The organism is Lentzea sp. NPDC036949 (assembly GCF_055608075.1).
Genome location: NZ_JBVJRA010000001.1, coordinates 896574 through 953107, shown reverse-complemented (window position 1 = coordinate 953107; position 56534 = coordinate 896574). Strand labels below are relative to the sequence as shown.

At 70.8% G+C, this 56534-nt stretch carries 54 protein-coding genes (2 of these 54 cut by a window edge); 25 read left to right on the top strand and 29 right to left on the bottom strand.

The window, feature by feature from the left end; all coding sequences use genetic code 11:
* The 4 genes from ACZ7CD_RS04840 to ACZ7CD_RS04825 all read left to right on the top strand — a co-directional run.
* Positions 1-1138: the 3' portion of a DUF6541 family protein gene (locus tag ACZ7CD_RS04840; RefSeq protein ID WP_470378313.1), read on the top strand. It extends 803 nt beyond the left edge of the window; the window shows 1138 of its 1941 coding nt (coding positions 804-1941); the start codon falls outside the window, past its left edge; the stop codon is at positions 1136-1138.
* Positions 1139-1244: 106 nt separating this feature from the next.
* A complete protein-coding gene (locus ACZ7CD_RS04835) occupies positions 1245-2453 on the top strand; it encodes an ABC transporter substrate-binding protein (RefSeq protein WP_470378398.1) in 1209 nt (402 codons plus the stop codon).
* Entirely contained in the window at positions 2450-3328 is an 879-nt protein-coding gene (locus tag ACZ7CD_RS04830; protein ID WP_470378312.1) for a carbohydrate ABC transporter permease, read from the top strand. Before ACZ7CD_RS04835 ends, ACZ7CD_RS04830 begins: the two co-directional genes overlap by 4 nt.
* Complete coding sequence (locus ACZ7CD_RS04825; RefSeq protein ID WP_470369705.1) at positions 3325-4137, top strand: carbohydrate ABC transporter permease; 813 nt, start codon at positions 3325-3327, stop codon at positions 4135-4137. The genes ACZ7CD_RS04830 and ACZ7CD_RS04825 overlap by 4 nt, the downstream gene beginning before the upstream one ends.
* A gap of 53 nt (positions 4138-4190) precedes the next feature.
* Here ACZ7CD_RS04825 and ACZ7CD_RS04820 read toward each other — a convergent pair whose 3' ends face one another.
* Complete coding sequence (locus tag ACZ7CD_RS04820) at positions 4191-6092, bottom strand: glycosyltransferase (RefSeq protein ID WP_458429752.1); 1902 nt, start codon at positions 6090-6092, stop codon at positions 4191-4193.
* 184 nt (positions 6093-6276) lie between these two features.
* Positions 6277-7464, bottom strand: a complete 1188-nt coding sequence (gene glf, locus ACZ7CD_RS04815; RefSeq protein WP_360396958.1) for a UDP-galactopyranose mutase — start codon at positions 7462-7464, stop codon at positions 6277-6279.
* 97 nt (positions 7465-7561) lie between these two features.
* Between glf and ACZ7CD_RS04810 the strand changes: the two genes are divergently transcribed.
* Positions 7562-8860, top strand: coding sequence for a hypothetical protein (locus ACZ7CD_RS04810; protein ID WP_360396959.1), 1299 nt, complete (start codon positions 7562-7564; stop codon positions 8858-8860).
* Positions 8861-8930: 70 nt separating this feature from the next.
* Here the strand turns inward: ACZ7CD_RS04810 and ACZ7CD_RS04805 are convergent, their stop codons facing one another.
* Genes ACZ7CD_RS04805 through ACZ7CD_RS04795 form a run of 3 tightly spaced genes read right to left on the bottom strand, consistent with a single transcriptional unit; the run spans position 8931 to position 10860 of the window.
* Positions 8931-9818 carry a glycosyltransferase family 2 protein gene (locus ACZ7CD_RS04805; protein WP_360396960.1) on the bottom strand — a complete coding sequence of 296 codons (888 nt, stop codon included), beginning with the start codon at positions 9816-9818 and terminating at the stop codon, positions 8931-8933.
* 3 nt (positions 9819-9821) lie between these two features.
* On the bottom strand, positions 9822-10169 hold the full coding sequence (locus ACZ7CD_RS04800) for a DUF2304 domain-containing protein (RefSeq protein ID WP_360396961.1): 348 nt from the start codon (positions 10167-10169) through the stop codon (positions 9822-9824).
* A 1-nt stretch (position 10170) separates the two neighbouring features.
* Positions 10171-10860, bottom strand: coding sequence for a glycosyltransferase family 2 protein (locus ACZ7CD_RS04795; RefSeq protein WP_360396962.1), 690 nt, complete (start codon positions 10858-10860; stop codon positions 10171-10173).
* A 195-nt stretch (positions 10861-11055) separates the two neighbouring features.
* Between ACZ7CD_RS04795 and ACZ7CD_RS04790 the strand changes: the two genes are divergently transcribed.
* The 8 genes from ACZ7CD_RS04790 to ACZ7CD_RS04755 are packed head-to-tail and all read left to right on the top strand — an operon-like array spanning position 11056 to position 19536.
* Positions 11056-12066 carry a Gfo/Idh/MocA family protein gene (locus ACZ7CD_RS04790; RefSeq protein ID WP_470372866.1) on the top strand — a complete coding sequence of 337 codons (1011 nt, stop codon included), beginning with the start codon at positions 11056-11058 and terminating at the stop codon, positions 12064-12066.
* A gap of 16 nt (positions 12067-12082) precedes the next feature.
* Positions 12083-13054 carry an SDR family NAD(P)-dependent oxidoreductase gene (locus ACZ7CD_RS04785; RefSeq protein WP_458429755.1) on the top strand — a complete coding sequence of 324 codons (972 nt, stop codon included), beginning with the start codon at positions 12083-12085 and terminating at the stop codon, positions 13052-13054.
* Positions 13054-14187, top strand: a complete 1134-nt coding sequence (locus tag ACZ7CD_RS04780) for a DegT/DnrJ/EryC1/StrS family aminotransferase (protein ID WP_360396965.1) — start codon at positions 13054-13056, stop codon at positions 14185-14187. Before ACZ7CD_RS04785 ends, ACZ7CD_RS04780 begins: the two co-directional genes overlap by 1 nt.
* Entirely contained in the window at positions 14184-14876 is a 693-nt protein-coding gene (locus ACZ7CD_RS04775; protein WP_360396966.1) for an acetyltransferase, read from the top strand. Before ACZ7CD_RS04780 ends, ACZ7CD_RS04775 begins: the two co-directional genes overlap by 4 nt.
* Positions 14873-15964: a DegT/DnrJ/EryC1/StrS family aminotransferase gene (locus tag ACZ7CD_RS04770; protein ID WP_470378311.1), complete on the top strand. Its 1092-nt coding sequence runs from the start codon at positions 14873-14875 to the stop codon at positions 15962-15964. The genes ACZ7CD_RS04775 and ACZ7CD_RS04770 overlap by 4 nt, the downstream gene beginning before the upstream one ends.
* Positions 15961-16548 (top strand): acyltransferase, encoded by a 588-nt coding sequence (locus ACZ7CD_RS04765; RefSeq protein WP_360396968.1) that lies wholly within the window; start codon positions 15961-15963, stop codon positions 16546-16548. The genes ACZ7CD_RS04770 and ACZ7CD_RS04765 overlap by 4 nt, the downstream gene beginning before the upstream one ends.
* Complete coding sequence (locus ACZ7CD_RS04760; protein ID WP_470378310.1) at positions 16545-18062, top strand: DUF2142 domain-containing protein; 1518 nt, start codon at positions 16545-16547, stop codon at positions 18060-18062. The genes ACZ7CD_RS04765 and ACZ7CD_RS04760 overlap by 4 nt, the downstream gene beginning before the upstream one ends.
* The gene (locus tag ACZ7CD_RS04755; RefSeq protein WP_470378309.1) at positions 18046-19536 is read left to right on the top strand and encodes a DUF2142 domain-containing protein; all 1491 of its coding nucleotides are present in this window, start codon (positions 18046-18048) and stop codon (positions 19534-19536) included. Before ACZ7CD_RS04760 ends, ACZ7CD_RS04755 begins: the two co-directional genes overlap by 17 nt.
* Before the next feature lie 74 nt (positions 19537-19610).
* On the opposite strand, the gene ACZ7CD_RS04750 is transcribed toward ACZ7CD_RS04755, so the two are convergent.
* Together ACZ7CD_RS04750 and ACZ7CD_RS04745 are read right to left on the bottom strand one after the other, a co-directional pair.
* Positions 19611-20696 carry a class I SAM-dependent methyltransferase gene (locus ACZ7CD_RS04750; protein WP_360397102.1) on the bottom strand — a complete coding sequence of 362 codons (1086 nt, stop codon included), beginning with the start codon at positions 20694-20696 and terminating at the stop codon, positions 19611-19613.
* Positions 20696-23341, bottom strand: coding sequence for an HAD family hydrolase (locus tag ACZ7CD_RS04745; RefSeq protein WP_470378308.1), 2646 nt, complete (start codon positions 23339-23341; stop codon positions 20696-20698). The genes ACZ7CD_RS04750 and ACZ7CD_RS04745 overlap by 1 nt, the downstream gene beginning before the upstream one ends.
* A 206-nt stretch (positions 23342-23547) precedes the next feature.
* Between ACZ7CD_RS04745 and lhgO the strand changes: the two genes are divergently transcribed.
* The gene (gene lhgO, locus ACZ7CD_RS04740) at positions 23548-24735 is read left to right on the top strand and encodes an L-2-hydroxyglutarate oxidase (RefSeq protein ID WP_360396972.1); all 1188 of its coding nucleotides are present in this window, start codon (positions 23548-23550) and stop codon (positions 24733-24735) included.
* A gap of 42 nt (positions 24736-24777) precedes the next feature.
* On the opposite strand, the gene ACZ7CD_RS04735 is transcribed toward lhgO, so the two are convergent.
* Positions 24778-25710, bottom strand: a complete 933-nt coding sequence (locus ACZ7CD_RS04735) for an NAD-dependent epimerase/dehydratase family protein (protein WP_360396973.1) — start codon at positions 25708-25710, stop codon at positions 24778-24780.
* Between the two features lie 17 nt (positions 25711-25727).
* Complete coding sequence (locus ACZ7CD_RS04730; protein ID WP_360396974.1) at positions 25728-26531, bottom strand: HAD family hydrolase; 804 nt, start codon at positions 26529-26531, stop codon at positions 25728-25730.
* A gap of 60 nt (positions 26532-26591) precedes the next feature.
* Between ACZ7CD_RS04730 and ACZ7CD_RS04725 the strand changes: the two genes are divergently transcribed.
* Positions 26592-27464 (top strand): LLM class flavin-dependent oxidoreductase, encoded by an 873-nt coding sequence (locus ACZ7CD_RS04725; RefSeq protein ID WP_360396975.1) that lies wholly within the window; start codon positions 26592-26594, stop codon positions 27462-27464.
* Here the strand turns inward: ACZ7CD_RS04725 and serS are convergent.
* The 4 genes from serS to ACZ7CD_RS04705 form a co-directional block, all read right to left on the bottom strand.
* On the bottom strand, positions 27461-28717 hold the full coding sequence (gene serS / locus ACZ7CD_RS04720; protein ID WP_360396976.1) for a serine--tRNA ligase: 1257 nt from the start codon (positions 28715-28717) through the stop codon (positions 27461-27463). The two genes, ACZ7CD_RS04725 and serS, sit on opposite strands and share 4 nt — an antisense overlap.
* Before the next feature lie 150 nt (positions 28718-28867).
* A complete protein-coding gene (locus ACZ7CD_RS04715; RefSeq protein WP_360397103.1) occupies positions 28868-29320 on the bottom strand; it encodes a DUF350 domain-containing protein in 453 nt (150 codons plus the stop codon).
* Positions 29321-29343: 23 nt separating this feature from the next.
* Positions 29344-30507 carry a glutathionylspermidine synthase family protein gene (locus tag ACZ7CD_RS04710; RefSeq protein WP_360396977.1) on the bottom strand — a complete coding sequence of 388 codons (1164 nt, stop codon included), beginning with the start codon at positions 30505-30507 and terminating at the stop codon, positions 29344-29346.
* A 3-nt stretch (positions 30508-30510) separates the two neighbouring features.
* Positions 30511-31176 (bottom strand): hypothetical protein, encoded by a 666-nt coding sequence (locus ACZ7CD_RS04705; protein WP_360396978.1) that lies wholly within the window; start codon positions 31174-31176, stop codon positions 30511-30513.
* Between the two features lie 141 nt (positions 31177-31317).
* Here ACZ7CD_RS04705 and ACZ7CD_RS04700 point away from each other — a divergent pair, with 141 nt between their 5' ends.
* Positions 31318-32400, top strand: a complete 1083-nt coding sequence (locus ACZ7CD_RS04700; RefSeq protein ID WP_458429763.1) for a septum formation family protein — start codon at positions 31318-31320, stop codon at positions 32398-32400.
* Positions 32397-32747: a metallopeptidase family protein gene (locus ACZ7CD_RS04695; protein WP_360396980.1), complete on the top strand. Its 351-nt coding sequence runs from the start codon at positions 32397-32399 to the stop codon at positions 32745-32747. Before ACZ7CD_RS04700 ends, ACZ7CD_RS04695 begins: the two co-directional genes overlap by 4 nt.
* 25 nt (positions 32748-32772) lie before the next feature.
* Here the strand turns inward: ACZ7CD_RS04695 and ACZ7CD_RS04690 are convergent, their stop codons facing one another.
* Entirely contained in the window at positions 32773-33369 is a 597-nt protein-coding gene (locus tag ACZ7CD_RS04690; RefSeq protein ID WP_470378307.1) for a histidine phosphatase family protein, read from the bottom strand.
* Positions 33366-34256 (bottom strand): prephenate dehydratase, encoded by an 891-nt coding sequence (pheA, locus tag ACZ7CD_RS04685; protein ID WP_360396982.1) that lies wholly within the window; start codon positions 34254-34256, stop codon positions 33366-33368. Before pheA ends, ACZ7CD_RS04690 begins: the two co-directional genes overlap by 4 nt.
* Before the next feature lie 135 nt (positions 34257-34391).
* Here pheA and ACZ7CD_RS04680 point away from each other — a divergent pair, with 135 nt between their 5' ends.
* Positions 34392-34910, top strand: coding sequence for a macro domain-containing protein (locus ACZ7CD_RS04680; RefSeq protein ID WP_360397104.1), 519 nt, complete (start codon positions 34392-34394; stop codon positions 34908-34910).
* Between the two features lie 46 nt (positions 34911-34956).
* Here ACZ7CD_RS04680 and ACZ7CD_RS04675 read toward each other — a convergent pair whose 3' ends face one another.
* Positions 34957-35346 (bottom strand): GNAT family N-acetyltransferase, encoded by a 390-nt coding sequence (locus ACZ7CD_RS04675; protein WP_360396983.1) that lies wholly within the window; start codon positions 35344-35346, stop codon positions 34957-34959.
* Positions 35347-35512: 166 nt separating this feature from the next.
* Between ACZ7CD_RS04675 and ACZ7CD_RS04670 the strand changes: the two genes are divergently transcribed.
* The gene (locus ACZ7CD_RS04670) at positions 35513-36130 is read left to right on the top strand and encodes a response regulator transcription factor (RefSeq protein ID WP_360397105.1); all 618 of its coding nucleotides are present in this window, start codon (positions 35513-35515) and stop codon (positions 36128-36130) included.
* Here the strand turns inward: ACZ7CD_RS04670 and ACZ7CD_RS04665 are convergent.
* The 4 genes from ACZ7CD_RS04665 to ACZ7CD_RS04650 are packed head-to-tail and all read right to left on the bottom strand — an operon-like array spanning position 36108 to position 42684.
* On the bottom strand, positions 36108-37214 hold the full coding sequence (locus tag ACZ7CD_RS04665) for a GAF domain-containing sensor histidine kinase (protein WP_470378306.1): 1107 nt from the start codon (positions 37212-37214) through the stop codon (positions 36108-36110). The genes ACZ7CD_RS04670 and ACZ7CD_RS04665 overlap by 23 nt on opposite strands.
* A gap of 5 nt (positions 37215-37219) precedes the next feature.
* Complete coding sequence (gene cydD / locus ACZ7CD_RS04660) at positions 37220-40246, bottom strand: thiol reductant ABC exporter subunit CydD (RefSeq protein WP_470378305.1); 3027 nt, start codon at positions 40244-40246, stop codon at positions 37220-37222.
* Positions 40246-41217 carry a cytochrome d ubiquinol oxidase subunit II gene (gene cydB, locus ACZ7CD_RS04655; protein ID WP_360396986.1) on the bottom strand — a complete coding sequence of 324 codons (972 nt, stop codon included), beginning with the start codon at positions 41215-41217 and terminating at the stop codon, positions 40246-40248. The genes cydD and cydB overlap by 1 nt, the downstream gene beginning before the upstream one ends.
* 12 nt (positions 41218-41229) lie before the next feature.
* Positions 41230-42684 carry a cytochrome ubiquinol oxidase subunit I gene (locus ACZ7CD_RS04650; RefSeq protein ID WP_360396987.1) on the bottom strand — a complete coding sequence of 485 codons (1455 nt, stop codon included), beginning with the start codon at positions 42682-42684 and terminating at the stop codon, positions 41230-41232.
* A 330-nt stretch (positions 42685-43014) separates the two neighbouring features.
* On the opposite strand from ACZ7CD_RS04650, the gene ACZ7CD_RS04645 reads away from it, so the two are divergent.
* The gene (locus ACZ7CD_RS04645; RefSeq protein ID WP_458434268.1) at positions 43015-43593 is read left to right on the top strand and encodes a TMEM165/GDT1 family protein; all 579 of its coding nucleotides are present in this window, start codon (positions 43015-43017) and stop codon (positions 43591-43593) included.
* Position 43594: 1 nt separating this feature from the next.
* On the opposite strand, the gene ACZ7CD_RS04640 is transcribed toward ACZ7CD_RS04645, so the two are convergent.
* Positions 43595-44044 (bottom strand): MarR family winged helix-turn-helix transcriptional regulator, encoded by a 450-nt coding sequence (locus ACZ7CD_RS04640; protein ID WP_470378304.1) that lies wholly within the window; start codon positions 44042-44044, stop codon positions 43595-43597.
* Between the two features lie 76 nt (positions 44045-44120).
* Here ACZ7CD_RS04640 and ACZ7CD_RS04635 point away from each other — a divergent pair, with 76 nt between their 5' ends.
* Positions 44121-44471 (top strand): cupin domain-containing protein, encoded by a 351-nt coding sequence (locus tag ACZ7CD_RS04635; protein ID WP_360396989.1) that lies wholly within the window; start codon positions 44121-44123, stop codon positions 44469-44471.
* Positions 44472-44482: 11 nt separating this feature from the next.
* Here ACZ7CD_RS04635 and ACZ7CD_RS04630 read toward each other — a convergent pair whose 3' ends face one another.
* The 7 genes from ACZ7CD_RS04630 to ACZ7CD_RS04600 are packed head-to-tail and all read right to left on the bottom strand — an operon-like array spanning position 44483 to position 52264.
* A complete protein-coding gene (locus ACZ7CD_RS04630; protein ID WP_360396990.1) occupies positions 44483-44626 on the bottom strand; it encodes a hypothetical protein in 144 nt (47 codons plus the stop codon).
* A gap of 29 nt (positions 44627-44655) precedes the next feature.
* Entirely contained in the window at positions 44656-46788 is a 2133-nt protein-coding gene (locus ACZ7CD_RS04625) for a DUF5682 family protein (protein ID WP_360396991.1), read from the bottom strand.
* Positions 46781-47866 carry an ATP-binding protein gene (locus ACZ7CD_RS04620; protein WP_360396992.1) on the bottom strand — a complete coding sequence of 362 codons (1086 nt, stop codon included), beginning with the start codon at positions 47864-47866 and terminating at the stop codon, positions 46781-46783. The genes ACZ7CD_RS04625 and ACZ7CD_RS04620 overlap by 8 nt, the downstream gene beginning before the upstream one ends.
* A complete protein-coding gene (locus ACZ7CD_RS04615) occupies positions 47863-49287 on the bottom strand; it encodes a DUF5691 domain-containing protein (RefSeq protein WP_470378303.1) in 1425 nt (474 codons plus the stop codon). The genes ACZ7CD_RS04620 and ACZ7CD_RS04615 overlap by 4 nt, the downstream gene beginning before the upstream one ends.
* Positions 49284-49898, bottom strand: a complete 615-nt coding sequence (locus tag ACZ7CD_RS04610; protein ID WP_470378302.1) for a hypothetical protein — start codon at positions 49896-49898, stop codon at positions 49284-49286. The genes ACZ7CD_RS04615 and ACZ7CD_RS04610 overlap by 4 nt, the downstream gene beginning before the upstream one ends.
* A complete protein-coding gene (locus ACZ7CD_RS04605; RefSeq protein WP_470372875.1) occupies positions 49895-51058 on the bottom strand; it encodes an SWIM zinc finger family protein in 1164 nt (387 codons plus the stop codon). Before ACZ7CD_RS04605 ends, ACZ7CD_RS04610 begins: the two co-directional genes overlap by 4 nt.
* Before the next feature lie 33 nt (positions 51059-51091).
* Positions 51092-52264 carry a homogentisate 1,2-dioxygenase gene (locus ACZ7CD_RS04600; protein WP_360396996.1) on the bottom strand — a complete coding sequence of 391 codons (1173 nt, stop codon included), beginning with the start codon at positions 52262-52264 and terminating at the stop codon, positions 51092-51094.
* A 70-nt stretch (positions 52265-52334) separates the two neighbouring features.
* Between ACZ7CD_RS04600 and ACZ7CD_RS04595 the strand changes: the two genes are divergently transcribed.
* From ACZ7CD_RS04595 to ACZ7CD_RS04580, 4 genes are read left to right on the top strand one after another with little or no spacing between them, the layout of a single operon-like run.
* Positions 52335-53198, top strand: a complete 864-nt coding sequence (locus ACZ7CD_RS04595) for a hypothetical protein (RefSeq protein ID WP_458429782.1) — start codon at positions 52335-52337, stop codon at positions 53196-53198.
* Positions 53195-54358, top strand: a complete 1164-nt coding sequence (locus ACZ7CD_RS04590; RefSeq protein WP_458429783.1) for a fumarylacetoacetate hydrolase family protein — start codon at positions 53195-53197, stop codon at positions 54356-54358. The genes ACZ7CD_RS04595 and ACZ7CD_RS04590 overlap by 4 nt, the downstream gene beginning before the upstream one ends.
* On the top strand, positions 54358-54990 hold the full coding sequence (locus ACZ7CD_RS04585) for an IclR family transcriptional regulator (protein WP_360396999.1): 633 nt from the start codon (positions 54358-54360) through the stop codon (positions 54988-54990). Before ACZ7CD_RS04590 ends, ACZ7CD_RS04585 begins: the two co-directional genes overlap by 1 nt.
* Entirely contained in the window at positions 54987-56129 is a 1143-nt protein-coding gene (locus ACZ7CD_RS04580) for a VWA domain-containing protein (protein ID WP_458429784.1), read from the top strand. Before ACZ7CD_RS04585 ends, ACZ7CD_RS04580 begins: the two co-directional genes overlap by 4 nt.
* Positions 56130-56133: 4 nt before the next feature.
* Here ACZ7CD_RS04580 and ACZ7CD_RS04575 read toward each other — a convergent pair whose 3' ends face one another.
* Positions 56134-56534: the 3' portion of a hypothetical protein gene (locus ACZ7CD_RS04575; RefSeq protein ID WP_360397001.1), read on the bottom strand. Its footprint extends 52 nt past the window's final position; only the last 401 of its 453 coding nucleotides appear in the window; its start codon lies beyond the right edge, outside the window; its stop codon occupies positions 56134-56136.

The following is a 56534-nucleotide window of genomic DNA, read 5'->3' as shown; positions in this document are numbered from 1 at the left end:
GCTCGACACCCGCGCCGACCGGCTCGGGGTGCTCGTCGCGTTCCTGGGTGCCGGTCTGACCGCCACGCACTCGGCGTCGGTGTTCGTCGCCGCCGGGCTCGGCGTGTTCCTGGTGCTGCAACGGCTGCTCGCCGACCCGCGCGAGTGGGTCCGCAGGGAGCTGCCGCGGCTCGCCGTGGTGGCGGTCGCGATCCTCGTGCTCGCCTCGGCGTACCTGCTGGGCGCGAGCAGCATGGCCGGTGCCACCGCCGCGTACAACTGGCCCGCCGTCACCACGGTCTCGCGGGCGTTCGGCGACGCGGTCCTGTTCGGCAGCGACGCGCCGTGGCCGCAGTGGCTGCTGGCGCTGTGCACGCTCGCCGGCCTGTTGCTGCTGTGGCGCGACGGCACCTGGCGCTGGATGGTCGCGGGCTACGCGCTGTTCCTCGGCCTGCTCGTCGCCGCGGCCGGTCTGGACGCCCCGTGGGTCCAGACGATCACCTCGCCGTGGTGGAACGACCGGTTCCGGCTCGCTGCCGTGATCATCCTGCCCGCCACGCTGGCCGCCGGCTGGGCGTTGCAGACCGCGGCGCGCTGGGTCACCGAGAAGGTGCTGCAGCGCGTGCCGGAGACGACCAGGTCGCGCCGCACCGCCATCGCCGTGCTCGCGGTCGTCGCGATGGTGCTGGCCGGTGGCTACTTCGGCCAGAGCCACGGTTACGCGGCGCGCAACGCCGACCGCATGACGTGGACGTTCGACAGCCCGGTGCTCACGCCGCTGGAGCACCAGGGCCTGCTGGAGACCGGCAAGATCGTCAAGGACGGCGAGCTCATCATGAACGACCGCGGCGACGGCACCGTGTGGTCGTACGCGATCTCGGGGCGGCGTCCGGTGATCGGCCACTTCCAGGGCAGCGTGGCCACGCCGAAGCGCGAGCTGCTGCTGAACAGGTTCAACCGCTTCGGCAAGGACCCGCAGGTCGCCGAGGCCATCCGCTCGCTCAACGTGAAGTACGTGATGGTCGGCTGGGGCATGATCGCGGAGTTCAAGCGCGCGGAGGGCCTGCAGAAGCTGGACCTGGTCGACGGGCTCACCCCCGTCTACCGCAACCCGGAGTTCCAGCTGTACCGCATCGACTGGGACGAGCTCGCCAAGTGATCTGCTGACGGCGGAACCGCCGCTTCCGCCGCGCACTTCGAGTAATCCCTCGCGCACCTCGGGTGATCGGAGTAAGACGGGGTGGGTGATTTCCCGACGCAGACTTCTGTCCTTGGCAGGCGCGACGGCGCTGCTCACCGCGTGCGGTTCCAACACCGGCAGGGGCGGCAGCGGCCAGGCCCTCAAGCAGTGGTACCACGCCTACGGCGAGCCGGGTGTGCAGCAGGCGGTGGAGCGGTACGCCCAGTCGTACGGGAAGGTCCCCGTCGACGTGCAGTGGAACCCCGGCGACTACGACTCCAAGCTCGCGACGAGCCTGCTGTCCGACGGCGGACCGGACGTCTTCGAGTCCACCCCGCAGATCAGCTCGGTGCGGGCGGGTCAGCTCGTGCCGCTCGACGACGTGCTCGGCGCCGCCAGGGACGACTTCACCGCCTCGATCCTCGCCGGGCACACGGTCGACGGGAAGCTCTACGGCATCCCGCAGGCCGTCGACATGCAGATGTTGTTCTACCGCAAGAGCATGCTCAGCGCGGCCGGGGTGCAGCCACCGTCCACTGTGGATGAGCTGGTCGCCGCGGTCCGCACGCTCACGACCGGCGGGGTGAAGGGGCTCTTCGCCGGCAACGACGGCGGCGGTGCGGTGCTGGGCGGGCCCGCGCTGTGGTCGGTGGGCCTCGACTACGTGCGCGACCACCAGGTCGGGTTCGACGACCCGCTGGCGGCGCAGGCGATCGGCAAGCTGCGCGAGCTCTACACCAGCGGCGGTCTGCTGCTGGGCGCGGTGAAGGACTGGGCGGAGCCGGACGCGTTCACGCAGGGGCTGGTCGCCATGCAGTGGACCGGGCTGTGGGCGGTGCCCGCCGTGCAGAAGGCGCTGGGCGACGACTTCGGCGTGCTGCCGTTCCCGAAGCTCACCGGCAGCGGGAAGCCGAGCGTGCCGGTCGGGGCGTTCGGCGCGATGGTCAACGCCAAGTCGAAGCGGGTCGACGAGGCCAAGGAGTTCGTGCGCTGGCTGTGGGTCGAGCGGACCGACTACCAGGAGGACTTCAACCTGAGCTACGGCTTCCACGTCCCGCCGCGCGACAGCATCGCGGCGAAGGCGTCCAAGCTGTCGGCCGGACCGGCCGCCGACGCGGTGAAGTTCGTGCGGGACAACGCGAAGGCGTCCAACCCGCCGGACTGGACCTCGACGATGCGGACGGCGTTCAACGACGCGGTGTCGCGGGTCGTGCGGGACGGCGCACCGGCCGACGCGGAGCTGCGGGCCGCTGCCGCGAAGGCGCGGGACGAGCTGAAGCGCCTCTACGGATGAGGCACGGCAGGGCGTTCTGGCTGTTCGTCGGCCCGTTCGCCGCCGGACTGCTCGTGTTCGTGTACGTGCCGATCGGCTGGAGCGTGCTGCTGTCGTTCTTCGAGGCGCGCAACACGGTGACGCCGACGGAGTTCGTGGGGCTGCGCAACTACGCCGACATGCTGACCGACCAGCCGTTCCTGGCGAGCCTCGGGACGTTCAGCGTGTTCGCGGCGTTCATCGTGCCGTTGACGTTCGTGCTGGCGCTGGCGCTCGCGTTGCTGGTCAACCAGATCAGCTTCATGAAGGCGTTCTTCCGGTCGGTGTTCTTCCTGCCGACGGCGTGCTCGTACGTCGTGGCGTCGCTGGTGTGGAAGCTGTCGATCTTCAACGGGGTGCGGTTCGGGCTGGCGAACACGGTGCTGGGCTGGTTCGGCGCGGAACCCGTGGCGTGGACGGTGTCGACGTCACCGCCCTGGTACTGGCTGGTGCTGGTGACGCTGCGGCTGTGGTTGCAGCTCGGGTTCTACATGATCCTGTTCATCGCCGGCCTGCAACGGATTCCGCAGCACCTCTACGAGGCGGCGTGGATCGACGGGGCGTCGCGCGGCTGGCAGTCGTTGCGGTACGTCACGATGCCGCAGCTGCGCACGACGTCGGTGGCGGTGCTGCTGTTGCTGCTCGTCGCGGCCTACCAGGCGTTCGACGAGTTCTACAACGTGCTGGGCACCGACCGCGGCTACCCGCCGTTCGCGCGGCCGCCGTTGATCTACCTCTACTACACGGCGCTGGGCAGCGGTGGCCAGGACTTCGGGCACGGCAGCGCGGGCGCGGTGGTCCTGACGTTGCTGATCGCGGGGGTCACGTTGGCGCAGGGGCGGGTGTTCACGCGATGAGGGTGCTCCGGTACCTCGCGCTGTCGGTGGCGGCGGTGCTGTTCCTGGTCCCGTTCTACCTGGTGCTGCGCAACGGGCTGGCCACCGAGGCCGAGCTGACGGCACCGACGTGGACGTTCTGGCCGGAGCGGATCCGCTGGGAGAACTTCGGCGAGCTCTTCGCGAACCCGGCGGTGCCGCTGCTGCGCAGCATGGTGAACTCGCTGGTGGTGGCGGTGCTGCAGACCGCGGGGCAGCTGCTGCTGTGCGGGCTCGCGGGCTACGGGCTGGCGCGCATTCCGTACCGCTACTCGAACGTCGTGCTGGTGCTGGTGGTCGCGACGCTGATGATCCCGGCGGCGGTGACGTTCGTGCCGACGTTCGTGGTGGTGTCGACCCTGGGCTGGGTGTCCGACCTGCGCGGGCTGGTGATCCCGGGCCTGTTCAGCGGGTTCACGACGTTCCTGTTCCGGCAGTACTTCCTCAACTTCCCGCGCGAGGTCGAGGAGGCGGCGCGGATCGACGGGCTCGGGCACTGGGGCACGTACTGGCGGGTGGTCGTGCCGAACTCCAAGGGGTTCTTCGCGGCGCTGGGCGTGATCGCGTTCGTGACGAGCTGGAACCAGTTCCTGTGGCCACTGGTGATCGCGCAGGACCAGGACTCGTGGACGGTGCAGGTGGCGCTGTCGACGTTCCTGACCGCGCAGTCGATCGACGTCGTGCAGCTGTTCCTCGCCGCGGCCGTGTCCATCACCCCGCTGGTGGTCGTGTTCGTGGCGCTGCAACGGTTCCTGGTGCGCGGGGTCACCGAGACCGGTGTGAAGGGCTGAGAACGGCGACGGGCCCCGCTGCACACCAGCGGGGCCCGTCGCCGTTCAGCTGATCAGTTCTCGAAGACCTTGCGCCACGACTCGACGGAGGTCAGCTCCGGCAGCGCGTCGCGGTACATCTTCTGCATCCGCGGCCATTCCGCGGACAGCCGGCGGTAGTTGGCGACCGCGCGCTTCATCAGTGCGCGGAACTCCTTCGGGTCGCGCTTGCGGAACGCGACACCGCTGCCGTCCGGGTGCGAGACCGTCGCGCTGTCCAGGTTGCCCAGCAGGTACCAGCGCGCGTTCGCCGACGGCACGTTGACCTGCGGGCGGGCCGTGGTCGACGGCTGCGGGCTGCGCAGGTTGTGCAGCACGGCCTTGCCGGCCTCGCGGGCCATGACGACCTTGTTCGAGGGCCTGCTGAGCATCTGCTCGGTGCGGACCATGTCGAAGGTCGGCGGCGGGAACTCGCGGGCCGACGGCAGGGTCTGCGCGTCCTGGAAGTTCTTGCGCAGCTCGCGGATCTCCGGCAGGGCCGTGCGCAGCGACTCGAACAGCTTCGACGGGCCCGCGAGGAAGTCCTCCAGCGCCTTCTGCTGGATCGCGACGGTCGAGTACTCCATCGACAGCAGGTGCACCAGCGACTGCTTCAGACCCTGCTTGAGCAGCGTCTTGCGCACGTCGTACGGGCTGTGCAGCGCGGCCAGGACGAGCCGGTTGCGGGTGTGGAAGTACGCCTGCCAGTCGGTGGCGTCGTTCTTGTCCGTCCACGGCATGTGCCACACGGCCGAGCCGGGCAGCGACACCGTCGGGTAGCCGCGGTCGAGCGCGCGCAGCGAGTACTCCGCGTCGTCCCACTTGATGAACAGCGGCAGCGGGTAGCCGGTGCGCTGCACGACCTCACGCGGGAACAGGCACATCCACCAGCCGTTGTAGGTCGAGTCGATGCGGGTGTGCATCTCCGCGGTCTCCCGCAGCGAGGACGCGCCGAAGTCGTGGTCGGTGAGCGCGCCGGGGGCGGCCCGCCAGAAGCAGGTGCCCAGGTCGACGACCTCGCCCATGCTGTGCAGCCGGGAGCGGGCCTGCAGGTTCAGCATGTGGCTGCCGACGATGACCGGCTGGGCGGCGGCGCGCGCGAACGCGTTGGACCGCAGCAGCGCGTCCGGCTCCAGGCGGATGTCGTCGTCCATGAGCATGATCTGGTCGACGTCGGTGTGCTCGATCGCCTCGTACAGGCCGCGGGTGAAGCCACCGGAGCCGCCGAGGTTCTCCTGCTCGATGACCTCCAGGCGGTCGCCCAGCACCGCGGCGGCCTCGGCGAAGCCCTCGGTGTCGCGGACCTTCACGGCGCCCTGGTCGGCGACGAAGACCTTCTGCACGACGTCGAGCACGGCCGGGTCCTCGCCGAGCGTGCGCAGCGCGATGACCGCGTCGACCGGGCGCATGGTCGTCATGCCGATGGCGACCTTCTGCGCGGGCAGGTCCTGCTCGGTGGTCCACGCCGCGTGGTCGATCTCCAGCGTCGAGTCGTCGGTGAAGACGTCGAACCAGATCCAGCCGCCGTCCTCGTACGGCTTCAGGTTGATCTTGAAGGTGACCTCGGTCGCGGTCTTGGGGCTGCGGACCGTGGTGCCTTCGAGGTGCACGATGTCGCCGCTGGGCTTGGAGCGGTAGACGTCGATGCGGCCGGCGCCGCGCACGGACATGCGCAGCACGACGTCGTCGATGACCGTCCAGCGCCGCCAGTAGGCAGCGGGGAACGCGTTGAAGTACGAGGCGAACGAGACCCGCGCGGACTGCGGGATGGTGACCGCCTGGCGCGAGGACACGTGGCTGTGCACGTGCTCGGGCTCGTCGAGGTACAGCGGTCGGACGTCGAGCGGGTCCTCGTCGCGCGGCAGGATCACGCGCTGGAGGACCTTCGTCGGGTCGATCGTCTTAACGGCGGCCTTGGCCTTGGCCTGCTCAGTCACGTGCTTCCTCCGGCGAACCGCCACGGGTGCGTCGACGGTTCGAGTCAGCTCAGTCGATGGCGACGACGGCACCTGCCACACCAGGTGAACGCGGCGTGCGTGCCGTCGGGTTGCATGGTAGGAGATGGGCACGGAAAAGCCCGCCTGAACCACAGGTTACCGCAGGTCAGGCGGGCTAATCACATCAGTCGAGTGAACCGTCGAGCGCGGCGCCCCCGCTGAGGTGCGGGGCGATCTTGTTGTCGAACACGCTCAGGGCGGAACCGATCGCCATGTGCATGTCGAGGTACTTGTACGTGCCGAGGCGGCCGCCGAAGATCACGTTCTTCTCCGCGGCTTCGGCCTTCGCGAGCTCGCGGTAGCGCTCGAGCTTCTCGCGGTCCTCGGCCGTGTTGATCGGGTAGTACGGCTCGTCGTCCTTCTCCGCCGACCGGGAGAACTCGCGGACGATGACCGTCTTGTCCGACGGGTAGGTGTCGCGCTCGGGGTGGAAGTGCCGGAACTCGTGGATGCGGGTGTACGGGACGTCCGCGTCGTTGTAGTTCATGACCGGCGTGCCCTGGAAGTCGCCGATCGGCAGCACTTCCTGCTCGAAGTCGAGCGTCCGCCAGCCCAGCCAGCCCTCGGAGTAGTCGAAGTACCGGTCCAGCGGGCCGGTGTAGACGATCGGCGTGCCCGCGGGGATCTCGTCGCGCACGTCGAAGAAGTCCGTCGACAGCTTCACGTCGATGTTCGGGTGGTCCGCCATCTTCTCGAGCCACGCGGTGTAGCCGTCGACCGGCAGGCCCTCGTAGGTGTCGTTGAAGTAGCGGTTGTCGAAGGTGTAGCGCACCGGCAGGCGGGTGATGACCGCCGCGGGCAGCTCCTTCGGGTCGGTCTGCCACTGCTTCTGCGTGTAGGCCTTGATGAACGCCTCGTAGAGGGGGCGGCCGATCAGCGAGATCGCCTTCTCCTCGAGGTTCTTCGCGTCCTTGGTGTCGATCTCCGCGGACTGCTCGGCGATGTAGGCCTTCGCGTCCTCCGGCGACATGTACCGGCCGACGAACTGCGAGAGCAGGCCCAGGCCCATCGGGAACTGGTACGCCTGACCGTTGTGCATCGCGAACACGCGGTGCTGGTAGCCGGTGAACTCGGTGAACTGGTTCACGTACTCCCACACGCGCTTGTTGGACGTGTGGAACAGGTGCGCGCCGTAGCGGTGCACCTCGATCCCTGTCTCGGGCTCCGCCTCGGAGTAGGCGTTACCACCGATGTGGTCACGACGATCGAGCACCAGGACCCGCTTGTTCAGCTGGGACGCGGTGCGCTCGGCGACCGTGAGACCGAAGAACCCGGAACCGACGACAATCAGGTCATAACCTGCGAAGCTCACCCACAAGAGGGTAGCCGTGACGGCGGCCACCGCTGCCGACGCCCCCTCAGCGCCGCCTTCCGCTCAGGCGTGCGCGGGCACTGTCTAAGGTGGCCGGGTGCTGTCCTCGGTACGTCCCAAGCTGCTCAGCCCTCCTGTCCTGATGGCGGCCGGGCTCGGCGTCTTCGGCCTGGCCGGGTACCTGTTCGTCACGCTGACCAGCCGCACGCTCGTGACGAGCGAGGCGCTGCGCGCGACGAACTTCTACTTCGTGGTCAACGTGGTCGGTCCCGGCATCTTCTTCGCGCTGGAACAGGTCACCAGCCGGTCGGTGAGCGCGGCCGTCGCCTCCGGGCACGCGCTGCGCCCGGTCGTGCGCAAGACGTGCATCGGCGGCGCGGCGCTCGTGGGCGTCGTGATGGCGGGCCTGCTGCTGATGTCGCCGTACCTGCTGCCCAACACCCTGTACGGCGACTGGGGCCTGTTCCTGGGGGTCCTGGCCACCCCGGCGATCCTCGCGGCGCTGAGCATCGTCCGCGGCGCGCTCGGCGGCCTGCAGCGGTTCACCGGCTACGCCGTGTCGCTGATGGTCGAGGGCGGCGCGCGGATCGTGGTCGTGTCGCTGCTGGTGTTCGGGCACGTGTCGTCGGCGTGGGTCTTCGGCATCGGCTACCTCGCGAGCTCGCTGGTCGCCGTGGGTGCCGGCCTGCTGTGGCTGCGCGCCGCCCCGAGCGGGGGCGACGACCGCGTCCCCGGCGAGGTGCCGCTGCTGACCAAGGCGCTCGCCGCGCTCGCGACGGCCAGCCTGCTGGCCCAGCTGCTGCCGAACCTCGCGCCGCTGATGGTGTCCTCCCGCCTCGGCGAGGGCAGCGTGGTGGCGCTGGCGTTCGCCCAGGCCGTGGTGGTCGCCCGCATCCCGCAGCTCGCGTTCTTCCCGGTGCAGACGATGTTGCTGCCCGCCCTCACGGCCGCCGTGACCAGGGGCGACTTCGCCTTCGTCAAGCGCCGCATCATGCTGACGCTCGGCGCGGTCACGGCGGTGGGCCTCGTCTACTCCGTGCTGTTCGTGCTGGTCGGCTCGTGGGTGCTGCGGGTGTTCATGGCCACCGACACCTCGACGCTGACCGCGCTGGTCATGGGCCTGCTGGCGTTCGGCACGGTGGTGCTCATCGGCGTGTTCGCCGTGCAACCGGCGCTCGTCGCGATGGGCCACGACCGCACCATCACGATCGCGTGGGCCATCGGCACCGCGTCGACGTTCGGCTTCGCGCTGCTGCCGGGGGACGTGCCCACGATGGCGGCCGCCGCGCAGGTCGTGGGGCCGGCGCTGACGCTGCTCGTGATCTTGGTCAGCTTCTTCCGGTTGTCCGCCGCGGCGCAGCAGCGCAGCGACGCGGTCGCCGCCGCCGAACGCTGAGAACGGCCCGAACGCGAAGCGGCCCCCGTCGGTGACGGGGGCCGCTTCGGCGTTCAGCGTGTGGAGCGGGTCAGCTCAGGCCGCGCTTGGCCAGCGCCATCGTCCTCTTCACGTCGCCGCCCTTGAGGGCGTCCAGAGCGGACTGCATCGCGTGCAGGCGGCTGAAGACGTGCAGGCGGGCCGCGCGGGCCGCCTTCGTCCAGCCCTTCGCCTCCAGGCGCTTCGCGGCGTCGAGGTAGAAGTGCTTCTCCTCGTCGAACCGGATGACGTCCTTGGCGTGGTTGGACGAGTGGCTCGCCATGTGGCGGCGGTAGCGGAACACCGGCGTCGGGTCGAGCGCCAGGGTGCCGCCCTCCAGCAGCAGGTCCGTGACCCAGCCGAGGTCGCCGATCGAGCCGAAGTCGTGGCGGATGGTGGTGCCCGCGACGACGTCCTGGCGGAAGGCCATGGCCGGCACGTACAGCCAGTTGCCGTTCATCAGGCTGGCCAGCGCCTCGGGGCCGTCCAGCTCGCGCTGCTTCCACGCGTTGCGGCCCGCGAAGACCTTCACGCGGTCGGCCAGCGGCAGCGGGTCGTGCGGCTTGCTGTTGTCGTCGACCACGATCACGCCGGGGTGGGCCATGATCGCGTTCGGGTGCCGCTCGAACATGCCGAGCACGACCTCGACGTAGTTCGGCTCCAGCGCGTCGTCCGCGCCCAGCACGACCAGGTACGTGCCCCGGCCCATGGACATGGACCTGGTGACGTTCTCCGTCGCGCCCAGGTTGACCTCGTTGCGCACGTACTCGATGCGCGGGTCGCCGATCTCCCTGATGTAGTCCTCGGCCGCGGTGCCGGGGTACTGGTCGTCGACGACCGTGAGCAGCCACTCGTCACGGGTCTGCGCGCACACGCTGTCGATCATCTCGAAGAGGATCTTCGGCTCGAGGTAGTACGGCGCCACGAAGTGGACGGTCATGACTTACTTCCCAGCTTCCTCGGTCGGCGGCTCGGCCTGGCGGATCGCGATCGCCCTCGCCAGCCGCGCGTAGCGCAGCTCGAGCTCCTTGAACCGCAGGTAGGTGTTCAGGGTCGCGGCGGTGAACACGATGACCACGCCGTACAGCAGCAGGTCGGTGCCGCGGCCGACGCCGAGCCAGCCGGCGATGACCGTGAGGTCGCTCGGCCGGAGCACCGAGTAGACGCCGAAGACCACGAACAGGATGAACGCCAGCTTGACGCTCGCCGCCGACTTCGCGTTGCCCCGCTTGCGCACGAAGAGGATCAGCAGGCCCGCGACGAGGAGGACGAGGATGTACTGAATAGGCATGTCAGTGCGCCCGGCCCTTCAGCATCGTGTCGAAGAGGATGTTGACGCCGTTGATCAGCGACTGGCCCTTGGACATCGAGTACTCGGTGTAGAGGATCGTCACCGGCTCCTCGGTCACCCGCCAGTTCCGCACGGCGATGAGCTCGACGATCTCCGACGCGTGTCCCATGCCGTTGAGGGTGATGTTCATCTCGTCGGCGACCTTCTTGTTGAAGACGCGCAGCCCGTTGTGGGCGTCGGTCAGGCCGAGCTTGCGCGTGCGCGGGCTCAGCAGCACGACCGTCTTCAGCACGATCCGCTTGATCAGCGGGACGCTCTCCTGCACGTCGCCGCGGAAGCGCGTGCCGACGACGATGTCGACGTCCTCGGACCGCAGCCGCTCCAGCATCGTGAGGACGTCCTCGACGCGGTGCTGGCCGTCGGCGTCGAAGGTCACGAAGTACTTGGCGCCCGGCTGCTTGCGGGCGTACTCGATGCCGGTCTGGATGGCGGCGCCCTGACCGAGGTTGACCGGGTGCTGCACGAGGTGGGCACCGCCGGCGCGGATGCCCTGCGCGGAGTCGTCCTTGCTGCCGTCGTCGACGCACACGATGTTCGGGAACGTCTGGCGCGCGTGGCGGACGACCTCTTCGATGACCTGTCCCTCGTTGTAGCAAGGGACGATGAGCCACACGTCTGGCCAATCGGTCACAACGGAACTCCAAAGAAGCCGCTACATGGGGGACGGGGTCGTCACACGTCGCACGCACGACCCGGCCGGAGCGTACTGCAACGGCACCCCTCTACACTGCCTCGGGTACTGCCCCGGCCACCACCGCGGTACCCGCGCGACCCGATCGGTCTGCGCCTTGGTCAGGGGTTTTCCGATCTTGGAGAGGACTTCTCGATGGTTGGTGTGGCCGTCGTCGGCGCCGGTTACTGGGGCCCGAACCTGGTGCGGAACATCCAGGCGACCCCGGACTTCCGGTTGACCACCCTGTGCGACCTGAACGTGGAGCGCGCCCAGCAGGTGCTGGGCAAGTACAGCACGGTGAAGGTCAGCGGGTCCCTGGACGAGGTGCTGGCCGACCCCGAGGTCGAGGCCGTGGCCGTGGCCACCCCCGCCGCCACCCACCTCCCCGTCGCGCTCGCCGCGATCGAGGCGGGCAAGCACGTGCTCGTCGAGAAGCCGCTGGCGTCGTCCTACGCCGACGGCCTGAAGCTGGTCGAGGCCGCTGAGCAGCGCGGACTCACCCTCATGCTCGACCACACCTTCGTCTACACGCCGGTCGTGCAGCACCTGCGCGAGCTCGTGCGCGGCGGTGAGCTCGGCGAGCTGCAGTACGTCGACTCGGTGCGCATCAACCTGGGTCTCGTGCAGCCCGACATCGACGTGCTGTGGGACCTCGCCCCGCACGACCTGTCGATCCTCGACGCGATCCTCCCCGACGGCGTGCGCCCGGTCGCCATCGCCGCCCACGGCTCCGACCCGGCGAACCTGGGCCGCGCCTGTGTGGCGTACCTCTCGGTGCAGCTGTCCAACGGGGCGATCGCGCACGCGCACGTGAACTGGCTGTCCCCCACCAAGATCCGCACGATGATCGTGGGCGGCTCCAGCAAGACCGCCGTGTGGAACGACCTGGACCCGACGCAGCCGCTGGCCGTCTACGACCGCGGTGTCGACTGGCCGACCGACGAGGAACGCCGCATCTCCTACCGCATCGGCGACGCCGTGGCGCCCGCCCTCAAGGGTGGCGAGGCCCTGCGCGCCGTGATGGCGGAGTTCGCCGCGGCGATCACCGAGAAGCGCGCGCCGCTCACCGACGGGCGGGCGGGCCTCCGCGTGCTCGCGCAGCTCGAGGCCGCATCCCAGAGCCTTGCCCAGGGCGGCACTTTCGTGCCCGTAGTGAACGCATAACTGAGGAGCACCGAAGATGGAGTTGACCGACCGGCGGATCGTGGTCACCGGCGGTGCCGGCACGATCGGCTCACACGTGGTCGACCAGTTGCTGGACGCGGGTGCCGCGAAGGTCGTCGTCATCGACGACCTGAGCCGCGGCCGTGTGCAGAACATCGCGGAGGCGCTCGAGCGGGCGCCGGAGAAGGTCGAACTCGTCGAGGGCGACATCCGCGACATCCCGCTGGTCAAGAAGACCGTCGCGGGCGCGGACGCCGTCTTCCACCTCGCCGCGCTGCGCATCACGCGCTGCGCCGCGGAGCCCCGCGTGGCGCTGGAGGTGCTGGTCGACGGCACGTTCAACATCATCGAGGCGGCCGTCGAGGCGAACGTCGAGAAGGTCATCGCGTCGTCCACGGCGTCGGTCTACGGCCTGGCCGAGGAGTTCCCCACCACCGAGCGCCACCACCCGTACAACAACGACACCTTCTACGGTGCTTCGAAGGCGTTCAACGAGGGCATGCTGCGCAGCTTCAAGGCGATGCACGACCTCGACTACGTGGCGCTGCGCTACTTCAACGTGTACGGCCCGCGGATGGACGCGCACGGCAAGTACACCGAGGTGCTCATCCGCTGGATGGAGCGCATCGAGGCCGGCCAGCCGCCGCTCATCCTCGGCGACGGCAAGGCCACGATGGACTTCGTGCACGTCAAGGACATCGCGCGCGCGAACATCCTGGCGGCGCAGGCGGACGTCACCGACACCGTCTACAACATCGCCTCGGCCACCGAGACCTCGCTCATCGACCTCGCGCGTGCGCTGCAGGAGGCCATGGGCGCGACCGGTGACCTGGAGTTCGGTCCGGAGCGATCGGTCAACGCCGTGCCGCGCCGGCTCGCGGACATCTCGGCCGCCGAGCGCGAGCTGGGCTGGAAGCCCACCATCTCCATGCACGACGGTCTCGTCGAGCTGGTGCAGTGGTGGCGCAGCGTGAAGGGCGACGTCTGATGATCCCGGTTATCAAGCCCTTCCTCGGTGAGGAGGAGGCGCTCGCCGCGGCGGAGGTCGTCCGCTCCGGCTGGGTCGCCCAGGGCCCGCGGGTCGCCGAGTTCGAGAAGCAGTTCGCGCTCGCCCAGGGCGCTGGTCACGGTGTCGCGGTCTCGAACTGCACCACCGGCCTGCACCTGGCGATGCACGTGCTGGGCCTCGGCCCCGGCGACGAGGTCGTCATCCCGTCGTTCTCGTTCATCGCGACCACCAACGTCGTGCGCTACGTCGGCGCGACGCCGGTGTTCTGCGACGTCGACCCGGCCACGGGCAACGTCACCGCCGAGACGGTCGAGGCGGTCATCACGCCCAGGACGCGCGCGGTCATCGCGGTGCACCAGGGCGGCATGCCGTTCGACGTGGACGCGGTGCAGGCGGTGTGCGACAAGCACGGCGTCCAGCTGGTGCACGACTCCGCGTGCGCGGCGGGCTCCACGTACAAGGGCGGTCCGGCCAGCGCGTCGGCGAACCTCGCCGCGTGGTCGTTCCACCCGCGCAAGCTCCTCACCACCGGTGAGGGCGGCATGGTCACCACCAACGACGCCGACCTGGCCGTCCGCCTGCGCAAGCTGCGCGAGCACGGCATGAGCGTCTCCGCGGCCGACCGACACGCCACCAGCAGCGTCAAGCTGGAGGCGTACGAGGAGCTCGCGTTCAACTACCGGATGACCGACATGCAGGCCGCCGTCGGCATCATCCAGCTGTCCAAGCTGGACGGCGTCATCGCGAAGCGCCGCGAGCTCGCCGAGCGCTACCACAAGATGCTCGCCGAGATCGACGGCCTGACCTGGGTGAGCGACCCGGAGTACGGCACGACGAACTACCAGTCGTTCTGGGTCGTGCTGCCGGACTCGGTGGAGAAGTCCGTCGTGGACGTCCTCACCGACCTGCTCGGCAAGGGCATCTCCGGCCGCCGCGGCATCATGGCCGCGCACCTCGAACCCGCCTACGCGGGTGCCGAGGAGGCCGAGCGCGCCGAGCTGCCGGTGACCGAGCACCTGACCCGGCGCTCGCTGATCCTGCCGCTGTTCCACCAGATGACCGAGTCCGAGCAGGACCAGGTCGTGTCGGCACTGGCGGAGTCGCTGAGGTGACCGCGGCTCGCCCGTTGCTGCTCGTCGGTGCGGGCGGACTGGCTCGGGAGGTGTTGGGCGCGGTCCGCGCGCTCAACACCGCCTCGCCGGCGTTCGAGGTGCTGGGCTTCCTGGACGACAACCCGGCCCGGCACGGTGAGCTCGTCGACGGCCTGCCGGTGCTCGGTGGCGCCGACACGGTCCACGAGCACCCCGACGCGCAGGTCCTGATCTGCACGGCCAGCTCGCGCAACCAGGCGTCGCGGCGGACGATCTCCGCCCGGCTCGGCCTGCCCGACGAGCGCTACGCCACCGTCGTCCACCCCCTCGCGAGCGTCGCCCACGGCGTCGAGATCGGCCACGGGTCGGTCCTGCTCGCGTTCGTCGCCGTCACCGCTCCGCAGCGGATCGGCGCGCACGTCGTGGTGATGCCGCACGTGACCATCACGCACGACGACCAGATTTCCGACCACGTCACGTTCGCGGCCAGGGTCGCCCTGGCCGGCGGCGTGACCGTGGGTGAGGCCGCCTACCTGGGCAGCGGTGCGCTGGTCAGGGAAGGCCTGTCCGTCGGCGAGCACGCGCTGGTCGGCATGGGCGCGGTGGTGCTCGAAGACGTTCCGCCGTACGAGGTGTGGGCGGGTACCCCCGCGCGCCGCCTGCGGGTTCTCCCGCAGTCCGACGATCTCATGAGGACGAACAAGCGATGAAGATCCCTCCCGTTGACCTGAAGTTCCAGCACGCCGAGATCGCCGACGAGGTCGCCGCGGGCTGGGAGCAGGTGCTGGCCAACACCGCGTTCATCGGCGCGCCGCAGATCGCCGAGTTCGAGAAGGCGTACTCCGAGTACAGCGGTGTCGCGCACACCGTCGGCGTCGGCAACGGCACCGACGCGCTGGAGCTGGCCCTGCGCGCGGTCGGCGTCGGCCACGGTGACGAGTGCATCGTGCCCGCCAACTCCTTCATCGCGACCGCCGAGGCCGTGGCCCGCGCCGGCGCCACCCCGGTGTTCGTCGACTGCGACTCGGACACCTACCTGATCGACACCAAGGCAGCGGTCGCCGCGTTCACCGAGCGCACCAAGGCCGTCCTGCCGGTGCACCTCTACGGCCAGATGGCGCCGCTGGAGGAGCTCAAGCCGGCGTGCGACGAGCAGGGCATCTTCCTGATCGAGGACGCCGCGCAGTCGCAGGGTGCCAAGCGCAACGGCGCCATCTCCGGCTCGGTCGGCCACGCCGCCGGCACCAGCTTCTACCCCGGCAAGAACCTCGGCGCGTACGGCGACGCCGGTGCGGTGACCACGCAGGACGCCGACCTCGCGCAGAAGGTGCGCCTGCTCTCGCAGCACGGTTCGCCGACCAAGTACGTGCACAGCACCCTGGGCTTCAACAGCCGCCTCGACACGCTGCAGGCCGTCGTGCTGCACGCGAAGCTCAAGCGCCTCAACGCGTGGAACGTCATGCGCCAGGAGGTGGCCGCGTACTACGGCGAGCTGCTCGCGGGCGTCGAGGGCGTGCGGACGCCGGTGACCCTTGAGGGCAACGAGCACGTGTGGCACCTCTACGTCGTCCGCGTCGCCGAGCGCGACCGGGTGCTCAAGCACCTCCAGGACAACGGCGTCGGCGCGCAGATCCACTACCCGACCCCGATCCACAAGACCGAGGCGTTCGCGACCGCCGGCTCGTTCCCCAACGCCGAGCAGACCGCGGGCGAGATCCTCTCGCTGCCGATGTACCAGGGCCTGACCCGTGCGCAGCAGGAGCGCGTGGTCGAGGTCCTCGCGGAGGCGGTCAAGTGACCGGCGTCTTCGTCCACCCCAACGGTCTCTGCGAGAGCGAGACCGTCGGGGAAGGCACTCGGGTGTGGGCGTTCGCGCACGTGCTCAAGGGCGCGCGCATCGGGCGCGACTGCAACATCTGCGACGGCGCGTTCGTCGAGAACGAGGCCGTGCTGGGCAACAACGTCACGGTGAAGAACAACGTGCTCGTGTTCAACCTCGTGACGTGCGAGGACGACGTGTTCCTCGGGCCGAACGCGGTGTTCACCAACGACATGCGCCCGCGCGCGCACCAGAAGCTGGGTTCGGACGCGCTGCTGCCGACCCTGGTGAGGTCGGGCGCGACGATCGGCGCGAACGCGGTCGTGGTGTGCGGCACGGTGATCGGCGAGAACGCCTTCGTCGGTGCCGGTGCCGTGGTCGCCCGCGACGTGCCCGCGCACGCGTTCGTCGTCGGCAACCCGGCCGTGCAGAAGGGCTGGGTGTGCCGGTGCGCCACCCGCCTGGACGAGGACCTGACCTGTCCGCAGGACGGCACCCGGCACCGGTTGATCTCCGAGACCGAGGGCCTGGCAGCCGTTGCCGTGACTGAGAGCGCACCGTGACCGTGTCCCGGTCGTCCGCCCGGCTCTGGCTGTTCGCGTTCCTCGGGTTCTTCCTGCTGAGCGCGTCGTGGGCGATCGCGGCACCCTACGAGGGGCCGGCGGACGAGTCGCGGCACACCGTGCGTGCCGCGGGCATCTTCGAGGGCCAGGTCATCGCCGAGCAGGACGCGGCCGGTGCGGTCCAGGACGTCCCGGCGAGCCTGCTGGTCAACTGGTGCTTCCAGCAGCAGGTCACCGTGCCGGCGGACTGCCTGCACGCGCGCTACCCCTCCGAGGGTGAGGCGCTGCACGAGGAGTCCACGCCGGCCGGGCGCAACAACCCGGCCTACTACGTGGTCGCCGCCTGGCCGCTCGCGTTCTGGCCGAACTGGACCGGTGTCGTGCTGAGCCGGCTCGTCACCAGCGCCATCGCCTCCGCGCTGCTCGCGAGCACGGTCGTGGCGGCGGCGCGCTGGAACCGCAGCAGGGCGATGGCCGCCGGTCTGATCGTCGGGGCCACCCCGATGGTGTTCCACGTCTACGGCTCGGTGAACCCGCAGAGCCTGGAGATCCCGGCGGGCGCGGCGCTGTTCGCCTCGATGATGGCGCTGGTGCAGGCCGAGAAGGCCGGTGCGGGCGTCAACCGGGCCGCGGTCGCGCTGGCGGGCATCTCCGCCGCCGTGCTCGTGGTGCCGCGGTTCACCGGCATCATGTGGCTGGCCGGCCTCATGCTCGTCGCGCTGGTGCCGTCCTCGAAGGACCGGTTGCGCGAGCTCTGGCGGTCGGCGACGGTCAAGCGCTGGTCGGTGTTCGTGGCGTTCGCGACGGCACTGGGCCTCTCCTGGACCGTGCTGGTGAAGCCGGCGGACCCGTCGGGCTACGACCACGGCTGGACGTTCGGCTACATGGCGAAGTTCGTGATCGCCGACCTGTGGCCGAACATCGCCTACCAGATGGTCGCGGTGACCGGCTGGAACGAGACGCTGATGCCGCGGCTGGTCTACGTCGCCTGGTTCATGGCGGCCGGACTGCTCGTGCTCGGCGGTCTCGTGGTCGGCAACCGCACCGACCGGTGGCGGCTGCTCTTCCTGTTCTTCGGCACGTTCGCACCGCTGCTCGTGCTGGAGCTGCTGAGCGCCAACCAGATCGGCTGGTTCAACCAGGGCCGCTACTTCCTGCCGGGAGCGATCGCGCTGCCGATGCTCGGGGCGTGGGTCATCTCCCGCAGGGCGCTGAACGACGAGCAGATGGGCCGGATCGCCCGGCTGCTCGCGGTGTTCCTGCTGCCGATCCACCTCGTGTGCCTCGCGTACACGATGACCCGCTGGCAGTCGGGCCTCGCGTCGATCAACCCGTTGCGGGGCAGCTGGTCCCCGGCGTACGGCTCGGTCCTGCCGCTCGTGCTGGCCGTGGCCGGGATCGCGATCACGCTCGTCGTCCACTGGCGGATCTCCCGGGTTCCCGCGGCGGCCGAGCCGAAGCCCGTGACCGACGAAGAACCCGTCAAGGAGCCGATCCGTGCCGCCAACAGCTGAACGTTCCGGAGTGCGGCTGTGGCTGGTGTCGTTCGTCGGCTTCGCCGCGCTGTTCGCGGGCTGGGCGTTCGCCACGCCGTACAACGGTCCGCCGGACGAGTCGCAGCACGTGCTGCGCGCGGCGGGGGTCGTGCGCGGTGAGATCATCGCCAAGCAGGACATCAACGGCGGTCTGCAGCTCGTGCCGGACAGCCTCTACCCCGGTTTCTGCTTCCCCACCAAGGCGACCGTGCCCGCCGACTGCGAGCCGGAGCCCGGTGGTGACGAGACGCTGCGGGAGCTCGACACGACCGCGGCGCGGTACAACCCGGTCTACTACGCGGTGACGGGCTGGCCGCTGCTGCCGTGGCCGAACTGGACCGGGATCATGCTCACCCGCCTGCTGACCGGTGCCGCCGTGGCGGCGCTGCTCGCCGGCACGGTGGTGGCCGCGGTGCGGTGGACGCGGCACCGGGCGCTCCTCGCCGGTGTCGTCGCGGCGACCACGCCGATGGTCGCGCACCTCGCCGGTGCGGTGAACCCGCAGGGCGTGGAGATCGCCGCCGGTGCGGCGCTGTTCGCGAGCCTGCTGGCCCTGGTGCACGAGCAGCGGGCCGGGGTGAACCGCGCGGCCGTGGCGCTGGCGGGGATCTCGGCGGCCGTGCTCGTGACGCCGAAGTTCACGGGTGCCATGTGGCTGTGCGTGATCTTCGGTGTGGTGCTGCTGCCGTCCTCGAAGGACCGGTTGCGCGAGCTGTGGCGGTCGGCGTCGGTGAAGCGCTGGTCGGTCCTCGTCGTGCTGGCGACCGTCGCGTCGCTCGCGTGGACGCTGGTCGTCAAGCCGGCCGACCCGACCGGGTGGGACCGCAAGCAGACGCTCGCGATGGTGCTGAAGCACGCGTTCGTCCACGCGTGGCCGAACAACGTCTACCAGATGATCTCCGTACCCGGCTGGGCCGAGCTGGAGATGCCCCGCCTCGTCTACATCGTGTGGATCATGGTGGTCGGGCTGCCGCTGCTGGCCGGTTTCGCACTCGGCGACCGGGTCGAGCGGTGGCGGCTGGGAGCGCTGGCGTTCGGCGCGTTCGTGCCGTTGCTCGCGCTGGAGGTGCTGAGCGCCAACCGGATCTGGTTCTTCAACCAGGGCAGGTACTTCCTCACCGTCGCGGTGGCGCTGCCGATGCTCGCCGCGTACGTGCTGGTGCGGCACGGTTTCACCGCCCGGCACATGCGGACGATGACGCGGTTGTTCGCGGTGCTGACGCTGCCGGTCCACGTGGCGTGCCTGCTGTACGCGATGACGCGCTGGCAGTCGGGGCTGAAGTCGCTCAACCCGCTCGAGGGCGAGTGGACGCCGCCGCTGGGTTCGGTGCTGCCGATCGTGCTGGGGGTGGTGGGGGCCGGTGTGCTCTTCGCCGCCTACTGGTGGGCGTCGAGGGTTCCGGAGCGGGTGCACGTCCAGTCCGAACCGGAGCAGGTGACGACGTCCGTCTGACACAACCGCGGGCCTGACAACGCGAAGAGGCCCTCCCGGCACAGCGCCGGGAGGGCCTCTCGTCTTGAGTCCGGTCAGGACCCGTTGCGCGCCTTGCGGATCTGCTTGCCGGCGACGCGGCTGAGCTGGTGCAGCACGGTGCCGATGTTGGGTTCCCCCGCCAGGTCGGGGTCGCGCAGGTGGCGCTGCAGCTCCGCGTTCTGCGTGCGGAGCACCCCGAGCTCGTGGTTCCGCCGTGCGAGCTCGCCGTGCAGCCGCTCGATCTCCACGCGCTGCCGGGCCACCTCCTCGGCGAAGCGGTCGTGGTTCTCCGCGGCGGCCACCGCCTCGTACTGCAGCTGCAGCACGCGCGTGTACATGGCGACGCGGTTGTTCTCCATCATCGCGAGCAGCTTCGACGACGTGTACGGCTTGAGCGCGTCGAGCAGCTTCTTGGCGAACGGGGCGTCCTTGCGCACCATCACGCCCATGCCGAACACGGCGGGCACGATGACGAACAGCCAGTCCTCGTCGGCCTCCGCGATGGCGTCCTCGATCGCGGTCAGCACGCCGTTGCGCTCGCCGCCCGCCTCGACGGCGACGCTGTACGAGCCGTGCCCGACGAAACCGGCGGGCGTGAGCTCGTCGTGCCAGATCGTCGGTCCGTCGACGAGTGACACCTCGTGCTTGGCGTCACCGGACAGCAGCGACGGCTCGTAGTACAGGTCGCGGCGCGACCAGGGCCACAGCACGTCGTGCAGCGCGATGACCGCGTCCGGCGTGTTCTTGAGCAGGTACGTCAGCTCGCCGTGCAGCACGGCGTAGTTGTGGTCGCCGTCCAGCACGTACAGGTCGGCGGCCGGCAGCTCGGCCAGCACCTGCGGCGACGGCCGTTCGACGAGCTCGAGCTTCGGGTTCTTCGCGAGCGTCTCGCGCAGCTCCGCCGTCGGGTACGGGTCGATGCAGTAGACCTTCGACGCACCCAGCTCGGTGTAGATCGAGCTGACCTGACCGGACTCGACACCGACCTCGAGGACGCTCTCGATCTTCTTGTAGGTGAAGAGGATCTTGAACATCTCGTGGAAGACGGACATCGAGTGCAGCAGGAAGGGCTGCTGCCGCGCGGTCCTCGCCTGGGCGTGGGGATCGGTTCTGTCGCCGGTCATCGCCGGGTCGAGCATCACGTGTTACCTCCCAGCTTGCGGATCGCGATCCGCGCCGCGCTTGCCGCGAGTCCGGCCGGACCGCGAGTCCTGTACTCCTGCTTGAGGCGACCGGACACCCGCGCGAGCTTCTTCGCGGTCGGCAGGTGCGGGGAGAGGTGCGAGATGGACTGCGGCAGCACCGCGAACCCGACGGTGACCTGGCCCGACGACACCCAGCCGCCGGCGCGCTGCGCGATCGGCAGGATCAGCGCGGAGTGCTCGTTGTCGAACTCGACCATGTTCGCGCCGAGCCAGCGGCACTCGCGGTAGCTCATGCCGGCGAAGTCGTCGTGGCCCTCCCAGCGGACGGTGACCTTGCGGCCGCCCGCGGCGACGACCTCGGCCTCGATCCAGTCGACCCGCACGATCGCGGGACGTCCGGGCAGTGCGAGGGAGAGGTCGATGGTGTCGTGGTGCTCGAACCGCAGCCGGGCGAACGACAGGCCGTTGTGGTTGATCCGCACGCGCTTGCGCCCGGCCTCACGCCACTTGTCCTCGGCGGTGCGGTAGTACAGCGCCGTCTCCATCGGCTCACCGCTCGACTCGAAGACCGACGGCTCGATCCGGCCGGTGGCGAGACCGCGCGCGGCCGCACCGAGACCGGTGTCGGACGCGGCGAGCAGGGCCGGCCAGAACGAGTCGCGCATGTGCAGGTCGTCGAGGTCGGCCGGCGAGAGGTACGGCAGCACGGCCTTCAGGTCCTCCGGCACGATCCTGGTGACGACCGAGGAACCGAAGTTGTCCTCGTGCGCCCAGTTGCCGAACACGGCCGCCTCCTCCGGCGTCGGCGCCTTGAGGGCCGACACGAGGATGTTGGCGAGCCGGTCCTTCGCCGCCGGGGAGGTGGTGAGGTCCGCCCACCGGCCGTCGAAGTGGGTGACGTAGCGGTTCCACTGCGCCTGGAACGCCTTGATGCCGTCCTGCACGGCCCTGCGCTCGTTGTTCTGCGAGGTCGACTCGGAGACCGGGCCGAGCACCGGCGCACCGTCCTCGGTGAACCCGATGAGCGAGCCGCAGATCGAGTTGACGCACTGCTCGAACACCTCGGGGCTGCGCACGATGGTGGCGCAGGTGTCCTCGGGGTGACCGGCCTGGGCGAGGTAGCCCTCGACCTGGAGCCCGGCGAGGTACGCGCGGGCGGCGCGGTGGTCCGTGGCGATGTAGAGACCGGCCGGGACGATGTCGCTGCCCGCCGCCTTCAACGCCTTGGCCAGCATGTACTGGATCGTGCCGCCCCAGCCGAGGTCGACGAGGGTGATGTCGTCGCCGTCCAGCGCGCCCGCCTTGCGCAGCGAGAGCATCAGCCGCTCGCGGGCGGCGGTGAGGTTGCCCTTGAGGCGGTTCTGGATGTGCGGGGTCTCGGTCAGCGCGATGCTGACCCGCTCCGCGATGCCGCCGTTGTCGATGACCGTGTTCAGGTCGCCGGCGAGGCTCGGCACGTCGCCCGCGCGCAGCCCCATCGTCGACAGCACCTGGCGCACGTTCAGCTGGTAGCTGCGCCGGATGAACTCGTGGATCGAGTCGGTGTCGAACTCCGTGACACCCGCGATCGACGTGACGTGGCGGGACAGCCAGATCGGCTTGGCCGTGACGTCCCAGCCGCGGGCCCTCGCCGCGTTGTTGACGAGCTCGGAGAGCAGCTCGCCCTCGCGCATCGGGCACCAGAGGACCTTCTTGCCCGCCGTGTGCGCCTTCCACGCCACCCACTCGGCGAAGCCGGTGAGGACGGGGCCGAACACCGAGGCGCCGTACCGCCACGCGGTGTCGACGGCCGAGTTGGACTGGTGCCGGCCGGCCTGGATCGTCTTGGCGCGCAGGCTGGTGATGCCGAAGTCGCCCTCGACGGCGTCGAAGTGCGGCGCGTACGGGCCGAAGTGCTCGACCGTGTCGTTCTCGCGCTCCAGCACGTTCGTCAGCTCGTCGTCGAGGCGGCGGAACAGCACGGTCCGCACGCCCATCTCGCCGGGCACCTCGATGTCGGCGACCACGTTGTCGCCGATGTGCACGACCTGCTCCGGCTCCTTGCCGATCTCCTTGAGCACGATCTCGAACAGCCCGCTCGCCTTGTCCAGCCCGTGCTGGTGCGAGCGGAAGATCTTGACGTCCTTCAGGCTGCCCAGCTCGGGGCGGTCGAGCAGGTAGTTGAGGTGCTCTTCGGTGAAGTAGGTGTCGGAGACGAAGATGACCTGCACGTCGTGCTTGAGCGCGCTCTTCACCACCTCGGCCATGTCGAGGTCGACGACCGTGTACTCGCGCTCGGTCTCGATCTCGGCCTTCACCAGCTCGTCGAGGCGCTCGCGGGGGAACACGTTCGACGGCATCGCGCGCCAGATGTCGAACAGCGAGACCTCGGTGCCCAGCGCCTCGCGGCCGTTGCGCGCCTTGTCCTCCGCGACCACGCGCATCCGGCGGAACGTGGCGTCGGTCACCCACTCCGGCGCGAGCCCCGCAGCGCGCAGGCGGGCGCCGAGGATGCCGAACACGTCCGCGGGCCGGGGCACGCGCCGCCACAGGATCGTGTCGAAGATGTCGAACGAGAGGACGGAGCACGACCGGTCCTCGATGATCCTGTGCACGTCCTCCAACAGCGGATGACGTCGTGCTGCCGCGACCTGAGTCATCGCGGTGCCCCCTTTTCCCCACCGCGGTGACACCGCACCGGCGAATGGCTCATACCACGGAGTTTCTGCGTGCTGCCCAGATGACACAGCGGCCGTCACCATACCGGGGCCGACCGCGCCGATCCCGGCCGGACGTATCCTTGTCGGCCGTACGCGCGGTCCACCGGAGCGGGCGTGCGGTCCACGAGGTGAATGAGGGAGACGTCTTGCGGCACGCGATCGTGATCGGTGGCGGCATCCTCGGTCTGGCAACGGCGAACGAGCTGGTCAGCAGGGGTTACCGGGTAACGGTTCTGGAGAAGGAGGGCCACTGGGCGGCCCACCAGAGCGGCCACAACTCCAACGTGGTGCACGCGGGGCTGTACTACAAGCCCGGCTCCTTCAAGGCGCGCATGAGCGTGGCGGGCAACCGCTCGATCATCGACTTCGCCCGCGCCAACGGGGTGGCGCACGAGGTGTGCGGCAAGCTCGTCGTCGCCACCTCCCCCGACGAGCTGCCCGCGCTGAACGTGCTCGCGGAGCGCGCGGAGGCGAACGGCGTGCCCGCCAAGCTGATCTCCCCCGCCGAGGCGCGCGACTACGAGCCCGAGGTCTCCTGCGTGGCCGCCCTGCGCGTGGAGAGCACCGGCATCATCGACTTCCCCGGCATCTGCGGCGCTCTGGTCCGGTCGCTGAACGCGGCCGGCGCCGACCTGCGCCTGTTCACGCCCGCGCTGGGCATCCGCCCCGGCCGCACCGGCGGGGTCGAGGTCGCCACCGGCACCGAGGTGCTGCGCGCCGACCTGCTGGTCAACTGCGCCGGTCTGCAGTCCGACCGCGTCGCCCGCCTCGCCGGCCTGGAGCCGCGCGCGACGATCGTGCCGTTCCGCGGCGAGTACTACGAGCTCGCCCCGCAGGCGCGCCACCTGGTCAAGGGCCTCATCTACCCGGTGCCGGACCCGACGCTGCCGTTCCTCGGCGTGCACCTCACCCGCATGCTCGACGGTTCCGTGCACGCGGGCCCCAACGCCGTGCTCGCGCTGCGCCGCGAGGGCTACCGGTGGACCCAGATCTCGCCCGCCGACCTCTGGGACGTGGCCCGGTTCCCCGGCATCTGGAAGCTCGCCCGCAAGTTCGCGAAGACCGGGGCCGAGGAGGTGCTGCGGTCGTTCTCGAAGAAGCGGTTCGCCGCCTCGCTGGCCCGGCTCGTGCCGGCGGTGCAGGAGTCGGACCTGGTCAGGTCCGAGGCCGGCGTGCGGGCGCAGGCGATGCTGCCGGACGGCTCGCTGGTCGACGACTTCCTCATCGAGACGGCACCGGCCCAGGTGCACGTGCTGAACGCGCCCTCGCCGGCGGCGACGTCGTCGCTGGAGATCGCCCGGTACGTGGCCGACCAGGCGGTCGCCCAGGCCTGACGGGCGGCCGGGCCTGACCTTCCGCCAGGCCCGGCCGGTCGCTCAGAGCTGAGCGCGGAAGTAGTCGACCGTGCGGGACACGCCCGTCGCGATGTCGACCTCCGGGGTCCAGCCGAGGTCGCGCTCCGCGGCACTCGCGTCGAGCGCGGAGGCGCGCAGGTCGCCGAGTCGGGCCGGGGCGTGCTCCGGGTCGTCCGCGGCACCCGCCGCCTTCGCGACGAGCGTGTGCAGCTCGCGGTCGGACACCTGGTGGCCGGTGCCGATGTTGTAGCGCTGCCCGCCGCCGGCCTCACCGGACGCGGCGACGAACGCCGAGACGACGTCCTCGACGTAGACGTAGTCGCGGGTGTTGCCGCCGTCGCCGAAGACCTTGGTCGGCTTCCCGGCGAGCAGGGCGTTGGCGAAGATCGCGATCACGCCCGCCTCGCCGTGCGGGTCCTGGCGGGGGCCGTAGACGTTGGCCAGCGCCAGGTGGGTGCACTCCAGGCCGTAGAGCTGGCGGTAGGTGTTGAGGTACACCTCGCCGGAGACCTTCGACGCCGCGTAGGGCGACTTCGGGTTGATCGGCACGGCCTCGGACACCGGGAGCACGTCCGGGGTGCCGTAGATCGAGCCACCGGAGGAGGCGAAGCAGACCTTGCGCACGCCGGCGCGGCGGGCGGCCTCCGCGAGGTTCACGGTGCCCAGGACGTTCTGGGTCGCGTCGTCCAGCGGCCGCTCGACGCTCACGCGCACGTCGATCTGCGCGGCCAGGTGGTAGACGACCTCGGGAGCGGCCGCCGCGACCACGTCGGCCAGCTCCGGCGAGGTGACGTCGAGCTGCGTGAACGAGTAGCGCTCGGCGTGGGCCTCGGGCGCCGTGCGCTTGCCCCGCCGCAGGTCGTCGACGACGTGGACGGTGTGGCCGTCGCGCAGGAGGCGGTCGACGAGGGTGGAGCCGATGAATCCGGCACCGCCGGTCACGAGAGCACGCATGGCGCCAGCCTACGAGGTCAGAACCAGCGCTCGAGGACCAGGGCGATGCCGTCCTCCGAGTTCGGAGCGGTGACCTCGTCCGCCGCTTCCAGGGCCGACGGGTGCGCGTTGGCCATCGCCACGCCGTGCCCCGCCCACTGCAGCATCGGGATGTCGTTGGGCATGTCGCCGAACGCCACCACGGCGCTCGCGGGGACGCCGAAGCGCTCGGCGGCGTCGGCGAGACCGGTGGCCTTCGTGACGCCCTTGGCGGACAGCTCGATCAGCCCGTTGTTCGTGGAGAACGTCACGTCGACGTGGTCGGTGACCAGGCCCTCGCACGCCTCGACCATCGCGGCGCTGGTCATGCCGGTGTGCCTGACCAGCATCTTGACGGCGTCGAACCCGAGCACGCGGGCGCGGTGGACGTCCTCGGACGGTCCCTCCGGCCAGGCGTGCTCGTAGCCGTGCTCGGCGACGAAGTCGGAGTCGGCCGCGGTCTCGCCGAGGCGTTCGACGGCGAGCGCACAGCCGGGCAGGACGCGGTCCAGCGTGCTCGCGATGTCGCTGAGCAGGACCGGGTCGAGGCCCCTGCGCCACAGGACGCGGTCGGCGGCGATGTCGTAGAGGGCGGCGCCGTTCGCGCAGACTGCGAGACCCGTCGTGCCCGCCTTGGCGGCCGGCGTGGGGATCCAGCGCGGCGGACGGCCCGTGACGAGGACGAAGGGCACCTTCGCCGCGATCACCCGGCCGACCACCGCCGCGGTGCGGGGTGACACCTCGTCGGTGGGCGTGAGCAGGGTTCCGTCGATGTCGGTCGCGACCAGCAGAGGTTGTTCCACGTCCACCATGTTGCCTGGTGTGGTTCGTCCGGCGGCAGAACAGGTCGTTACGGTACGGGTGTGCGCACAGGCATAGTGATCCTTCCCGAGCACCGCTGGTGGATTGCCGAGCCCAAGTGGAGGGCCGCCGAGGAGTACGGCTTCCACCACGCGTGGACCTACGACCACCTCGGGTGGCGCACGCTCGTCGACGGACCGTGGTTCGGTTCCATCCCCACGCTCACCGCCGCCGCGATGGTGACGACCCGGATTCGCCTGGGAACGCTGGTGGCCAGCCCGAACTTCCGCCACCCGGTGTCGTTCGCCCGCGAGCTGCTGGCCGTGGACGACGTGTCCGACGGCCGGTTCACGCTCGGCGTCGGCGCCGGTGGCCCCGGCTACGACACGACGGTGCTGGGCGGCAAGCCGCCGTTGCCGAAGGAGCGCACCGAGCGGTTCACCGAGTTCGTCGAGCTGCTCGCTCAGCTGCTGTCGCAGGACGAGGTGAGCTACGACGGCCGCTACTACCAGGCCGTGGAGGCCCGCGGCTTCCCCGGCTGCGTGCAGCGGCCGCGGCTGCCGTTCGTGGTGGCGGCGAACGGGCCGAAGGCGATGGAGGTGGCGGCGCGGTTCGGCACCGGCTGGGTCACGATGGGCCCGCCGGCCGAGGACCACGAGGAGTGGTGGCGCGGCGTCGCGCGGATGGCCGCGCAGTTCGACGAGACGATCCTGCGCACCGGCCGCCGCACGCGCGTCGACCGGTACCTCAACCTCGACTCGGCACCGGTCTACTCGCTGTCGTCGGTGCAGTGCTTCACCGACGCCGTCGGCCGCGCGGCCGAGCTGGGCTTCACCGACGTGGTGTCGCACTGGCCGCGGCACGACGGCGTGTACGCGGGCAGCGAGTCGGTGGTCGAACAGGTCGCCGCCGACGTGCTGCCCGCGCTCGGTTAGCCCTTCGGGACCAGCTTCTCGACGCCGCCCATGAACGGCCGCAGCGCCGCGGGCACGGTGACCGAGCCGTCGGCGTTCTGGTGGTTCTCCAGGATCGCGACGATCCAGCGCGTGGTCGCCAGCGTGCCGTTGAGCGTGGCCGCGATCTGCGACTTGCCGTTCTCGTCGCGGTAGCGGACGTTCAGCCGGCGCGCCTGGAACGTGGTGCAGTTCGACGTCGAGGTCAGCTCGCGGTACTTGCCCTGGGTCGGCACCCACGCCTCGCAGTCGAACTTGCGGTGCGCGGAGGTGCCCAGGTCGCCGGTCGCCGTGTCGATGACGCGGTAGGGGACCTCGATCTTGGCGAGCATCTCCTCCTCCCACGCCAGCAGCCGGGCGTGCTCCGCCTCGGCGTCCTCCGGCTTGACGTAGGAGAACATCTCGACCTTGTTGAACTGGTGCACGCGGATGATGCCGCGGGTGTCCTTGCCGTACGAGCCGGCCTCGCGCCGGTAGCACGACGACCAGCCCGCGTAGCGCCGCTCGCCGTCGAGGATCTCGTCGGCGTGGTAGCCCGCGAGCGGCACCTCGGACGTGCCGACCAGGTACAGGTCGTCGTTCGGCAGGTGGTAGATCTCGCTGGAGTGCGCGCCCAGGAACCCGGTGCCCGCCATGATCTCCGGCCGCACCAGCGTGGGCGTGATCATCAACGTGAAGCCGTTCGCCGTCGCCTGCGCCGCCGCCATGTTCAGCAGCGCGAGCTCCAGCTGCGCCCCCACCCCGGTGAGGAAGTAGAACCGCGACCCGCCGACCTTGGCGCCGCGCTCCATGTCGATCGCGCCCAGCTTCGTGCCCAGGTCGAGGTGGTCGACCGGCTCGAAGTCGAACTCGCGGGGCTCGCCGACGGTCTTGAGGACCACGAAGTCGTCCTCGCCGCCGACCGGGGCGTCCGGGTGCACCAGGTTCGGGATCTTGGCCAGCAGCTCGTCGACCTCGGCCGCGGTGGCGTGCTGCTCGGCCTCGGCGGCCTTCACCTCGTTCGACAGGTCCTTGGCCTTCACCAGCAACGCGGTCTTGTCGTCGCCCTTGGCCTTGCCGACCTCCTTGCCGAGCACCTTCTGCTCGGCGCGCAGGGTGTCCGCGCGGGAGATCGCGGAACGCCGGCGCTCGTCAGCGGACAGCAGGGCGTCGACGACACCTTCGTCCTCGCCGCGGGCACGCTGCGAAGCGCGCACGATCTCCGGGTTCTCGCGCAACACCTTGAGGTCAATCACCCTGAGAAGGGTAGACCAGCCCGTACCACGCCCCTCACCGAGTTCCGCCCACCCGCCCACCGGCCCGCCCACCAGGAACGCGGGGGCCCCGCGTTCCTCCAGGGGGAACGCGGGGCCCCCGCGTGACTTCCGCGATGCGGAAAGGTGGGGCTAGCTGATCGCGACCGCCACCACGAGGCCGAGCGCCAGGTGCGCGGAGGCGACGACGACCGAGGCCGGGGCGAACCGGTCCGACTCGATGATCGAGCCGATGTCCAGGCGGGTGATCCACTCCAGCAGCCGGACCGCGGCCACCTGCACGATGATGCCGAAGAAGCCGTAGATCAGGGCCGAGAGGAGGCCCTCGTCGAGCTTGCCGACCGAGCTGGTGATGGCGACGACCACGATGAAGGCCATCGACAGCAGACCGGAGGCGGTCACGATGACGGCGTTCGGTGCACCGTTGCGGACGAGGGTGGACAGCTTGCCCGGGGTCGTCCAGTCGATCGCGTAGAAGCCGAACACCATGAGGACCAGACCGACGACGGCGTACAGCGCGATCGCGCCGATGCCCCGGCCGATGGCCGAGCCGAAGCCGGGGTCCAACGCGAGCTGCGTCGTGATCATGTGCTGTTCCCTTTCGGAGTTCACTCAACAATGCGGTGCGGCACGAACGCCGCGCCATCGTCGGTCACCAGACCGACTGTTTCCCGGATGCCCAGTCCCGCCGACGTGTCGCCGACGACCCAGGCTCCCAACGCGGGGCGGTAGCCGTCGAAGTCCGGAAGCGGGTCGAACAGCTGGTACACGAAGCCTTCTTTGCCGTACACGCCGCCGGTCTGCGTCTCGTAGCCGGGCGCGACGATCTGGATGTTCGACCCCTCACGGCCGAGCAGCGGCTTGCGCACGTACTCGGTCAGCATGCCGGGGTTGTTCAGGTACGCGGGCAGCAGGTTCGGGTGGCCCGGGTACATCTCCCACAGGACCGCGAGCAGCGCCTTGTTGGAGAGCAGCATCTTCCACAGCGGCTCGATCCACAGGGTGGCGGGCAGCGACTCGACGGCGTGGCGGCCGAACTGCTCCTCGACCACCCACTCCCACGGGTAGAGCTTGACCACGGTGTTCATCGGGGCCTCTTCGAGGTCGACGAACCGGTTGAGCAGCGTGTCCCAGCCCAGGTCCTCGATCGCGAGCCCGACGGTGTTCAGCCCGGCCTCCGCGGCCGTCTCCTGCAGGTAGGCGGTGGTGAGGTGGTCCTCGCCGGACGGTTCCGCGCCCGACCAGGTGAAGTGGACCTCACCGGAGGGCAGCTTCGCGCCGATCTGGGACCAGCGCTCGACCAGCTGCTCGTGCAGCGAGTTCCACTGGTCGTCGTCGGCGAACACGTCGGTCTTCCAGTTCCACTGGATGATCGCGGCCTCGAGCAGCGAGGTGGGCGTGTCGGCGTTGTACTCCAGCAGCTTGGCCGGGCCGGAGCCGTCGTAGCGCAGGTCGAAGCGGCCGTAGAGGTGCGGGTCGTGCCGCCGCCACGACTCGGCGATGTGCGGCCACACCCATTCGGGGATGCCGAAGTCGCGGTAGCGCTCGGTGGTGACCACGTTGTCCACCGCGTCGAGGCACATGGAGTGGAGCAGCTCGACGTCGGCTTCGAGCGAGAGGATCTCGCTCATCTCGAACACGTAGTGCACCGACTCGTCCCAGTACGGGCGGTCGGAGCCGTTGGCGTACTTCGCGGGCAGCCCGAACACGAGGCCCTGGTCAGAGACCGTCCGCTGCCAGTTCGGCCGCGGTGAGGAGGTTTCACGACGCAACTGTCAGCTCCCGCTGCTGGACTTGCCGCTGCTGACGCCGAACCCGCCGCGCTGCACGGTCGTGCCCGACTTCGTGGACACGTTCGCACCCTTGGGGATGGTGTAGCTGCCGCCGGTCACCTTCTGGCCGACCGCGCCCGAACCGCCGTAGTTGTAGCGGTACTGGCTGCCGCCGATGTAGATGAACCCGCCGCTGCTGTACCCGCCGTGGCTGCGGTAGTAGCTCTCGTCGCAGTAGTCGTCGTCGACGATGACGTTGTTCTTGTCGGTGCACTGCGCCGTGACGTTCTTGGGGCTGGCGGCTGCGTACCAGATCGCGATCAGCGCGACGACACCCACCGTGACGCCACCACCGATGAGCAGGCGTTTGCGGGTCTTGCGGCGCTTCTCGAACGCGGCGGACTCGGCGGCGAACCGCTCCTGCTGCGCCTTCTGCGCGGCGGCACGGGCGCGCTGCTCCGCGACCGACGGCTGACGCGCCTTGGTCACACCGGCCTGCTGCTGGCGCACCTGGCCCTTGCCCTTCTGCTGGGCGGGGGGCTGGGCCGGTCCCGGCTGCGGCACCGGCACCTGCGGCGGCAGCTGCTGGTACGGCGCCGGCTGTTGCGGCTCTTGCGGCTGGCCGGGAGGCCCCTGAGGCGGCATCCCCTGCTGGTTGTTGTCAGTCATCACCACTCCCGCGGGCAAGGTACCTAGCGATACGACCATTTGACGGCCAATCAGGTGACGAGTGTCCTAATAGCAACACTCGCCCCCTTTGGTCCAACCCGGCCGACAGCCGTCTCACACAGCACAGGCATCATGGATGAGATGTCTCCGAGCGCCGGTTGGTTGAGTCGATCAGGTCACATCCGCGACACGCGGCTGGTGATGCTGGGCGCGTTCGTGGGCGCGTTCGGCCTGCTGATGGTGTCCGCGTTCACGTCCGTGCTGGCAGGAGGCCCGCTGACCACCAAGCGCGAGCTGGTGAACGCGGCCTACCAGGCCGTGGCGGGCGACTGCCTGAACTGGGCGAAGACCGACCTGTCCGACGCGCAGAAGGTCGACTGCACCGCCGCGCACAGGTTCGAGGTGACCGGCACGGCCGACATCGCGGCCGGTTACCCGAAGGAAGCGCCGTTCCCGACGCCCGAGGCGTGGGAGAAGATCGCCCAGGACAACTGCGCGCAGGCGGCCACCACGTACATGTCCGGCAAGCTCGACCCCAAGGGCAAGTACGGCGTGAGCTCGCTCAACCCGGACGAGAACCGCTGGAAGAACGGCGACCGCCAGCTGCGCTGCGGCCTCCAGGTCACCGCGCCCTCCGGCGCGCCGCTGCCCTCGTTCGGCAGCGCGAAGACCCAGGACCAGTCGAACGTGTACGACCCTGGCGTGTGCGTCGCGCTCGGTGAGAACAACACGGTCGGCGACCCGATCGAGTGCGCCCAGCCGCACGCGTTCGAGATCATCGGTGTCTTCGCGCACCCCGAGGGCGAGTACCTGGCGCCCGAGAAGCAGGACGCCGTGATGTCCGAGCAGTGCGCGGCGATCGCCGTCGAGTACACCGGTGGCGCCGACCTGAAGGCCAAGGGCCTGCTCGTGACGTGGGACGTCCGCGCCCAGGAGAGCTGGGCCGTCGGCTCCCGCAAGGCCAACTGCAAGATCGGCGCCGTCCCCGAGGGCGAGAAGCTCGTCGCGTGGAAGGGCAGCGTCCGCAACCCCGACGGCGCCCCGCTGACCACCTCGAACCCGCCGCAGACCACCTCGGTCAAGCCGCAGGACGAGCCCACCGGTGCCCCGCTGCACTCCCAGTCCGGCCAGCCGTCCGGCAGCGCGGAACCGTCCGAGTCCGGCAAGCCCGACAAGCCGTCCAGCAGCCAGCCCACCACGACGACGACAACCGAGAACCGATGACTGTGGAGATGACGCGCGCCCGGTTCGACGAGCTCGTCGAGGAGGCGCTGGACCTGGTCCCACCCGACTTCCTGCACGCCATGAACAACGTGGTCGTGCTGGTCGAGGACCGCAACCCGGACGAGCCGTCGCTGCTCGGCCTCTACCAGGGCATCGCGCTGACCGAGCGGAACACCGACTACGGCGGCACCCTGCCCGACCACATCTTCATCTACCGCGAGGCGATCCTCGACATCTGCACCACCGAGGACGACGTGGTCGAGGAAGTGATCGTCACCGTGGTCCACGAGATCGCGCACCACTTCGGCGTGGACGACGCAAAGCTCCACGAGCTGGGCTGGGGCTGACCCCCCTGCTCGTGGAGCAAGGGGGCTAGACGTCCACGCCTGCCCACGAGCGGCACAGCCAGGCGTCACCGTCGCGCTCCAGCACCACGACGCCAGTGTTCGGCAGCAGGTTCTCCGCCAGTTCGACCGGCACGTTGTCGGCGAGCGCCAGTGCGCCCATGCGGCCGGCGCCGCCGTGGGTCACGACCATGACGGTGCCGGTGTCGCGGTGGATCGACCCGATGGCGCCGAGGAACCGGTCCAGCACCTGCTGCCCGGTCTCGCCGCCGCCGGGGAACGCCACGTCGAGGGCGCCCTCCGCCCACTTCACGACGGTCTCCAGGTAGGTCCGGTAGGCCTCGGTGTCGTTGCGGCCCTCCAGGGACCCGACCTGGATCTCCTCGATGCCCTCCAGGACCTGGACGGGCAGGCCGAAGCGTTCGGCGGTGGGAGCGGCGGTCTGCTGGGCACGCAGACCGATGCTCGCGTAGACGGCGGTGATGTCCTCGCCGGCGAGCGAGTCGGCCAGTTCGCGGGCCTGTTTGTGGCCCAGTTCGGTGAGCGGGGGGCCGGGCATGGCCGTGTCCAGCCTCCGCTCGATGTTCGACGCCGTCTCACCGTGCCTGACCAGCAGCAACCTCACCCGCGCTCGCCCTTTCTGACAGCATCGACCCAGGAGGCTGCCGCGGCGAACTCGTCGTTGTGAGCGGTCACGGGTTCCCGGTCGGCCTTCGGGAAGGACCCCAGGAACCGGATCTCGTGCGAGTGCCGGTGCAGCGCGGCCAGCGCGTCACCGATCCTCGGTTCTGCGATGTGCCCCTCGACGTCGATGTAGAAGCGGTACGTCCCCAGTTTGCCCTTCGTGGGACGCGATTCGAGGCCGGTGAGATTGATCCCACGCAACGCGATCTCGGTGAGCAGCTCGGACAGCACGCCGACGCGGTTCGGCGTGGTCACGACGACGCTGGTGCGGTCGGCACCGGTCGGCTGCGGCAGCTCACCCGGCTGGCGCAGCAGCAGGAACCGGGTGCGCGCGTCGGCCACGTCGAGCACGTCGACCGCGTGCTCTTCGAGCCCGTAGTGGTTGATCGCCACGGGGGCGGTGACGGCGGCGTCGAACTCGCCGCGCTCCACGGCGGCGGCCGCGGCGGCGGTCGAGGAGGTGGCGATGGAGGTGGCGCCGGGCAGGTTGGCCGCGATCCACTCACGGGTCTGGGCCAGCGCGTGCGGGTGCGAGGCGACGGTCGAGATCGACGTGGTGCCGGGGCGGACCAGGACGCTGAACCGGACGTCGAGCACGGTCTCGGCGACGGCGACCACGGGCGTGTCGCGGATCAGGACGTCCAGCGTCGCGGGGACGGCGCCCTCGACGGAGTTCTCGATCGGGACGCACGCGAACTCGGTGTCACCGGACCGGACCGCCGCGACGGCGAGCGGGATCGTGTCGACCGGGACGAGGTCGGAGCCGAACCGGAGCGCTGCCTGCTCGGTGAAGGTCCCCTGTGGTCCGAAGTACGCAATGCGAGGCACCCGCTCACAGTAGAGGTGAGGATCACGCCTGTGTCAGCGGCCGAACCTGGGTTCCGCCGGGGCCGTGCGAACTGGAATGCTTGGGGCGTGCCCGCTCTAGCGCCAGAACTCGTGTTGTGCGCGGTCGACGAACCGATGGCGAACGCCTGGCTCGCCGTGGCTGCCGGGCGGAGCGGTGTGCGGGTGCACCGCGGGTCCGTGCTGGACATCCACGCGCAGGCCGTGGTCAGCCCGGCGAACTCGCAGGGCTGGATGCGCGGCGGCATCGACGCCGTCTACGCGCAGGCGTTCCCGATGGTCGAGAACAACGTCCGCAGCGCCGTGCTCGCGTTGCACGGCGGTGAGCTCCCGGTCGGTGACGCGCAGATCGTGGCGACCGGCGAGACCGAGCCGGCGTGGCTGATCAGCGCGCCGACCATGCGCATGCCGGGCGAGCTGCTGCCGAACGACACCGTCCACCCCTACCTGGCCGCCCGCGCCGTCCTGCGGCTCTGGCTCGAGGGCAGGCTGGAGGACGGCACGCCGGTGCGCGACGCCGTCCACACCATCGCGATGCCGGGTCTGGGCACCGGGGTGGGAGGCGTCGCGCCGACCACGTGCGCGCGTCAGGTCGCCGCCGCGTGGGACGAGGCGTTCAACCCGCTGCGCGTGTAGTCCACTTGTGCACAACCCTGTGGACAGAGTTGTGGACACCTGTGGACTACTGGCGGGGTGCGACCCATCGTTCCAGGTCGAGCTCGTCCGTCATGGGGATGCCGAAGTCGCCGACGGTGGGGATCTCCGGTTTGAGCTTGCGCGCCTCGCGGACCGCGTCGGGCCGCAACGCCGTCATCTTGAACCCGCGGCGCTGGTAGAAGCGCAACGCGTCCAGGTTGTCGTTGGTGGTCGTCAGGCGCACGCGGTTGCACCCGAGCGTGCGCGCCTGGCGGACCGCGGCGTCGACGAGCGCGGTGCCGACGCCGCGGCCCCTGCGCAGCGCGTCGATCGTGACGATCTCCAGCTGGTGGTTCGCCACCGCGTAGGTCAGCAGGCCGAGCACGTGGCCCTGCTTCTCCACGAGGAAGCCCGGCAGACTCGCCGGGAAGAACACCTCTCCGTGCGCGACGGAGGTGTGCGCTCCCCATAGCTCAAGCACCAACCGAGCGACGACTATGCGATCTGCTTCCTCGATCGGTCGTACTGAGCCTTCTGCCATGCCAAGAACTGTCTCAATCCGAGTGACGCTCAGGAACACCCATTCGACGTACGGTGGATTCGTGCCAGTGCGCGTTTTGTTGGTTGACGATCACGAAGTAGTGCGCAGAGGACTGCGCGAGATGCTCGACGACGAGGAGGACATCTCCGTCATCGCCGAGGCCGGTTCCGTGGACGAGGCGGTGACGCGGGCCCAGAGGACTTCGCCCGACGTGGCCGTCGTGGACGTTCAACTGCCCGACGGTAGTGGTGTGGACCTGTGCCGGACGCTGCGGGACCTGGGCGTCCGCTGCCTCGTGCTGACCGCCTTCGACGACGAGGAGGCGCTGGTCGGCGCGATCATGGCGGGTGCGTCGGGATATCTGCTCAAGCAGGTGCGGGGCCAGGACGTCGTCACCGCGGTGCGCGAGGTCGCGGCTGGACGGTCCCTTCTGGACCCGGCCACGACGGCGCGCGTCCTCGACCGGATGCGGAATCCGGCTCCGGTCGGACTCACCGACCAGGAACAACGGGTGCTGGAACTGATCGGTGAGGGTCTGACAAACCGCCAAATCGGTGAAAGGTTGTTCCTCGCGGAGAAGACCGTGAAGAACTACGTGACGTCCGTGCTCGCCAAACTCGGGATGGAACGGCGTACGCAAGCCGCCGCATGGGTGGCTAAACGGGGACGGACCAGGTGAGCGTCGTCCCGTTCGGTGAACTCACGACGCGGAAATCGCCGCTCGCGGACTTGGCCCGTTCCGCGAGGTGCCGCAGTCCGCGTTGAGTCACGCCGGACGGGATGCCGCATCCGTTGTCCGCGACCCGCAGCAGCAGATGCTTCTCATCTCGTCGTACGTCGATCTGGACGTTCGTGGCACCTGAGTGCCGCACGACGTTCGACAACGCCTCCCGCAGGGCCGCTCGGGTGTCGTCGGCGAGCCTGCGCGGCACGTTCGCCAGGTCGCCGGCCACGTGCAGGCGCGGGCCGAACCCGAGCAGCTCACCGGCCGTGCGGACCTCGGCGTTGATCGAGTCGAGCAGGTCGGTGGAGTCGGCGGGGTCGGTGTTGCGCAGCTTGCGGACGGTCGCGCGGACCTCGGCGATCGTCTCGTCGACCAGGTCGACGGCCTCGTTGATGCGGGTCCGGTCGGTGTTGTCGAGCTTCTTGCCCAGCCGGCGTTCCAGCAGGCTGAGCTGCACGCCGGCGCCGTAGAGGCGCTGGATGATCACGTCGTGCAGGTCGCGGGCGATGCGTTCGCGCTCCTCGTAGACGGCGACCCGCTGGCGTGCGGTGAAGCCCTCCGCGAGCACGACCGCGAGCCCTGCCTGGGCGGCGAACGCGCTCAGCACGTCCACCGTCTCCTGCGTGAACGCCGGCTTGTCGCGCCTGCGGTAGACCGCGAGGGCGCCGATCTTGCGGTCGGACGTGCCGAACGGGGCCACCGCGAACGGGCCGTAGCTGCGCAGCGCGTGCGGCACGTACGGGGCAGTGCGCGGGTCGTTCGTCACGTCGCCGGCCATCACCGGGACGCCGGTGCGGGCGGCTTTGGCCGCGGCGCTGCGCGGGCTCAGGGTCGCGACGACCGGTTCACCGCTGGACGCCTCGACGGTGAGCGTGCCGTCGTCGTCGGGCGTGGCGAGCATGGCGAGGCCGAGGTCGGCGTCCGCGATCTCCGCGGCCGCCTCGACCACGAGCCGCAGCACGTTCTCGGGGTCTTCCAGCGCCGCCGACGTGATCTCGGTGGACGCGACGAGCACGCGCCGCGCCAGGGAGGGGTCCATGGTCCTCAACGGTAGGCGGGGGTGCCGAGGTCCAGCACGAGGTCCGCCCGCGCAGCCTCGTCGGGGCGGTGGGTGATGTGCAGGACCGACCTGCCGTCGCGGCGCAGCTCCTCCAGCACCTTGCGGGCGGTCGGTTCGTCGAGGTGGGCGGTGGGCTCGTCGAGCAGGACCACGTCGGCGTCGTGCAGCAACGCCCTGGCGAGCGCGAGCCGCTGCGCCTCGCCGCCGCTGACCTGGTCGGGCCGGATGACGGTGTCGAGCCGGTCGGTCCACTCGGGCAGGCACGCCCTCCGCAGCGCGTCCCTGAGCTGCTCGTCGTCGTGCGGGCCCGACATCCGCAGGTTCTCCCGGACGGTGGTGCTGACCAGCATCGGCTCCTGCGGGCACCAGGTCGCGCGGGGCAGCTCCACGATGCCGCGCTCCGGTGGCAGGAAGCCCAGGAGCAGCGCGAACAGCGTCGACTTGCCGGCACCCGACGGTCCGACGATCGCGACATGCGTGCCGGGCTCGACGTTGAGGTGCAGGTCGCGCAGCGTCGGCTCGGTCGCGCCGGGCCAGCGGACGTCGACGTTCTCCAGCCGGATCCGTTTACCGCGCCTGGGCTCCGGCCGCTCCGGCGCGTCGAACTGGAGCCGGGCGCTGGCCTCCCGCAGGGCCCTGCGCTGCTGGGCGGCGAGCGGCAGGGCGGCCAGCGGCTCGGCGAGCGCGAGCGGGACCAGGCCGAGGACCGGGTTGCCGGTCGTGGCGCAGAGCAGGGCCGCCGCACCGGTCGCGAGCAGCACGATCGCCGTGGCGGCGCCGGTGCCAAACGCTTGCCTGCGGGTCTGCCGCGCGAGCTCGGCGTCCTCGGCGTGCAGCTGCGCGAGCAGCCGGTGGTGGGCGTCGTGGGCGATGAGGTCCGGTGCGGCGGTGAGGGCGTTGATCGTGTCGGTCGCGACCTTGCGGCGGCCTCGGGCGAGCTTGGTGCTGGCCCTGCGCTCGGTCCACACGGCGACGGCCGGTGCGGCGAGCCCGGCCGCGAGCAGCAGGCCGCCGAGCGTGAGGGCGGCCGCCGGGTCGATGAACGCGAACAGGACCGTGGTTGCGATGCCGGCACCGATGGCGACGACCGGTGGCACGAGCACCCGCGGCACGAGGTCGCGAACGGTGTCCGTGTCGTCCACGAGCCGTTGCAGGCCGTCACGGCGTTGCGTGCGCACGAGCCGAAGCCACAGGTCGGCGCGGAGGTTGGTGGCGAGCTGGAACGCCTCGTGGTGGGTGACCAGGCGTTCGAGGTAGCGGAGCAGGCCCTTGCTCAACGCGAACGTCCGCACGCCCACGGTCAGCACCGTCAGCGTCAGGATCGGCGGCATCTCGGCAGCGCGGGCGATCAGGTGGGCGGCCAGGGCGGTCAGCGCGATGCCGGCGGCGGCTGCGGCGACGCCCAGCAGGGCGCCCTTCCACGGGATCGGCAGGCGCTTCGGGCGTTCCCGCTGCGTCTCCTCCGTGACGACCTTGGCGAACGTCTCCTCCTCCGTCGCCTCCTTGTCGCGGTGCGAGGCGAGGACGACGGCCGCGGTCCCACTGGCCTTCTTGATCGCTTTGTCGACTTTGCGACTTGTCACCGGGTCGAGGTGAGCGGTCGGTTCGTCGAGCAGCAGCACCGTGGCGCCGTGGCGGACCCTCAGCAGGGCGCGCGCGACTGCGACGCGTTGGCGTTCACCGGTCGAGAGGTCGGTGATGCGGCGGTCGAGCAGGTGCGTGGCCACCACCTCATCGGCGACCTCCTCGATGTCCTCGGCACCGGGAACTGTCAGCTCCAGCTCGGCGCGGGGCGTGGCGGCGGCGAACGCGGGCCGCTGCGGCACGTACGCGATCTCGCCCTCGACCCGCACCGCCCCGTCCGTCGGTTCCACGAACCCGAGCAACACCTGGAACGTCGTCGACTTCCCCGCCCCACTCGCCCCCGCCAGCTTGTGAACCTCCCCGGCCTTCACCTCAAAACTCACCCCGTCCGGCGCGAACCCCCCACGCCGCAACACCCGCAAATTGTCGACATGTACCCGCCCGCCAAGTGCACGCGGGGAGCTTTCGTACTCTCCTAGCGCACGCGGGGGCCCCGCGTGACCGTCGTCGTCGACGATGGCGGCTACGCGGCGGACGGACTCAAGGCCGTCCTCGCTGGCGTGGTGGGCGGCGCCGGCGGCGCGGAGGGGGAGGTAGCACTCCGGGGCGAGGATCAGCACGACCAGCGCGGTCATCAGGGTCATGTCGCCGTGGACGAGGCGGACGCCGACGCCGACGGCGATCAGCGCGACCGACAGCGAGGCGGCGATCTCCAGGACGAGGGCGCTGAGGAACGCGATCCGCAGCGTGCCCATCGTGGCCCTGCGGTGCTGGTCACCGATCTGGCGGACCGCGGCGGCCTGCTGCTTCGCGCGCCCGAACACGGTGAGCACCGGCAGCGCGCGCAGCAGTTCGAGCAGCTGGGCGGAGAGCAGCTCGGTGACGTCGGCCGCCTTCTGGACCCGCTTCTCGGTGTACCAGCCGATCAGGGCGGCGAAGACCGGGATCAGCGGGACCGTGATGGCGATCAGGACGGCCGACGGCCAGTCGGTGAAGAGGATCCAGGCACCGGCCAGCGGCGGCACGACCGCGGCGGTGACCAGCGCGGGCAGGTAGCGGGTGAAGTACGCGTCGAGCGCGTCGAGGCCCTTCGTCGCGAGCACCGACAGCTCGGCGGTGCCGCGGTCGGCGATCCAGCCGGGACCGCGGTCGAACGCACTGGCCAGCAGCCGGGTGCGCAGCTCCTCCTTGGCACCGGCGGCCGCGCGGGCGGCGGCGCTCTCGGTCGCCCACGACAGCGCCGCGCGGGCGATGATCGCGCCGGCCAGCAGCGGGAGGCCCTCGCGGATCGTGATCACCGACGCGAGCGCGACGGCCTGGGCGACGAGCGCGAGGGAGTTGAAGAACGCCAGCGCGCCCACCCCGACGAGGGCGCGCCGGGCGTTCTTCGAGAGCTGGGGCAGCGCTCCCAGCGGGCCGCGCTTCATCAGTGCGCCGCCGGGATGTGCCGCACGCCGATGCGCTTGCGGAACACCCAGTAGGTCCAGCCCTGGTAGACGAGCACGGCGGGCGTGCCGAACGCCGCCACCCACGTCATGACCTTCAACGTGTACGGGCTCGACGCGGTGTTGGCGATGGTCAGCGACCACGCGTCGTTCAGCGTCGACGGCAGCACGGCCGGGTACAGCGAGCCGAACAGGATCACGACGCTGGCCGCGATGGCGAGCCCCATCAGCGCGAACGACTGGCCGTCGCGGTTGTGCAGCAGCCGCCACATCGCCGCGGCCAGCACCAGCACGACCAGACCCGCCCACACCCCCGCCACGACCGCGAGCAGCGCGACCAGCGGCAGCAGGGCGACCGGCGAGAGCGTCAGGGCGACGCGGCGGGCCCGTTCGCGGATCTCGCCCTCGGTCTTGAGCGCGGTGAACACGGCGCCGTGGACCAGCGCGTAACCGGCGAACGCGAGCGCGCCGAGCACGGTGTCGAACCGGATCGCCGCGAACGCCGAGCCGACCCGGTCGCCGTTCTCGTCGATCGGCAGGCCCAGCACCGTCGTCGAGATCAGCAGGCCGACGCACAGGGTCGCGATCCACGAGCCGGCGACGATCGTGACGTCCCACGCCTTGCGCCAGCGCGGGTTGTCGACCTTGCCGCGGTAGTCGAACGCGACACCGCGCCCGATCAGCGCGACGAGGAACAGCGTGAGGGGCAGGTATGCGGCGCTGAGCAGCGCCGCATACCAGCCCGGGAAGGCCGCGAACGTGGCACCGATCGCGGTGATGAGCCACACCTCGTTGCCGTCCCAGACCGGCCCGATGGTGTTGATCATGACTCGGCGTTCGGCGTTGGTGCGCCCGAGGACGGGCAGCAGCATGCCGACGCCGAAGTCGAAGCCTTCGAGGAACAGGTAGCCGAGCCACAGCACGGCGATGAGCACGAACCAGAGCGTTTCCACGTCGTCCCTCCCCTAGTACGCGAACGCCAGGGCGCCGTCGTCGGACTTCTGGGGCAGTACGCCGGGGACACCGCCTCTGACGTACTTGCGGATCAGGTAGACCTCCACGACCGCCAGCACGCTGTAGACCGCGGTGAGCGCGATGAGCGAGGTCAGGATCTCGCCGGGCCGGCTGTTGCTGACCGCCTGCGCGGTGAACATCCAGACACCGTCCACCCCGGACGGGTTCGGCACCACCACGAACGGCTGCCTGCCCATCTCGGTGAAGATCCAGCCGAAGCTGTTGGCCAGGAACGGGGTCACGATGCCGGCGAGGCCGAGAGCCGGGAACCACCAGCCGGTGGGCGTCCGGTTCTTGCGGGTCAGCCAGAGCATGAAGACGCCCAGACCGGCCGAGATCGCGCCGAAGCCGATCATCAGGCGGAAGCCCCAGTACGTCACGGGAAGCGCGGGCACGTAGTCGATCGGCTTGCCGCTGAGCTCACCGAGCCGGTCGTCGACGGGGTAGAACTCCCCGTAGCGCTCCTGGTACATCGGGACGAGCTCCTCGATGCCCTTGACCTCGGTGTTGAAGTCGTTGTGCGCCAAGAAGCTCAGCAGCGCGGGCACGGTGATGCTCTTGACGTTCTCGCAGTCGGGCCTGGTCACGTCGCCGATCGCGAAGACGCTGAACGCCGCCGGCTCCTCGGTGTGGCACAGGGCCTCGGCCGCTGCCATCTTCATCGGCTGCTGCTCGAACATCAGCTTGCCCTGGAGGTCACCGGTGATCGCGAGCACGGTGAACGCCACCACGCCGACCCAGGTGCCGAGCTTGAGCGAGCCGCGCCAGACCTTCTCCTCCTCCGACCTGCGGTGCAGGTGCCAGGCGGCGATGCCGACGAGGAACGCGCCGGCCACGGCGAACGCGCCCGCGATGGTGTGCGGGAACGCGGCGAGGGTGGTGTTGTTGGTCAGCACCGCCCAGATCGAGGTGAGCCGCGGCCTGCCCTCGTGCATCTCGACGCCGACCGGGTGCTGCATCCACGAGTTGGCCGCGAGGATGAAGTACGCGCTGGCCATGGTCGCGAGGCTGAACGCCCACACGCAGGCCAGGTGGACCTTCCTGGGCAGCTTGTCCCAGCCGAAGATCCACAGGCCGAGGAAGGTCGACTCGACGAAGAAGGCGACGAGCGCCTCCATCGCGAGCGGCGCGCCGAACACGTCTCCCACGAACCGCGAGTAGGCGCTCCAGGCCATGCCGAACTGGAACTCCTGCACGATGCCCGTGACGACGCCCATGGCGAAGTTGATCAGGAGGAGCTTCCCCCAGAACTTCGTCATCTTGTAGTAGCGCTCGTCGCCCGTGCGCACCCACGCGGTCTGCATCCCCGCGACCAGCAGGGACAGGCCGATCGTCAACGGCACCATCAGAAAGTGGTAGACGGTGGTGATGCCGAACTGCCACCGCGCGAGTTCGAGTACTTCCACGTCATCGAGCGTATGGACCGGACACGGCTCTCATCAGGTACGACGGTCCCGTCCCGGCTCGGGACCTTGGTCCCGTGCGCGAGGTCACGCTCGTGCGTGACCTGCGTCGGTTAGGATGGATGCGCCAGAGGGGAGTAGTTCCCACCGGAGCGTTCAGCCGGTGGCGTGGTGATCGACATACTGATCCGCCTTCGAGCGGATCCGGTGCCACACCCGTCTTGTACGGGCGAACGAGACCTCCGGCCGGGCTTTGCAGCATGCCCGGTCGGGGTCTGTTGCGCCTCCGTCCGGGTTCGTACTCGGACGTGGAGGACCCTCTTGACCACCTCACTGCTCGCGTTCCTCACCGCCTTCGCGGTGGTGTTCCTCGTCGAGCTCCCGGACAAGACCATGGTCGCGACCCTGGTGCTGACCACGCGCTACCGCGCCTGGCCGGTGTTCGTGGGCGTCATCGCGGCCTTCGCCGTGCAGACCGTCGTCGGTGCGGCGTTCGGGACGGCGATCACCCTGCTCCCCGACCGGCTGGTCGCGGGCATCGTCGCCACGTTGTTCCTCGTGGGTGCGTTCCTGCTGCTCAAGGAGGGGTTCTCGAAGGAGGAGGACTCCGCCGACGAGGCCGGGACGCGCACCGACGTGCCGTTCTGGCGCGCCGCGCTGACGTCGTTCGGCGTGCTGTTCGCGGCCGAGTGGGGTGACGCGTCGCAGCTCGCGACCGCCGGCATCACCGCACGCTACGGCGCCCCGCTCGCCGTGGGCCTCGGGGCGTGGCTCGCGCTGGTCGCCGTGGCGGGGCTCGCGGTGCTGGTCGGGCGCAAGCTCGCCGGCCGGCTGCCCACGCACTGGATCCAGCGCGTGGCCGGCGCTGTCTTCGCGGTGTTCGGCGTGATCGCCCTGACGCAGGTCTTCTGAGTCACCACACCGGTCGCAACCCGGGCTGGTCCTCACCGTGCACGTGCTGCAGGTACGCGGTGAGGCCCGCCTTGACGGTCGCGACGGTGTCCGCGCCGACCGCCTCCGCCATCTCGTTCTCCAGGTCGGACCACAGGACGTCGGCGAACTTCAGGTAGTCGCGGCCCTTCGTGGTCAGCGTGACGTACTGGGCGCGCTTGTCCGTCGGGTGCGGTTCGCGCAGCACGTAACCCCACTCGTCGAGCTCGGCGACGATCTTCGCGGCCGCCTGTTTCGTGACGCCGAGGTGCGCGCCGATGTCGACGGTCGTGGCGCGGCGCTGGGCGAGGAAGCGGAAGACGTAGCCGTGGGCGGGGCGCAGCGGCTCCAGGCCGATCTGGTGCAGGCGGTCGTGGAACTGGTCCCCCATGGCCCGGTACGTCATCGCCAGCAGCACGGGCACGGGTTCCATTGCGCACTCCTAGTAGACAACCTGGTTGACCATATTCTAAGGTCAGACAACTTGGTTGACCACTTTGGAGGTTGTCTTGCTGGTTACGGGGGACTCCGCTGCTCGGCACGAGTTCGGCGGGTTCGTGTTCAGGTCGCTCGCGACGCCGTCGACGGGCAGCGCGGAGATCGCGCTGTGGACGGTCGACGTGCCGGAAGGGGGCGACGGGACGCCGCACCGGGCGTCCAAGGAGGAGGTGTTCTACGTGCTGTCCGGGTCCGTGACGATCCAGGGGCAGACCGCGGGACCCGGCGACGCGGTCGTCGTGCCGCCGGACACCGAGCTCGCGCTGACCGGCGGACCGGCGCGCGTGCTCGTGGCGACCTCGGTGGGCATCACCGGGACGCTGGCCGACGGGCGGACGATCACGCCGCCGTGGTCGGTCTGACCCCGCGCCGCTCAGTTCGCGGGTGAGCCCTCCTCGGTCTTCGGCTCGGCGGGAGCCGGGTCGGGCGTCGTCTCGCGCAGGTCGTGGGCGATCTTCTTGGCCTCGTCGATGAGCTGCTGGGACTCGTCGAGGCGGGCTTCGTCAGGTGCGGTCACGGTGCTGGGGTGCGCGGTTTCGAAGATCGTCAAACTCGGGCCAGCAGGCCGCGGACGTGGGCGGCGAGGCGTTCGGCGATGCCGAGGTCCCACTCGCCGTCGGCCACCGGCTGCGGCGCGGCACCGGCGACGACCCGTTCCCCGAGCAGCCGCCGCTCGGCCGGGGTGAAGTCGGTGATGGCGCGGCGCAGCAGCGGCAGCGCGTCGTCGAACGCGTCACCGCGCAGACCGGTCAGCCACTCGTCGATCAGCCCGAACAGCCGCGGGTCGGCCGCCAGCAGCGTCGCCGACCCGCGCAGGAAGCCGGCGACGAACGCCGTCGCGACCGAGCGGTGCAGCTTCGCCGCGACGTCGTCGCTGGTCAGCTCCCCCGCCTCCCACAACAGGCGGGTGGCGCGGCCGGTGGGCAGGCCGTGCGCCTCCGCCTTGACCAGGGCGTGCAGGGCCCGCCACCAGGTGGCCTGGTGCTCCTCGTCGGCGGCCAGCCGGGTGGCCTCGTGGGCGCCGTCGACAGTGGCGAGCGCGTGCTCCGCCGTCTCGTCGTCGACGTTGCGGCAGGCCAGCGGCAACCCGACGGCACCGCGGGTCAGCAGGCCGTGCAGGGCGACGCGCAGCAGCTCGGGGTCGGTGCCGCGGACGGAGCCGTAGCGGACGGTCCGCGCCAGGTCGGGGAGGGCGGCGAGCAGTTCGAGGGCGTCGGTGGCGAGCGCGGCGCACCGGTCGAGCGCGTCCCGGGCGGCGGCGACGGCACCCGGCAGCTCGCACCCGACGGCCTTGCCGAGCGTTCCCGCGGCTTCGGCGACCCGGCTCGCCTGCTCGGCGGCCTGGGTCAGCACGTTCTCCGCTGCCGTGTGGACGGTCGTGCCGTGCCGTGCGGCGACCGCGACGGACACCGCGAACACCGGGTCCCAGCGCAGCTGCCACACCTCGGCGAACGTGCCGAGCGAGTTCGACCGGTCCGGCTTCCCCCACGGCACGCCGAGGACCTCCAGCCGCTGCAGGAGCTTCGACCGTTCGCGGTCGGTGTCCTTGCGCAGGTCGAGCTTGAGCTGCTTGGGCTGCACGTCGGCGGGCAGGCGAAGTTTCCGTTGCAGGCGCTGGAGATCCGTCGCCAGCGGCGACCGCGGGACGGCTTCCCCGACCTCGCCGAGGCGTTCGCCGACGACGAGCTTGCGGTGGACGAGCTTGAGCGGGACCTCGTCGCCGCCGCACAGCACGGCCAGCGCGGCCTCGGTGACCTCGCTCAACCCGGCGGATGGCCGTTCCCGCAGCGCCGCAAGGGTTTCCGCGAGCCGGACCGCCTCCACCGCGCTCGCCGTGGACGCCGGCAGGTCCTCTTCCCTGAGCACCGCGGCCGCCTTGGCGAACCACCGCGGCACCACGTCCTCCTGGTGCTGCCACAGGTGCGCGTACCAGCCGGGCGAGTCGACCCCCGCGCCGTAGCCGGACTCCGCGGCCAGCTGACCGTGGCTCCACGGCACCCACGTGCCGCTGATCTTCCTGCGCCGCAAGCCCTTCAACAACGCCGTGTCGTGCGCGACCGTCGGTTTCTGCAACAACGCCGGCACGTGCCACGCACCGCAGACGACGACGATCGGCCCGTCGGTTTGCTTGCGCGCCTTGCGGATCGTCTGCCGCATGAACGCTTCCCTGCGCAACGTGCGTTCGCCGACCTCGCCTTCGAACTCGCCGCGCACCGCCACCATCGCCTCGCTGATGGCCGCGGCGAGGTCGAGCGGGTCCGTGGCGCTGTGCTCGACGACGTCCTCCCACCACCGCTCGGGGTCGTCGAACCCGGCTGCCTCCGCCAGCAGCCCGATGGGGTCGACGGTGCCGCTGGGCCCGTCGTCCCCGATCGACGCGGCCGCCGGCAGGTCGAAGAACCGCACCCCGACCCCGTTCGCGTCGGCGTACCGCAACGCCTGCCACTCCGGCGAGAACTCCGCGAACGGCCAGAACGCGGCGTTCTCCGGCTCCGCCTCGTCGTGCAGCAGGACCGCGACCGGCGGCGTGAGCGCGTGGACGTGCTCCAGCAGCGCGTCCGCCTCCGGCGGCCCCTCGACCAGGATCAGCGCGGGCCGCGTCTGCTCCAGCGCCCGCCGGACCATGCGGGCAGAGCCGGGCCCGTGGTGCCGGATGCCGAGGAGGACCGGCTCACTCACCGCCGGCGTCCAGGCAGGCCCGGTAGAGGTCACGCCACTCGGCCCGCTCCTTGAGCACGGTCTCCACGTACTCCTGCCACACGGTCGCGTCCGACACGCGGTCCTTGATGACGGCGCCGATCAGGCCGTTGGCGAGCTCGTCAGCCCCGAGCGTGCCGTCGCCGAAGTGCCCGGCCAGCGCCATGCCGTTGGCGACGACCGAGATGGCCTCCGCCGTGGACAGGCTGCCGCTGGGCTTCTTCAGCTGGGTCCGGCCGTCCACTGTGGACCCGTTGCGCAGCTCGCGGAAGATCCGCACCACCCTGCGCACCTCGTCGAGCGCCGGCGGCTCGGCGGGCAGCTGCAACGCCCTGCCGAGCTGCTGGGCCCTGGTGATGACGATCTCGACCTCGGCGTCCTCGGTCGCGGGCGGCGGGAGGACGACGGTGTTGAACCGGCGCGCGAGGGCGGACGACATCTGGTTGACGCCGCGGTCGCGGTCGTTGGCCGTGGCGATGACCGTGAAGCCCGGCACCGCCTGCACCTGCGTGTTGAGCTCCGGCACCGGCAGCGACTTCTCCGACAGCACCGTGATGAACGAGTCCTGGACCTCCGACGGCATGCGGGTCAGCTCCTCGACCCGGACCACCGCCCCCCGCTGCATGCCCCTGAGGACCGGGCTGGGCACCAGGGCGTTGTGGCTGGGGCCTTCTGCGATGAGCCGCGCGTAGTTCCAGCCGTAGCGGACCTGGTCCTCACTCGTGCCCGCGGTCCCCTGCACCACGAGGGTGCTGTCACCGCTGACGGCGGCGGCGAGGTGCTCGCTCAGCCACGACTTGGCCGTGCCCGGCACCCCCACCAGGAGCAGCGCGCGGTCGGTGACCAGGGTGCCGACCGCGACCTCGACCAGCCTCCGCGCGCCGACGTACTTCGGGCTGATGACCGTGCCGTCGGGAAGCGTGCCGCCGAGGACGTAGGTGACCACCGCCCGAGGCGACAACCGCCAGTTCGGCGGCTTCTCGCGGTCGTCGTGGGCCGCGACGGCAGCCAGCTCGGCGGCGTACTGCTGTTCGGCCGTCGGCCTGAGCACGGCGGTCACGGTGCCTCCTGGATCGGTGGTGCGAACGATTCGCGCAAGCGGATCCGGAGCCCGAGGACCTCCAGCTCCAGCGAGCTCTCCGGCCAGCGACGGGTCAGAGCCTCCCAGCTGGCGCCGAGCAGGTCCGCGTCACCCCTGGCCAGCAGCACGTTGGGCGGCCTGCCGGACCGCCAGCGCGGGTCGGGCAGCGCGGCGTAGCGGTGCAGCAGCGCCCTGGTGGTCTCCGGCGACCAGGGCGCCGGCAGCTGGGAGCAGGCGTGGTCGAGCAGGTCGTAGTGCCAGTTCTTCGACACGGCCACGACCGCCTGCTCGGCCACCTCGGCCGGCAGCGCCGCCAGCATCTCGAGCTGCTCCATGCCGGTCAGCGTCTCGGCGGCGGCAACGGCCCACGGGCGCGGGTCCTGCGCGGCGGCGAGCTGGTCGGCCACTCCCCTGAGCAACGCGGCGGCCCAGGGCCCCCTCCGCAGGATGCCGGCGGCCCTGGCGTCGTCGGCCTTGAGCGTCGAGGTCCAGTACGACGGCGGCACGCTCGCGGCCGCGGCCCGGATGCGCCCGCCCACGCCCTTCTCGGACCCGTCGCGCATGAGGTCGCGCAGCTCCGGTGGACCGGCCGGCCCGGTCCACAACCCGTCGGGCCGGACGTCGAGCCCGTCCGCGGTGAGGCGCAGGCCGTGGCGCAGCCGGTGGGCGGCGCGGGCGGCGAGACGCGTCCGCCCCAGCTTCCGCAGGAGCCGGAGGGCCTCGTCGTGCACGGCGGCGGCCTTGTCGTCGAGCGCCGCTTCGAGCAGCCGCTCGTCCTGCTCGTTCAGACCGGTCTCCAGAGCACTGACCAGCACCTGCCGGTCGGCCGCGCGGGGAGAGGCCGCGAACTCCGCCGCGATGAACGCGCCGACCCCGGCCGGATCCGCCTTGCGCTTGCGGCGCAGCGCACGGACCCGTTGGGCGCTGGGCAGGTCGAGGACCTCGTCGAGCGGCACCTCGTCGACCAGTGGTGCCGCCCCGCTGGCCCAGGCCCAGCCGGGGCGGGTGTTCGCGAGCCAGCGGCCGCGCGTGCCGAGCACCTCGACCACGGCGGCCCGCAGGCCGGGGCGGGCAGTGCCGAGGGCGAGCAGCGCCGGGAGCATCCGGTGCTCCGCCACGACGCCGCCGGCCTTGGCCAGCGCGCACCACTCGGTCAGCAGCACCTCGTCGTCGAGGCTCATGATCGCTTCGAGGACGGCCTTGGCAGCCGGCCTGGGGAAGGCGGCGGTCTCCCGCGGGGCGGGCGGGAGCGGGTCGGCGGACGTCTCGGGCGGCAGGGTGGCGCCGAACGCGGCCACGCCGAGGGCGGCGCAGTCGGAGAGCAGCTCGGCGGGGTCGCCGCCGCCCCTGGCCGTGCCGAGGAGGAGGTTCTGGACCGCGGCGGACCAGTCGGCCTTCACGCGGCCACCTCCGGGGTGGGATGGGGGTGTGCGGGGGTGTGGGGGCGGCGGGTGGCGCGGTGGGGGCGCGGCGCGGGGCTTGGGTGGTGGTGGCGCGCGGCGGGGCCGGGGTGGGGGCGTGGCGCGGGGCCGGAGTGGCGGACGCCGGGCGCGGGGCTCGGGTGGTGGCGGCGCGCGGCGGGGCCGGGGTGGGCGCGCGGCGCGGAACCGAGGTGGTGGGCACCAGGCGCGGGGCTCGGGTGGTGGCGGCGCAGCGCGGAACCGAGGTGGTCGACGCGCGGGTCGCGACGCGGCGCGGAGCCGAGGTGGCGGGCGCGGAGCGTCGGAGGGGCGGCGAGGCCGTCGACGAGGTGCGGCGAGGCAGCCATGACGATCTGGCCGGGGTGGTGCGGGACGGGCGCGGCGGCGGGCATGCCGAGGCGGGCGTACGACAGCACGGCGGCGAGCCCGCCGGAACGGGCGGAGGCCAGCGCAGCGGCGGCTACCGGCGGCCGTGGGGCGCGCCTCAGGGGCCGGGTCGGCGGCACGGCGGCGAGCCCACCGGAACGGGCGCGCGCCAGCGCAGTCGCGGCCACCAGCGGCCGTGGAACGCGGGGCGGCGGCGAGGTCATGCCACCACCTCCAGGCGGCCGTCCACCGCGATCGCGCCCAGCCGCAGCACGTGGCCGTCCCACAGGCCCCACGCGTCGAACGGCTCGCCGCCGGTCAACGCCAGCGCCATGTCCAGGCCGGTGTCGTCGCGGACCGGCAGCGCGTGGCCGGAGGGGTCGGCGAGGGAGCTGCCGCAGAGGCGCACCGAGGCGCAGCCCAGCGGGAACAGGCGCTGCCACGGGTCGGCCAGCAGCATCGGTTCCAGGGAGGCCAGGGACGTCCGCCACGACGGCGGCGCCGGCACCGGGTCCGGCGCGCGGGAACCGGCCAGCTCCCCCAGCGCCACGCGGTCCGAGCCGGGGTACGGGTGCACCTCGGCAGACGACTCCAGGCCGTGCGGCAGCAGCGGAACCGGCGCACCCACCGCGGAATGGCGGATTGCGACCACCCAGCGGCCCGTCTGACGGCCCCAGCACCACTGCCGGACGGTCCGGACCCTGCCGTCGTCGGTGTCGAGGCGCAGCAGCGCCACCCAGCGGTCGGACCAACCGGGCCCGGACCGCACGGTCTCCTCCGGCACCGTCACGCCGAGGCGCGACCGCGGCTGCACGGCGCACAGCAGGTGCAGGCCGCCCAGGCGGTCGGCGACGTCCGAGGTCCACGACGGGCCCGAGCGGGCCACGATCTCGTGGATCTCGCCCACCGCCGCGGCCACGCCGGGGACCTGCGCGTCGATCATGCGCGCGGTGAACGCCTGCCACCACGACGCGGGGCGGCCCGGCAGCGACGCGATCCCCGCGGAGGTGACGTCCAGCAGCCAGTCGCGCAGGCCGTCGATCCCGGACGACATCGCGGCGGCCCGGTTCGCCGCCGTCTTCTCCCGCGCGCGGACCCGCCGTGCGACGGCCTCCGGTGAGGCGTCCAGCTCACGGGTGGCGCGGCGGGCGGTCCACTCCTCGACCCACTCGGGCGGCAGCGCGTCGGGCAGGTCCAGCTCCTGCAACCCCACCGCGTGCTTGCACGGGAACTTCCGCGACGGGCACGTGCACTTCGCCGACCCCGCCGCGAGGTCGACGCACACGCGGTACGGCACGGAGCCGGAGCCGGTGTACAGCCCCCACAGCACCGGCAGGGCCTTGCCCAGGCCCTGCCAGCGCGTCGGAACGGCACGTGTCCTCACCCGACCAAACTAGCGAGCACCCCCGACAAAAAATCAGGCCGGACCCCGACGTGCCCACGTCCACGCGTAGGCCGGGTCCTCGCACGACTCCGCGGCCTCGCCGAGCTCCAGCGGGCGGAACGTGTCGACCATGACCGCGGTCTCGTCGAAGTAGTCGACGCCCAGGGACGCCTCGACCGCTCCCGGCTGCGGCCCGTGCGTGCAGCCGGACGGGTGCAGCGACATCGAGCCGATGCCGATCCCCGAGCCCTTGCGGGCCTCGTAGTTGCCGCCCACGTAGAACATCAGCTCGTCCGAGTCGACGTTCGCGTGGTTGTAGGGCACCGGAACGGCCAGCGGGTGGTAGTCGACCTTGCGCGGGCAGAACGAGCACACGACGAAGTTCGGTCCCTCGAACGTCTGGTGCACGGGCGGCGGCTGGTGCACGCGGCCGGTGATCGGTTCGAAGTCGCGGATGTTGAACGCCCACGGGTACAGGTGCCCGTCCCAGCCGACGACGTCGAACGGGTGGTTGGCGTAGGTGAACCTGGTCAGTCCGGCGCGGTGCCGCACGAGCACGTCCACGTCGGTGCCCTCGACCAGCAGCGGCTCGACGGGCCCGCGGATGTCGCGCTCGCAGTAGGGCGAGTGCTCCAGGAACTGCCCGGCCTTCGACAGGTAGCGCTTGGGCGGCCCGATGTGCCCGGTCGCCTCCAGCACCAGCAACGACATCGGCTCCGACGGCACGACCCGGTAGGTGCACGAGGTCGGGATGACGACGTAGTCGCCGTCGCCCACCTCCAGCGCGCCGTAGATCGTCTCGACGACGCCGGACCCGGACTGCACGTACAGCAGCTCGTCACCGGAGGCGTTGCGGTACAACGGCGACGGCGCGGAGGCGCGGACGAAGCCGATGGTCACGTCGGGGTTGTGGAACAGCCGGCGCCGCCCGGTCACCGCGTCGACCTCGTCGGAGGCCCAGGTCAGGTCCTGCGTCTTGAAGTGCCGCGGCTTCAACGGCAGGTTCGGCGCCACGGTCCCGCGCTCGTCCTTCACGGTCTCCGCGTTGACGATCGCCGTGGGCAGGTACCGGTGGTAGAGCAGCGCCGAGTCGGCGGAGAAACCCTCGACCCCCATCAGCTCTTCCGCGTAGAGCCCACCGTCCGGTTTGCGGAACTGGGTGTGGCGCTTTCGGGGGATCTCCCCGACCTGGCGGTAGTAGGCCATGACGTCTCTCCGGGCGTTCGACTATCGGACATCTTTGTTCACTTACCGATACCCGGCTAGCGTGTCAGCCGTGTCAAGCGCTGTCGAACTCCGTGCGCCCGGTCCGCGCGGTACTCCGCCCCTGCTCGCGAGGCTTGTGGACGATGCCGCGCTGTTCCCTCCGGGGAACGCGTCGATGCCCGACGCGGTGCGCGGTCACCTCGACGGACGAGTCGGCGAGTGGTCTGGCGTCATGGGTCTCTTCCTGTGCCCGGCCTCCCGGCTCGCCGAGCTGATCACCGAGCTGATCAAGGTCAAGCCCCCCAAACCGATCGCACTGAGCCTCGTGATCGACACCGGCCTCGGCGGCGTGCCGAAGGCCGTGTCGATCGTCGAGTCGCGCAGTGAGCTGCTCGCCCTGCGCATGGTCGAGATGCCCGCACCGTCCGATGTGGACGAGGTGTGGCTCGAACGCGTGTCGGAGTTCGTCCCCGAGGACGTCATCCGCGTCGTGGAACCCCGGCGCGGCGGGCCAGAGTGGCTCGACGGCGTGCGCAGGGTCATCGAGCACGGCAGCTGGCCCAAGCTCCGCTGCGGCGGGCTGAGCCAGGAGAACTTCCCGAGCGTCGAGGAGGTCGGTGACTTCCTGTCCGTCGTCAGCGGTGGCGGGGTCGCGTTCAAGGCGACCGCCGGCCTGCACCGGGCCGTCCGCTACACCGACGAGCAGGGCTTCACCCACCACGGCTTCCTGAACCTCCTCGTCGCCACGGCCCGATCGCTGAGCGGCCGGGACGTGCGCGAGGCGCTGGCGAGCACCGACGCCGCGGCGCTCACCGCCGAGGCCAAGGCGCTGAGCGACCAGGCCGCCCACGCGGTCCGCGGCGTCTTCGCGAGCTACGGCTCGTGCTCGCTCTCCGAGCCGGTCTCCGACCTCGAGGAGCTGGGACTGCTGTGAGCTGGATCAGCGACCCGAACTTCACCGAGGACCAGCCGTTCGGCCCGCAGACCCTGCCCTACGGCGTGGTGGCCGACGGTGTCGCCGTGCGCGTGGGCGACCAGGCGTTGCTGCTGAAGACGCTCGGGCTCGGCAAGTGCAGCGAGTACGTCCAGGGCGACTCGCTCGACGACCTGCTCAAGGCCGGCCGTCCGGTCTGGAGCGCGCTGCGGGCGAAGCTGCGCGAGATCGTCAGGGGGACGTCCGCTCCCAAGGGTGCGGAGCTCGTGCCCATCGACACCGCGAAGCTGCCGTTCACGGTCGGCGACTACGTGGACTTCTACAGCTCCATGCACCACGCGGAGAACGTCGGCCGGATGTTCCGCCCCGACGGCGACCCGCTCACGCCGAACTGGACGCACCTGCCGATCGGCTACCACGGCCGCGCGGGCACGGTGTACGTCTCCGGCACGGACATCAAGCGCCCGAACGGCCAGAAGCGCGGCAGCGACGGCCCGAAGTTCGGCCCGTCCGAACGGCTCGACATCGAGGCCGAGGTCGGGTTCGTCTGCGGTGGCCCGCAGGCGGCGAACGTGTCGACCAGCCGCGCGGCCGAGCACGTCTTCGGCGTCGCGCTGGTCAACGACTGGTCGGCGCGCGACGTCCAGGCCTGGGAGTACCAGCCGCTCGGCCCGTTCCTGGCCAAGTCGTTCGCCACGTCGATCGGTGCCTGGATCACGCCGCTGGAGGCGTTCTCGGTGGCACGGGTGCCGACCCCGCCGCTGCCGAACAAGCTGCACGACTACCTGACCTGCGACCAGCCGTGGGGTCTGGACATCACCATCACGGTCGAGCTGAACGACACGATCGTCGCGCGGCCGCCGTTCCGCGAGATGTCGTGGTCGTTTGTGCAACAACTCGCCCACATGACGGTGAACGGGGCTACCGTGCGCCCAGGTGATCTGTTCGCCTCCGGCACGGTCTCCGGGCCGGAGAAGGACGAACGCGGCTCGTTCCTGGAACTGAGCTGGGGCGGCAAGGAACCGTTCAAGCTCGACGACGGCTCCACGCGGACGTTCCTGGAGGACGGCGACACGGTCAGGCTGACCGCGACGGCGCCCGGCGAGGGAGGTTCGGTGGTCGGTCTCGCCGAGGTGGTGGGCACAGTTCGGAGTGCGTGATGGTCGGAGCGACGAAGGAGAGCTCGCTGACCCTGGAACGGGGTCTGGCGCTCCTCCAGGCTGTCGCGGAGGCGGAGTCGGAGGCTCCTTCGATCTCCGAGCTCGCCACGGCCATCGGCGCCTCCAGGGCGGCCGTCTACCGGCTCCTGGTGCCCCTGCAGGCGCGCGGGCTCGTGCGCCGCGAGGGGTCCAAGGTCCGGCTGGGCCTGGGCGTGCTGCGGCTCGCGGCGAACGTGCTGCCGCAGCTGCGGATGGCGGCGAACCCGGCGCTGCGCGAGCTCGCGGAGAAGGTCGGCGCCACCGCGCACCTGACCGTCGCCGACGGCGGTGAGGCGCAGGCCGTCGCCGTCGTCGAACCGTCGTGGACCGCTTTCCACGTGGCGTACCGGGTGGGTTCCCGCCACCCGGTGCACCGCGGGGCGGCCGGCAAGGCCATCTCGCAGCCGGGCGAGCTGTGGGTCGTCTCTGCGGGTGAGCTGCAACCGAACGCGTACGGCGTCGCGGCGCCCGTGCGGGGCGTACCGGGCCTGCGGGCGTCCGTGGGTGTGGTGGCGCTGGAGAAGCTCGACGCGGACGTCGTGGGCCCTCATGTCGTGCGTGCGGCCGAAGAAGTGGCGGCCGCTCTCAAATGACCGAGGAGCGCCTGCGGCGGTGGCGTCTGCTGCTGGGACCGAGCGCCGAGGACGTGGCCCAGCTCGACGGTGACGACGAACGCCGCGACGGCGCGCTGACCGGTCTCTACGGCGGCGGCGGTGACCGCGGTGCGGGTCTGGGCGCCAGCTCGCCGCAGCTGCACCGGTGGCTCGGCGACGTCCGCAGGTACTTCCCCACCTCGGTCGTCCAGGTCATGCAGCGGGACGCGGTCGAGAAGCTCGGCCTGCGCCAGCTGCTGCTCGAACCGGAGCTGCTGGAGTCCGTCGAACCGGACGTGCACCTGGTGAGCACGCTGCTGCAGCTCTCCCGCGCGATCCCGGCCCGCACCCGCGACACCGCGAAGGCCGTGGTCCGCAAGGTGGTCGAGGACATCGAGCGCCGGATCGCCGACCGGCTCGTCGAGGCCGTGCGGGGTGCCGTGGACCGGTCGAAGCGCACGCACCGGCCGCAGCTGCCGGACGTCGACTGGGCGACCACGATCAAGGCGAACCTGAAGAACTACCAGCCGCAGCACCGGACGGTGGTCGTCGAGGACCTGATCGGCCACCGCAGGCGCAGCCGGGCCGCGGCGATGCGGGACGTGGTCCTGCTGGTCGACCAGTCGGGTTCGATGGCGGACTCGCTGGTGCACGCCGCCGTCCTCGGTTCGGCGCTCGCCTCGATCCGCTCGGTCTCCACCCGGCTCGTCGTGTTCGACACCGAGGTCGCGGACCTCACCGACCTGCTGCACGACCCGGTGGACCTGCTGTTCTCCGCGCAGCTGGGCGGCGGCACGGACATCAACCGCGCGGTCGCGTACGCGCAGACGCAGGTCCGCAGACCGACGGACACGGTCGTGGTGATCATCAGCGACCTGTACGAGGGCGGGTCGGAGACCGAGCTGCAGCGCCGGGTGCGCGAGCTGGTCGCGAGCGGTGTCACGGTGGTGAACCTGCTGGCGTTGAGCGACAGCGGCACCCCGGCCTACGACCACGACCTGGCGGCGAAGCTGTCCGCGCTGGGAGCGCCCGCCTTCGCCTGCACGCCGGACAAGTTCCCGGAGCTGCTGGCGGCGGCGCTGCGCAAGGACGACCTCACGCAGTGGGCGGAGTCCGAGGGCATCGCGACGGGCCGTTAGCCCGCTAGCGGTCCACGACCCGGCCGCGCACCAGGAACGCGAGACCGCGGGTCATCGCCACGACCCGGCCGCGCTCGTCCGGTCCGGCGACCCAGATCCGGCCGGTGTGCCGGACCAGGACGCGGGCGCGTTCGGGGATCTCGGGCAGCCGCAGGTCGTTCTCCGAGCCGTCGACGCGCAGGTAGGCCTGTCGCCCGATGCGCTTGCCGGGCACGAACCGCACCCCGACCTGCCGCCACGGGAAGCGCTCGATGAGCTGGCGCGTGCCGCGGCGCTGGAAGAAGTGCCGCAGGCCGGGTGCGGCGAGCTCCAGCACGACCGGCACGGACAGCACGGTGAGCCAGATCCAGTCGACCCACAGCACGCCGCAGAAGACCGCGACCCCGAACAGGATGTGCCCGACCG

What these genes read in the sequence shown, in the direction of transcription:
- ACZ7CD_RS04825 (WP_470369705.1), top strand. Translation starts at nt 3,325, where the DNA reads ATGAGGGTGCTCCGGTACCTCGCGCTGTCGGTGGCGGCGGTGCTGTTC.
- ACZ7CD_RS04770 (WP_470378311.1), top strand. Translation starts at nt 14,873, where the DNA reads ATGAAGATCCCTCCCGTTGACCTGAAGTTCCAGCACGCCGAGATCGCC.
- ACZ7CD_RS04665 (WP_470378306.1), bottom strand. Translation starts at nt 37,214, where the DNA reads ATGGACCCCTCCCTGGCGCGGCGCGTGCTCGTCGCGTCCACCGAGATC.
- ACZ7CD_RS04830 (WP_470378312.1), top strand. Translation starts at nt 2,450, where the DNA reads ATGAGGCACGGCAGGGCGTTCTGGCTGTTCGTCGGCCCGTTCGCCGCC.
- ACZ7CD_RS04790 (WP_470372866.1), top strand. Translation starts at nt 11,056, where the DNA reads ATGGTTGGTGTGGCCGTCGTCGGCGCCGGTTACTGGGGCCCGAACCTG.
- ACZ7CD_RS04780 (WP_360396965.1), top strand. Translation starts at nt 13,054, where the DNA reads ATGATCCCGGTTATCAAGCCCTTCCTCGGTGAGGAGGAGGCGCTCGCC.
- ACZ7CD_RS04680 (WP_360397104.1), top strand. Translation starts at nt 34,392, where the DNA reads ATGGCGAACGCCTGGCTCGCCGTGGCTGCCGGGCGGAGCGGTGTGCGG.
- ACZ7CD_RS04785 (WP_458429755.1), top strand. Translation starts at nt 12,083, where the DNA reads ATGGAGTTGACCGACCGGCGGATCGTGGTCACCGGCGGTGCCGGCACG.
- ACZ7CD_RS04580 (WP_458429784.1), top strand. Translation starts at nt 54,987, where the DNA reads ATGACCGAGGAGCGCCTGCGGCGGTGGCGTCTGCTGCTGGGACCGAGC.
- ACZ7CD_RS04640 (WP_470378304.1), bottom strand. Translation starts at nt 44,044, where the DNA reads ATGGAACCCGTGCCCGTGCTGCTGGCGATGACGTACCGGGCCATGGGG.
- ACZ7CD_RS04700 (WP_458429763.1), top strand. Translation starts at nt 31,318, where the DNA reads ATGTCTCCGAGCGCCGGTTGGTTGAGTCGATCAGGTCACATCCGCGAC.
- ACZ7CD_RS04695 (WP_360396980.1), top strand. Translation starts at nt 32,397, where the DNA reads ATGACTGTGGAGATGACGCGCGCCCGGTTCGACGAGCTCGTCGAGGAG.
- ACZ7CD_RS04805 (WP_360396960.1), bottom strand. Translation starts at nt 9,818, where the DNA reads ATGACCGTCCACTTCGTGGCGCCGTACTACCTCGAGCCGAAGATCCTC.
- ACZ7CD_RS04745 (WP_470378308.1), bottom strand. Translation starts at nt 23,341, where the DNA reads ATGACTCAGGTCGCGGCAGCACGACGTCATCCGCTGTTGGAGGACGTG.
- ACZ7CD_RS04705 (WP_360396978.1), bottom strand. Translation starts at nt 31,176, where the DNA reads ATGACTGACAACAACCAGCAGGGGATGCCGCCTCAGGGGCCTCCCGGC.
- ACZ7CD_RS04600 (WP_360396996.1), bottom strand. Translation starts at nt 52,264, where the DNA reads ATGGCCTACTACCGCCAGGTCGGGGAGATCCCCCGAAAGCGCCACACC.
- ACZ7CD_RS04610 (WP_470378302.1), bottom strand. Translation starts at nt 49,898, where the DNA reads ATGACCTCGCCGCCGCCCCGCGTTCCACGGCCGCTGGTGGCCGCGACT.
- ACZ7CD_RS04800 (WP_360396961.1), bottom strand. Translation starts at nt 10,169, where the DNA reads ATGCCTATTCAGTACATCCTCGTCCTCCTCGTCGCGGGCCTGCTGATC.
- ACZ7CD_RS04585 (WP_360396999.1), top strand. Translation starts at nt 54,358, where the DNA reads ATGGTCGGAGCGACGAAGGAGAGCTCGCTGACCCTGGAACGGGGTCTG.
- cydD (WP_470378305.1), bottom strand. Translation starts at nt 40,246, where the DNA reads ATGAAGCGCGGCCCGCTGGGAGCGCTGCCCCAGCTCTCGAAGAACGCC.
- ACZ7CD_RS04750 (WP_360397102.1), bottom strand. Translation starts at nt 20,696, where the DNA reads ATGCTCGACCCGGCGATGACCGGCGACAGAACCGATCCCCACGCCCAG.
- ACZ7CD_RS04735 (WP_360396973.1), bottom strand. Translation starts at nt 25,710, where the DNA reads ATGCGTGCTCTCGTGACCGGCGGTGCCGGATTCATCGGCTCCACCCTC.